Annotated in this window: 49 protein-coding genes and 2 pseudogenes (2 of these 51 cut by a window edge); 24 read left to right on the plus strand and 27 right to left on the minus strand. The window is 42.8% G+C overall.

From position 1 onward, the window contains the following. A protein-coding gene (locus Q8W40_RS20715) for an EAL domain-containing protein (RefSeq protein WP_305399917.1) crosses the window boundary here: on the plus strand, positions 1 to 1,144 show its 3' portion. 860 nt of this gene lie to the left of the window's left edge; 1,144 of the gene's 2,004 nt are visible here — the last part of the coding sequence; its start codon lies beyond the left edge, outside the window; its stop codon occupies positions 1,142 to 1,144. A 90-nt stretch (positions 1,145 to 1,234) separates the two neighbouring features. Here the strand turns inward: Q8W40_RS20715 and Q8W40_RS20720 are convergent, their stop codons facing one another. From Q8W40_RS20720 to Q8W40_RS20795, 16 genes are all read right to left on the minus strand, one after another. Beyond that, positions 1,235 to 1,897, minus strand: coding sequence for a sugar transferase (locus Q8W40_RS20720; protein ID WP_305400039.1), 663 nt, complete (start codon positions 1,895 to 1,897; stop codon positions 1,235 to 1,237). Between the two features lie 10 nt (positions 1,898 to 1,907). Continuing rightward, positions 1,908 to 3,083 carry a glycosyltransferase family 2 protein gene (locus Q8W40_RS20725; protein ID WP_305399918.1) on the minus strand — a complete coding sequence of 392 codons (1,176 nt, stop codon included), beginning with the start codon at positions 3,081 to 3,083 and terminating at the stop codon, positions 1,908 to 1,910. Continuing rightward, on the minus strand, positions 3,083 to 4,162 hold the full coding sequence (locus tag Q8W40_RS20730; protein ID WP_305399919.1) for a glycosyltransferase: 1,080 nt from the start codon (positions 4,160 to 4,162) through the stop codon (positions 3,083 to 3,085). Before Q8W40_RS20730 ends, Q8W40_RS20725 begins: the two co-directional genes overlap by 1 nt. 271 nt (positions 4,163 to 4,433) lie before the next feature. Next, on the minus strand, positions 4,434 to 5,933 hold the full coding sequence (locus Q8W40_RS20735) for a GumC family protein (protein WP_305399921.1): 1,500 nt from the start codon (positions 5,931 to 5,933) through the stop codon (positions 4,434 to 4,436). Further along, positions 5,930 to 7,045, minus strand: a complete 1,116-nt coding sequence (locus Q8W40_RS20740; RefSeq protein ID WP_305399922.1) for a glycosyltransferase — start codon at positions 7,043 to 7,045, stop codon at positions 5,930 to 5,932. Before Q8W40_RS20740 ends, Q8W40_RS20735 begins: the two co-directional genes overlap by 4 nt. Continuing rightward, entirely contained in the window at positions 7,035 to 7,778 is a 744-nt protein-coding gene (locus tag Q8W40_RS20745) for an acyltransferase (protein ID WP_305399924.1), read from the minus strand. Before Q8W40_RS20745 ends, Q8W40_RS20740 begins: the two co-directional genes overlap by 11 nt. A gap of 879 nt (positions 7,779 to 8,657) precedes the next feature. After that, complete coding sequence (locus Q8W40_RS20750) at positions 8,658 to 9,776, minus strand: hypothetical protein (RefSeq protein ID WP_305399926.1); 1,119 nt, start codon at positions 9,774 to 9,776, stop codon at positions 8,658 to 8,660. Continuing rightward, complete coding sequence (locus tag Q8W40_RS20755; RefSeq protein WP_305399928.1) at positions 9,773 to 10,990, minus strand: glycosyltransferase family 4 protein; 1,218 nt, start codon at positions 10,988 to 10,990, stop codon at positions 9,773 to 9,775. Before Q8W40_RS20755 ends, Q8W40_RS20750 begins: the two co-directional genes overlap by 4 nt. A gap of 176 nt (positions 10,991 to 11,166) precedes the next feature. After that, positions 11,167 to 12,186 (minus strand): glycosyltransferase family 4 protein, encoded by a 1,020-nt coding sequence (locus tag Q8W40_RS20760; protein ID WP_305399929.1) that lies wholly within the window; start codon positions 12,184 to 12,186, stop codon positions 11,167 to 11,169. After that, on the minus strand, positions 12,170 to 13,693 hold the full coding sequence (locus tag Q8W40_RS20765) for a sigma-54-dependent transcriptional regulator (protein ID WP_305399931.1): 1,524 nt from the start codon (positions 13,691 to 13,693) through the stop codon (positions 12,170 to 12,172). Before Q8W40_RS20765 ends, Q8W40_RS20760 begins: the two co-directional genes overlap by 17 nt. Before the next feature lie 181 nt (positions 13,694 to 13,874). Further along, the gene (locus Q8W40_RS20770) at positions 13,875 to 16,148 is read right to left on the minus strand and encodes a response regulator (protein WP_305399933.1); all 2,274 of its coding nucleotides are present in this window, start codon (positions 16,146 to 16,148) and stop codon (positions 13,875 to 13,877) included. A gap of 9 nt (positions 16,149 to 16,157) precedes the next feature. Further along, on the minus strand, positions 16,158 to 17,708 hold the full coding sequence (locus tag Q8W40_RS20775) for a response regulator (RefSeq protein WP_305399934.1): 1,551 nt from the start codon (positions 17,706 to 17,708) through the stop codon (positions 16,158 to 16,160). Further along, positions 17,705 to 18,616 carry a chromosome partitioning protein ParA gene (locus tag Q8W40_RS20780; protein ID WP_305399936.1) on the minus strand — a complete coding sequence of 304 codons (912 nt, stop codon included), beginning with the start codon at positions 18,614 to 18,616 and terminating at the stop codon, positions 17,705 to 17,707. The genes Q8W40_RS20775 and Q8W40_RS20780 overlap by 4 nt, the downstream gene beginning before the upstream one ends. Further along, the gene (locus Q8W40_RS20785) at positions 18,616 to 20,724 is read right to left on the minus strand and encodes an SLBB domain-containing protein (RefSeq protein WP_305399938.1); all 2,109 of its coding nucleotides are present in this window, start codon (positions 20,722 to 20,724) and stop codon (positions 18,616 to 18,618) included. The genes Q8W40_RS20780 and Q8W40_RS20785 overlap by 1 nt, the downstream gene beginning before the upstream one ends. After that, entirely contained in the window at positions 20,717 to 21,529 is an 813-nt protein-coding gene (locus Q8W40_RS20790; RefSeq protein WP_305399939.1) for an OmpA family protein, read from the minus strand. The genes Q8W40_RS20785 and Q8W40_RS20790 overlap by 8 nt, the downstream gene beginning before the upstream one ends. Before the next feature lie 63 nt (positions 21,530 to 21,592). Beyond that, positions 21,593 to 21,913 carry an STAS domain-containing protein gene (locus Q8W40_RS20795; RefSeq protein ID WP_101114785.1) on the minus strand — a complete coding sequence of 107 codons (321 nt, stop codon included), beginning with the start codon at positions 21,911 to 21,913 and terminating at the stop codon, positions 21,593 to 21,595. Between the two features lie 404 nt (positions 21,914 to 22,317). Here Q8W40_RS20795 and Q8W40_RS20800 point away from each other — a divergent pair, with 404 nt between their 5' ends. The 11 genes from Q8W40_RS20800 to btuD all read left to right on the plus strand — a co-directional run bounded on the left by Q8W40_RS20800 (position 22,318) and on the right by btuD (position 32,974). After that, positions 22,318 to 23,070, plus strand: coding sequence for a substrate-binding periplasmic protein (locus tag Q8W40_RS20800; protein WP_305399940.1), 753 nt, complete (start codon positions 22,318 to 22,320; stop codon positions 23,068 to 23,070). A 277-nt stretch (positions 23,071 to 23,347) separates the two neighbouring features. Next, the gene (gene cobT / locus Q8W40_RS20805; protein WP_305399941.1) at positions 23,348 to 24,388 is read left to right on the plus strand and encodes a nicotinate-nucleotide--dimethylbenzimidazole phosphoribosyltransferase; all 1,041 of its coding nucleotides are present in this window, start codon (positions 23,348 to 23,350) and stop codon (positions 24,386 to 24,388) included. After that, positions 24,385 to 25,161 (plus strand): adenosylcobinamide-GDP ribazoletransferase, encoded by a 777-nt coding sequence (locus Q8W40_RS20810; protein WP_305399943.1) that lies wholly within the window; start codon positions 24,385 to 24,387, stop codon positions 25,159 to 25,161. Before cobT ends, Q8W40_RS20810 begins: the two co-directional genes overlap by 4 nt. Next, positions 25,158 to 25,697 (plus strand): bifunctional adenosylcobinamide kinase/adenosylcobinamide-phosphate guanylyltransferase, encoded by a 540-nt coding sequence (cobU, locus tag Q8W40_RS20815; protein WP_305399945.1) that lies wholly within the window; start codon positions 25,158 to 25,160, stop codon positions 25,695 to 25,697. The genes Q8W40_RS20810 and cobU overlap by 4 nt, the downstream gene beginning before the upstream one ends. 13 nt (positions 25,698 to 25,710) lie before the next feature. After that, positions 25,711 to 26,361 carry a histidine phosphatase family protein gene (locus tag Q8W40_RS20820; protein ID WP_305399946.1) on the plus strand — a complete coding sequence of 217 codons (651 nt, stop codon included), beginning with the start codon at positions 25,711 to 25,713 and terminating at the stop codon, positions 26,359 to 26,361. Between the two features lie 3 nt (positions 26,362 to 26,364). Next, the gene (locus Q8W40_RS20825; RefSeq protein ID WP_305399948.1) at positions 26,365 to 28,173 is read left to right on the plus strand and encodes a M3 family oligoendopeptidase; all 1,809 of its coding nucleotides are present in this window, start codon (positions 26,365 to 26,367) and stop codon (positions 28,171 to 28,173) included. A 170-nt stretch (positions 28,174 to 28,343) separates the two neighbouring features. Then, complete coding sequence (locus Q8W40_RS20830; protein WP_305399950.1) at positions 28,344 to 29,210, plus strand: M23 family metallopeptidase; 867 nt, start codon at positions 28,344 to 28,346, stop codon at positions 29,208 to 29,210. Positions 29,211 to 29,216: 6 nt separating this feature from the next. Then, positions 29,217 to 29,825 carry a hypothetical protein gene (locus Q8W40_RS20835; RefSeq protein WP_305399952.1) on the plus strand — a complete coding sequence of 203 codons (609 nt, stop codon included), beginning with the start codon at positions 29,217 to 29,219 and terminating at the stop codon, positions 29,823 to 29,825. 322 nt (positions 29,826 to 30,147) lie between these two features. Further along, positions 30,148 to 31,182 (plus strand): succinylglutamate desuccinylase, encoded by a 1,035-nt coding sequence (locus Q8W40_RS20840; protein ID WP_305399954.1) that lies wholly within the window; start codon positions 30,148 to 30,150, stop codon positions 31,180 to 31,182. 60 nt (positions 31,183 to 31,242) lie between these two features. Then, positions 31,243 to 32,238, plus strand: a complete 996-nt coding sequence (btuC, locus tag Q8W40_RS20845) for a vitamin B12 ABC transporter permease BtuC (RefSeq protein ID WP_305400041.1) — start codon at positions 31,243 to 31,245, stop codon at positions 32,236 to 32,238. Beyond that, positions 32,225 to 32,974 carry a vitamin B12 ABC transporter ATP-binding protein BtuD gene (gene btuD / locus Q8W40_RS20850; RefSeq protein WP_305399955.1) on the plus strand — a complete coding sequence of 250 codons (750 nt, stop codon included), beginning with the start codon at positions 32,225 to 32,227 and terminating at the stop codon, positions 32,972 to 32,974. Before btuC ends, btuD begins: the two co-directional genes overlap by 14 nt. Before the next feature lie 155 nt (positions 32,975 to 33,129). Here btuD and Q8W40_RS20855 read toward each other — a convergent pair whose 3' ends face one another. The 3 genes from Q8W40_RS20855 to Q8W40_RS20865 all read right to left on the minus strand — a co-directional run bounded on the left by Q8W40_RS20855 (position 33,130) and on the right by Q8W40_RS20865 (position 35,360). Continuing rightward, the gene (locus tag Q8W40_RS20855; protein ID WP_305399957.1) at positions 33,130 to 34,569 is read right to left on the minus strand and encodes a glyceraldehyde-3-phosphate dehydrogenase; all 1,440 of its coding nucleotides are present in this window, start codon (positions 34,567 to 34,569) and stop codon (positions 33,130 to 33,132) included. Positions 34,570 to 34,930: 361 nt separating this feature from the next. Next, a complete protein-coding gene (locus Q8W40_RS20860; protein WP_305399958.1) occupies positions 34,931 to 35,164 on the minus strand; it encodes a hypothetical protein in 234 nt (77 codons plus the stop codon). After that, the gene (locus Q8W40_RS20865; RefSeq protein ID WP_305399960.1) at positions 35,145 to 35,360 is read right to left on the minus strand and encodes a hypothetical protein; all 216 of its coding nucleotides are present in this window, start codon (positions 35,358 to 35,360) and stop codon (positions 35,145 to 35,147) included. Before Q8W40_RS20865 ends, Q8W40_RS20860 begins: the two co-directional genes overlap by 20 nt. A 167-nt stretch (positions 35,361 to 35,527) precedes the next feature. On the opposite strand from Q8W40_RS20865, the gene Q8W40_RS20870 reads away from it, so the two are divergent. The 3 genes from Q8W40_RS20870 (at position 35,528) to Q8W40_RS20880 (ending at position 40,272) form a co-directional block, all read left to right on the plus strand. Continuing rightward, positions 35,528 to 36,934, plus strand: coding sequence for a DEAD/DEAH box helicase (locus Q8W40_RS20870; protein ID WP_370693414.1), 1,407 nt, complete (start codon positions 35,528 to 35,530; stop codon positions 36,932 to 36,934). Between the two features lie 251 nt (positions 36,935 to 37,185). After that, positions 37,186 to 38,763 (plus strand): alginate biosynthesis protein Alg44, encoded by a 1,578-nt coding sequence (locus Q8W40_RS20875; protein WP_305399962.1) that lies wholly within the window; start codon positions 37,186 to 37,188, stop codon positions 38,761 to 38,763. 3 nt (positions 38,764 to 38,766) lie between these two features. Further along, positions 38,767 to 40,272 carry a glycosyltransferase gene (locus Q8W40_RS20880; protein WP_305399964.1) on the plus strand — a complete coding sequence of 502 codons (1,506 nt, stop codon included), beginning with the start codon at positions 38,767 to 38,769 and terminating at the stop codon, positions 40,270 to 40,272. A gap of 118 nt (positions 40,273 to 40,390) precedes the next feature. On the opposite strand, the gene Q8W40_RS20885 is transcribed toward Q8W40_RS20880, so the two are convergent. After that, positions 40,391 to 41,926: a DUF3612 domain-containing protein gene (locus Q8W40_RS20885; RefSeq protein WP_305399965.1), complete on the minus strand. Its 1,536-nt coding sequence runs from the start codon at positions 41,924 to 41,926 to the stop codon at positions 40,391 to 40,393. A 185-nt stretch (positions 41,927 to 42,111) separates the two neighbouring features. Here Q8W40_RS20885 and Q8W40_RS20890 point away from each other — a divergent pair, with 185 nt between their 5' ends. The 4 genes from Q8W40_RS20890 (at position 42,112) to Q8W40_RS20905 (ending at position 47,388) form a co-directional block, all read left to right on the plus strand. Further along, positions 42,112 to 44,283 (plus strand): malate synthase G, encoded by a 2,172-nt coding sequence (locus Q8W40_RS20890; protein WP_305399967.1) that lies wholly within the window; start codon positions 42,112 to 42,114, stop codon positions 44,281 to 44,283. 79 nt (positions 44,284 to 44,362) lie between these two features. Further along, complete coding sequence (locus tag Q8W40_RS20895) at positions 44,363 to 45,961, plus strand: isocitrate lyase (RefSeq protein ID WP_305399969.1); 1,599 nt, start codon at positions 44,363 to 44,365, stop codon at positions 45,959 to 45,961. 219 nt (positions 45,962 to 46,180) lie between these two features. Then, a complete protein-coding gene (locus Q8W40_RS20900) occupies positions 46,181 to 46,669 on the plus strand; it encodes a class I SAM-dependent methyltransferase (protein WP_305399971.1) in 489 nt (162 codons plus the stop codon). 68 nt (positions 46,670 to 46,737) lie between these two features. Further along, the gene (locus Q8W40_RS20905; protein WP_305399973.1) at positions 46,738 to 47,388 is read left to right on the plus strand and encodes a hypothetical protein; all 651 of its coding nucleotides are present in this window, start codon (positions 46,738 to 46,740) and stop codon (positions 47,386 to 47,388) included. A gap of 236 nt (positions 47,389 to 47,624) precedes the next feature. Here Q8W40_RS20905 and Q8W40_RS20910 read toward each other — a convergent pair whose 3' ends face one another. Continuing rightward, positions 47,625 to 48,200 (minus strand): nucleoside triphosphate pyrophosphohydrolase family protein, encoded by a 576-nt coding sequence (locus Q8W40_RS20910; RefSeq protein WP_104399856.1) that lies wholly within the window; start codon positions 48,198 to 48,200, stop codon positions 47,625 to 47,627. 170 nt (positions 48,201 to 48,370) lie between these two features. Here Q8W40_RS20910 and Q8W40_RS20915 point away from each other — a divergent pair, with 170 nt between their 5' ends. After that, a complete protein-coding gene (locus Q8W40_RS20915) occupies positions 48,371 to 49,426 on the plus strand; it encodes a sensor domain-containing diguanylate cyclase (protein ID WP_305399974.1) in 1,056 nt (351 codons plus the stop codon). Between the two features lie 84 nt (positions 49,427 to 49,510). On the opposite strand, the gene dbpA is transcribed toward Q8W40_RS20915, so the two are convergent. From dbpA to Q8W40_RS20935, 4 genes and pseudogenes are all read right to left on the minus strand, one after another. Beyond that, positions 49,511 to 50,899: an ATP-dependent RNA helicase DbpA gene (gene dbpA / locus Q8W40_RS20920; protein WP_305399976.1), complete on the minus strand. Its 1,389-nt coding sequence runs from the start codon at positions 50,897 to 50,899 to the stop codon at positions 49,511 to 49,513. A gap of 20 nt (positions 50,900 to 50,919) precedes the next feature. Further along, positions 50,920 to 51,477 carry a DUF1415 domain-containing protein gene (locus Q8W40_RS20925; protein ID WP_305399978.1) on the minus strand — a complete coding sequence of 186 codons (558 nt, stop codon included), beginning with the start codon at positions 51,475 to 51,477 and terminating at the stop codon, positions 50,920 to 50,922. Between the two features lie 185 nt (positions 51,478 to 51,662). Further along, positions 51,663 to 52,910 carry a TRAP transporter large permease gene (locus tag Q8W40_RS20930; protein WP_305399980.1) on the minus strand — a complete coding sequence of 416 codons (1,248 nt, stop codon included), beginning with the start codon at positions 52,908 to 52,910 and terminating at the stop codon, positions 51,663 to 51,665. Next, positions 52,910 to 53,119, minus strand: a pseudogene (locus Q8W40_RS20935) (TRAP transporter small permease subunit); the annotation flags it as partial. The gene Q8W40_RS20930 and the pseudogene Q8W40_RS20935, both read right to left, overlap by 1 nt. Before the next feature lie 20 nt (positions 53,120 to 53,139). On the opposite strand from Q8W40_RS20935, the pseudogene Q8W40_RS20940 reads away from it, so the two are divergent. Then, positions 53,140 to 53,742: pseudogene (locus Q8W40_RS20940) on the plus strand (amidohydrolase family protein); the annotation flags it as partial. Positions 53,743 to 53,750: 8 nt separating this feature from the next. Here Q8W40_RS20940 and Q8W40_RS20945 read toward each other — a convergent pair. Next, positions 53,751 to 54,977 carry an MFS transporter gene (locus Q8W40_RS20945; protein WP_305399982.1) on the minus strand — a complete coding sequence of 409 codons (1,227 nt, stop codon included), beginning with the start codon at positions 54,975 to 54,977 and terminating at the stop codon, positions 53,751 to 53,753. 94 nt (positions 54,978 to 55,071) lie between these two features. On the opposite strand from Q8W40_RS20945, the gene Q8W40_RS20950 reads away from it, so the two are divergent. Then, the gene (locus Q8W40_RS20950) at positions 55,072 to 55,944 is read left to right on the plus strand and encodes a LysR family transcriptional regulator (protein ID WP_305399984.1); all 873 of its coding nucleotides are present in this window, start codon (positions 55,072 to 55,074) and stop codon (positions 55,942 to 55,944) included. A 67-nt stretch (positions 55,945 to 56,011) separates the two neighbouring features. On the opposite strand, the gene Q8W40_RS20955 is transcribed toward Q8W40_RS20950, so the two are convergent. Beyond that, positions 56,012 to 56,239: a glutaredoxin family protein gene (locus Q8W40_RS20955; RefSeq protein WP_101115609.1), complete on the minus strand. Its 228-nt coding sequence runs from the start codon at positions 56,237 to 56,239 to the stop codon at positions 56,012 to 56,014. 226 nt (positions 56,240 to 56,465) lie between these two features. Between Q8W40_RS20955 and Q8W40_RS20960 the strand changes: the two genes are divergently transcribed. Next, positions 56,466 to 57,365, plus strand: coding sequence for a protoglobin domain-containing protein (locus Q8W40_RS20960; RefSeq protein WP_305399986.1), 900 nt, complete (start codon positions 56,466 to 56,468; stop codon positions 57,363 to 57,365). 12 nt (positions 57,366 to 57,377) lie between these two features. Beyond that, positions 57,378 to 57,671, plus strand: the 5' portion of a protein-coding gene (locus tag Q8W40_RS20965; protein ID WP_305399988.1) for an STAS domain-containing protein. The gene runs 75 nt beyond the window's last position; only the first 294 of its 369 coding nucleotides appear in the window; the start codon lies at positions 57,378 to 57,380; the stop codon falls past the right edge of the window.

The raw sequence follows: 57,671 nt of genomic DNA on the forward strand, positions 1-57,671 counted from the left end.
AATTATTTTCAACCCAATTTTAGCTGTACCATTTGTATTAGTGCCACTTGCTAACCATCTGTTTGCTCAAATGTGGATATCTGCGTTGGATATTACGGTCGTCCGAGACAGTATTGAATGGGTAACACCATCACTGCTCGATTCGTATCTGGTCACAGGCGGTAGCGTGAAGGCAATAATATTGCAGTTCGTAACAGTCGGTATGGGTGTGCTTATTTACATGCCATTTGTGAGAAAATACACCAACACCAGTAATGATAGTTTGCTTAATACGCTAATTAGAAAGCTTCGATTCAGTTACGCCGTTCCCGTTCAAAAAGAGGTCACCTTTATGGGGATGCATGATGAGTTAGTGGCTCAACAAGATAAGTTGAATCAAAGCTTAAAGGAAATATTGGCGGGTGAACTGAAAATGTATTACCAGCCTCAGTTTGATTCCAAAACACTTAAGATGGTTGGCGTAGAGTCTCTACTTCGATTGGAAAGCGAGCACAGACCCAATTCTCCTGATTTTATTCAGCATTTCGAAAATGCAAAAATTGGAGAATACATTGATAAGTGGGTGGTAGATGCGGTTGAAAATGACGTAAAGAGCCAACCTTTGTTCAAAAATTTTGGCTTGAAGATCAGTTTGAACCTCAATGTCGATTCTCTGAGTGATAAGAAATTCATCTCGGAAGTCATTAAGCAGCTGTCTGGCTACCCTGTTTTGTTTGAAATTACCGAATCCATTTATTCCCAGCATGTGGAATTAGTCAGTGAGAGCGTTGGAATATTGCGTGAAGCTGGTTTTAAGGTCGCCATTGATGATTTTGGCACTGGGTATTCAAGCCTATCGATGCTTGGGGCATTAGATGCCGATGTGATTAAGTTGGATCGTATATTCTTAAAACAGGCTAATAATGTTAAAGGAAAAGAACTTTACCGGTCTGTCGTATCTACCTTAAAGCGTCTGGGTTTTACCGTGGTATCAGAAGGTATAGAAACAGACGAAGAACTGGATTTTGTTCGAAGCTGTAATGTTGATGTTTTACAAGGATATTATTTCTCACGCGCGATTAATATCGAAGAGTTGGAGCTCTACTTTTCTGATGAAGAAGCTTCAGCGCAAGTGTCAGCACAACACGTCACTATGACAAACTAATCCAGCGTGCAAACGCCATTTATAGAAAAGCTCAAGGTACCTAGGGTAAATTGAGCTTTTTCTGATATGAACGGGGATAAAACAACAAGATTAGCGACCACGAGCGTATACCACAACCAAAATGGTTTTCTTGATAATTTCCCAGTCCATTTTAATCCAGCTTGAAAAGGACATGAGCGCTAATGCGTAGCTGTGATCGTACCCCACCTTCGAACGTACGTCCTCTATACAGGTATCGTAACCTTGGTTAACTTGTGCAAGCCCGGTAATTCCAGGTAGAACGCCATATGTTCGATCCGAGAAAAACGGGATTTGAGATTCTAATTTACCGTAGAAGCAAGGGCGCTCAGGGCGAGGACCGATCAACGACATATCCCCCTTTAAGACATTCCAGAACTGGGGAATTTCATCCAATCTCGTTTTCCTTAAGAATAGACCAACTCGAGTGATTCGCGGGTCGTTGTCTTTTGCCCAAGTCGCTCCTGTTTTGGATTCTGCATCTGTGTACATGGTGCGAAACTTGATCATCATAAATTTAGAAATTCCCGATTTCGTGATCTTTCCAACACGCTCTTGCCCGTAAAATATCGGTCCTTTTGAATCCAATTTTATTGCAATAGCGATAATAGGATACAAAGGTAGGGTCGCACATGCGCCCAGAAATGCACACGCCAGATCAAACAAACGTTTTGCGAGAAATATACGTTTTGCTCTTGTATTTGAAAGTGTTGAATTAAAAGTCATAATATCCATCATCCGTCTCCTAAATTCGTTCCCATTGACCTTTTTCTAACCCAAGTAGATACCGCATCCCACCAATGAAGCTGGCGACATGCCCTGAAATGACGTAAGCAAGGGTTTTGAAATGTTTATAGGTGAACACTCTTGGTAGCAGGTAAGTAAAAAGAGCGATAGAGTAACCAGCAATCTGTAAAGCAGCAGCGGTCATAAATAAGGGGTGTTCACTCAGTAAAATGGAACCTGCTAGAGCAAACATCATCAAATATGGCATGGTGACACGCAGCCCTTTTCCGGAAAAGAAGGCAAAAGCCACGCCTTTGTGCTTTGGGTTTAACATGGCAAACAAGCGAAGTGTTTGTTGTAGATTACCAGCAGATATTCTTAAGCGGCGTTTAAAATCTTGTTGCATAGAGACTTGTTCGAGCTCCAGTGCCAACATCTGAGGTTCGTAAACGCCCTTATAACCTCGCTTAACAATACGCATTGGTATAATAAAATCATCATTGATGGTATCGAATTCTAGCTCCTCAAATAATGCTCTCCTAAACATATAAAAGGCACCGTGCGCTCCAAGAACTGAGCCTAATAAACATTCACTTTGCTTTATTGCACCTTGGTATTGCCAATATTGTTGTTCGGCATGGTCACCAGAAATAATTTGATATTTGGGGTTCACTACGCCAACGGAAGGAGACTCAAAATGTTTAGCGGCAATCAGTAGGGCATCACATGAAATCAAGCTGGATACATCGCTTAAAGCGACAATGTCACTGTCGGCTTTTTCCACCATCTTGTTAACCATGGCGACTTTGCCCTGGTTAATTTGAAAATCAAAGATTTCAATGTGTACCTCTTCGCATATCGCTTCTTGAATTGTGTTGAATGCGATTTCAGCTGTTTGGTCTGTACAGCCATCACACGCAATCCAAACTTTTAATTGGCTTGGTGGGTAGTCTAAACAGCACACATTTCTAATTTTCTCGGCAATCCAATCTTGTTCGTTGTAGGCAGGAATGATCAGAGTCACGGTTGGGAGCTCTATGTCCGTATTTTCAGCACGAAAACAGCGTTGTTGGGATAAGAGCTCTGTTGGTTTCACTCGCTTGGCAACTATGCTTAAAAATAGCGGGTATCCTACGTGATGATAGACCACCAAAAATATGCAAATAACCGTTGTAGAGATTAGGAATAACTCCATTACTTTTCTCCTTTATTACAAAGCTTTTCATAGGCAGAAGTCATATTTCTAATGTCGTAGTTTTTAACGATGTAATTTCTCGGTGTGCACGAATTTTCACCATTCAGCACGCTGCTCAATGCTTCATTCATTAAGGAAGAGTTGTCTGATGTCACTAATATCCCAGACTCTGGGCAAATGGCTTCTTTAACACCACCCACGTCGGTTGCAACGCATTGTACGTTACACGCTTGAGCTTCTAGGGTGGAAAGGGGAAAACCCTCATTGCGTGACGGTAGGCAATACAAATCAAGTGATTGATAGAAGCTCACCATATCGTCGGTGAAACCAAGGAAAAATACTCGTTCCTTTAAATTCAGTTTCTTAGTCAGTGCTTCAAGTGAAGATCGCTGTGTACCGTGACCAGCGATAGCCAATACGACATTCGATGGCAAATATTTCAAGGCATAAAGTAATGTGTCGTGACCTTTTACCCATTCCATCCGACCTGAACAACCAATAATTTTTTTATCAATAGGTAAGTTCAAACGTTTGCGGGCAATGTTAGTATCACCAGGCATGAAGCGCTCGCAGTCGATTCCGTTATGAATTGTTTCGACGGGAATATCTTCAAGTACGTTCGCAAGCTTTTCTTTTACAAAGTCCGCATCCGCCACCAATTTAGGCTGAGATAAGTAACATGCCAGTTTTTCTAGGCGGACATCTGCGTCATTGTCTAAGTGCCACGCATCATGCTCGGTATGAATTCGGACTGGTACGTTTGCTATTCGTGCTGCGATATTACCGTAGAGTAAAGGGCCAATGTGATGGCTATGGACAACATCAGCTTTGAGCGTGGAAAGTAAGTTCCTCATTGTCATCAATAGTTTTGGCTTCAAGCCGGGGTGTTTGTTGAGGAAAAAAAGCTGACTTTCGTGGTCTTTTAACCGAGGCCATGCTCGGAGTGAATTTTCTTTTGAACCCTCAAGGCTAACGACAAACACTTTGTTGGCTTTATCCGCAAATCGCAGCATATCAAGAACCATGACTTCGATTCCCCCAGGTCTTAAATGCTGAACAACGTGTACGATTGTTTTCATCTATCCACTCACAATTCCATGTATCTTATTTATTACTTAGCGAAACTCATGCCAAGAATAAAATCATTTAAATACAAGGAGATATGTGTTTTTATCTTTTATGTTATTAAGGTTTCTCATTTTGATAGTCGGTTTGAGAGACGTATTAGAAAATTTGTATTTTGGTATTTGAAAGAGGCATTCAAGAAAGTGCGAGAAAAAGCCCGTTTGGAAACGGGCTAGCTTAGGTTGTTTTTGGGTCAGTGTACTTTCGGTTTAAGTTTGTGTTGAATCACCGTGTAGGCTTAATATCAATGAAAGGCATTTCTTGGGTCTCAGCTCCTAAATTCAACACGTCGTCATTCATGTTTTTCATTTTTGGCACTCTTGTTAATACTGGTTTTCCCGTTATTTCTTCGACTTCATCTCGGCGTCGGATCGCGGTGTCGGTGAGCTCCAATATCAATGCAATACCTGCGCCCATACCAAACCCTCCAATTATTCCTGCAATGAGAAATACAATAGGCGGCAAGTTGGAAGGCGCACTTGGGGTGTATGGTCTATCAATGACTTTTACACGCTTTTCTTGCTCAAAGACGCCAAGTGAACTGGTGAGACGAGCCATTTCGAATCGCTCCAATAGGTTCTCGTAGAGTTGCCTTTTTAGAGAAAGATCGCGCTGCAAATTTAAAAGTTGTTTTTCATTTTCGCCAAAGCTTGACGTCAATACTTCTAGCTCTGAAATCATGATCTGAATTGTTTTGATTTCTTCGCTTAAGCTGTCTACGTTGGAACGCGCTTTTTGTAAATCTTCGAGCTGGGAAATTAGGACAGGTTGACTCTCCCCATAATTATCTAGTGATGAAGAGCTCGCGATATCCCAGAGTTGAGCGCTATCTAAGGTGGGTTGGGTTTGATCTAGAAGAATATTTCGCTCGGCTTCTAATCGTCTTAGATTACGAATCTTTGCTTGAACTTTACTATGAGAATCGGTGTATTTGGCTCTTAGTAACGTTAGGTCACTTCGAATACGAATGATCTGTTCTTCAATTTTCCCTACAACAGGGTTGGTTTTGGACAACTGAATATCCAAACTACCGAGTGTTTTTTTTGCACCTGCGTATTCAGCTTGTCGTTCAAACAATCTTTGCTTAAGTTTCGCGAGCCTGCCTAACGCTTCTAGCTGCATTTCTGGTAGTAAGGAGCCATTTTTACTTTTGAAATCGGCGAGGTTGGCCTCGGCTTTGTCCAATTCCTCTTGGCGATATTTAATGTTAGTGGACAGGAAATTTTGCGAGTCGACCATAGATGAACGTTCTGGTGCCAATAGTTGCTCTACAAAGTGCAAGCTAACAGCCTCTAACGTTTCTGCCATGCCTTCAGCAGTAGAGGATCGGTATTCAATTCTTAGTAAATCACGCCCTAGCTTGGTTACCTTTAAACTTGAAGATAGTTCACCAATAACATAATCCAATTCGGCTGGGGTCGGGTTTTCAGGAAGTAGACCTCGCTCTTTCGCGACAGATGCAAGAATGTGGCGGCTGTGCAGAAGTGTTTTTAGCGCATCCAATCGGTCTTTTAGCATGGTAGAAACCGCGAGATCCTCCAAGAATGGATTCATTTTGGCGGTTTCTTGAATCAACATACTGGTGTGCGAATCATAATACCTCGGTGTGGTTTTACCGATGATAAAACCAATAATGGGGAAAAGTACGATAGGGACGGCGATTACGTAGCGCCTGCGCCAAGCGCCCATCAAAATAATCAATACACGCTGACCAATTGTCATCATAAAGCCTCCAGCCAGCTTTCTAAGTCTTTTGCTCGGCTATCCCATGAATGCCTTGCTGCTGCTTGAACCTGAGATGTATTTACCGCAAATTGGCTGTTTTCTATCGCAGAGCTCAGCTCATGGGTATTGCTCACGCATTGAACAAATTGTTTAAAGGGTTCTAATGCAGGAAAGTCTGTTGTGACGATTGGTGTCCCAGCTGCGATGTATTCCAGCAACTTTAGTGGATTACACGCCCGAATCTGCTCGTTATCAATAAAAGGCAGAAGGCTCGCTTGCCAATGTTGGCTATATGAAGGCAAGGTATGATGAGGTCTTGGACCGAGCCAATGAACATTGGGCAGGTTAGGTAATGGGTTAGTTGGTAACTCCAATTGGCCAATGAACACAAAGTTCCACTCTGGCAGAGAACGCATGGTTTGACTTAGCATGTCGTAATCTAGCCATTTCGAAAGGCTGCCGTAAAAGCCAGCAATGGGTTTGCCATCTTTAGGGAGATCTGCAGCGCGTTCTGCGTGATTCGAAAACAAAGTGAAATCGACACCGTGTGGCAGGTATTGTGTTTTTTCATGGGGAAATTTGTGCATTAAGTGATGGCTTACCGTTAATATGAGGTCGGCTTTCTCCACCAACTTAGACTCGTGTTGCAAAATGCATTCGTGATCGACGCCTGATAGGGCTCCAAAATCATCGCCGCAGTAGTACACAACGGAAGATTCACCCAAAGTGCCGCAAAGGTCCGCTGCCGTAGGTAGGGAAGTCCAAAGAATCGGATTTTTCATTCCGTAATGATCGAGAATAGGAAGCAATTGTGAACGCATCCATTTTTGTGCAAGGTGTCGACCAAGACGCGAGCTAGGGGCGGGAAGGGTTTTCAATGTGATCACTGGAAACTCCGCTTGGTTTTGAAGTTGCTTAGGGAGCTTGGTTTTTGAAGCACTAATTTTGTTCCACGCTCGCTTAACGTCGTGCGCGGTAAGGCGAGGTTTACGTAGCCCAATAGAGTTTACCCACAGCACTTTACGGTTTTTACTAAGGCGATTAACCAAATGTTGGGTACTGGAGGGTAGCCCGCCCCAATCTTCTCCGAATACAATTAAATCACGAGGCATCACGTACCTCCTGTAGGCATTCAGGGGTTAAATGTCGGATGATTTTTGCAGGGTTGCCTGCCGCTAACACATCCGATGGTAAGTCATGGGTTACAACACTATTCGCTGCAACAATGGTTCTTTTCCCTATTGTGACACCTTTCATTATGGATACTCCGGTCGCCAACCAAACGTCGTCTTCTAATATAATGTCGCCACATTGCTCATCTAGGCAGGGTAGCCCTTTAGCTCTTGCGCTCGCTTCTATTGGGTGACCCGGATAGCCACATAGAAATGCTCTCCCTGCAATTCGAACATTGTTTCCTAATATTATAGTCGTACCGACGGCTATTGTGGTTTGCCAACCAACGTCAACATTATTGCCAATAAGCAACGTCGGGTTTTCGCTAAGAGTGCGTCCCGAAAATGTGGTATGCCCCGATACTCTCGTATTGTCGCCGATAGAAATCGATATAGGTCCAGAAACAAATGGAATACCGCCGTACAAATATAGGTTTTTACCACATTGACTCAAGCGACCTTTGAATGCCGGAGTATTAAAAACGACTCGTGTGATAGCGGAGAATGTTGAGGAGAATAATTGATAAGAAAAATAGATCCCGCTGTTTACCACTTTTGGGAAGGAAAGCTCGAAGTGAATTACTCGCTTGATGACGCGAAATAGAAAACGTGCGGTAGGTGTATTGCTATGCTTTAGCCAATTTTTTAGAGTCTGTAGTTTTAATGAGAGCATAGTCTGTCCTGTTTATGCAGAAGCGATGACTATGCTCTTTCAATGATTGTGCCAGAATTATTTTATTTAAAATACAGTGATTTAAGTATGTATTTATGTCAATGACATTGGGATTCTCAATTTGACACGCGTTTTAGATGAGTCTTTTCTTGTTGTGGGTTTCTGTTTTGTCGGTTTTTTCGGTTGTTGATTAGGTAACATAACGCCTCCTAAATCTTGGCTTTATGCAAATTGAGAAAGAAAATGGCTTCAATATTCAATTTGCCTAACAATTCACCTCTTCGATGTGTCTATTTTCTCTATATGAGATAACGAAGAGCCAATTTAGTTATGTCTGCATTTTACATGCCTAGGGTTAAAAGCCTCTTTGTTTGTGTACTATAAATATCACTTTTGTATACACTTTGCTTATAAGTATAGACCATACCTATCTAGATAAAATTTCATGCTCATTCACATGTCGCTATTCGCCTTTTTCAGCAGTGACGAAATGGTTCCTAAACGCAGTATGATTCCAGCAAGTTACGGGTGGATTCATTGAACGGAAAAAGCACTATCGATTGATGTTCGATAGTGCTTTTTTATTGATTATGTGACTTGGACAGAAGAGAGATTAGGGTCTGTTGATCTTTCGCGGTTAAATTTTCTTCGACTTCTATGCATTTTAATCGCGGCGCAAGGTGTGTAGCCTAGTCATTCTAAGCAAATACCTTGCAACAAAGAGTAAAGTGCATAGAAGCGAACCCTTCGGGCAGCATTTGTGACCTATTTCTACTGCGTTATCGCCTATTGATGTAGAGCGACTACACCGAATAAGCTCTGCCTTGTATAAATAACCCACAAATTGCTGCAAAAGTCATCTCGAAAGATCAACAGACCCTAGTCGTGCTGCTCAGTAATTGAACGGTTAGTTAGAGCCGAAATAATGCTGTTATAGCACTGGTCTGCGCGGTATCCATTCGCGATGTGCGCGCCAGCTTTGGATATTTGAAGCAAAGAAGACGGTGCATTAACAATCAGTTCTAACTTTTCTTTTAACGATGACGTGTCGTAAGGCTTGTACTTTAAGCAGTTCACTTGGTTAGATAACGCCAAGTCCCAAAAAGACCCATCTGCCGGTAAAATCACACACATTCCTGAACTTAACGCTTTTAAAATCTGCCTTTCGTTGTCTGGGTTTTCTGGTAATGCGAGATAAACATGCCCAGGTGACCAAGGAATCGAGCCTTCGATTTTATAGCAACCCAAATGATCGGATTGATGTTTTAGGTCAGTGTTTCGGTTTTCATTCGCACCGGACTGTCTGAGTTGAATAGTTGGGCGAGCACTTTGCTCGGTATGTGCTAACGCATCAAGCAAATGAGACAAATTTTTAGTCTGCGTTTCGCAATAGACTTGAGAATGTTCAGCGTCGCTTTCTACCGCTTGCTCAACATGAGCGTAACCAAGTTTGAAGGGCGTAAACCTTTCACTATGGATAACATCTTGTGCCTGCTGGTGGGCAGTTGTATTTGGGCAATGCTGCCATTGACATGCAATGGCTTCAAACATGGATTCTCGCATGCTTTGTAAATAAAACACTCGGTCTGCTTTGACGAGACTGGCACCATTTTTAGGCGTCCAACTGACGGGTTGGCACACAATCTGAACAACTTGATATTTGAGCAAGTTACGAAGCCAATAAACAGGGGAGCTGTGGCTCGGTTGAGCAGTCAGTAAAACACCCGAGATCTCACCAAACTTTAATCTAGCGTAAAGTACATAACAACAAAACAAAAAGGCACGGTACCAACGAGCAATCGCATGAGCATTGGCAGACATGTTTTCTTTGCCCATCGAGACCGTATTGTAGCCTTCGATCTTGGAATGTTCGGGTGCCATAACGGTAATCTTTGTATCGTCTCCTTTCAGCTGTCCAAGTACATCTTGGGTAAGATTTTTTGCACTTAGACCTTGCTCGTTAGGAGAGACAACCAGTATGTGAGATGTGTTGTTCATAGTGAACCTCCCGTTGCTTTACCACCCGTTAGCAACTTAGTTATGTAGCCCAAATTATTTAGAAGAGGAGATAAATGGGCAGAATCATTATTTTCGTAGTGTGTTTCGATTTCTTGCACGTATACCGATACAAGTGATGCACAGTAGCGTTTTGGATCGGATAATCTTTGTGCTAAAAAGTGAGCTTGTTCTGAAAAGCAAGATAAGCGGTCTGAATCAGCTGTGATCATTTCGATGGCTTCGCTGAGTGAAACATGCGAATGGGCGAGGGCCAGAAAGCCTGTCATACCTTGGCGAATCAATTCTGGGTTACTGCCTAGCATAGGAGCAATTGTCGGTAATCGGTTTTGGCCAGCTGCAAGGATATGAGTTCTTGCGCCTTCTTTTCGCGCGCCACTAATGTAAACATCAGCTTGCTGTAAATAAGGGGTATGGTTGTCGGGGCTATAGACAAAGTGAACAAATTCTTTAATGTTCAAAAGCATGGCTTGCTGTTCTAGCTCGCACCTATCTTCCCCTTGCCCCAATAAAACTAAGTGAATATTGGGTTGGTCTACGCGAACGATAGAGAGTGCTTGTATCAGTGAATCAATTCCGCTTGAAACCTCTAACGGCTCTGAATTGATCAAAATGTAGTCATCTTCACCGATATCAAAATGGTCTTTTAAATTAAGTACTCTTGCTGTACTCGATTTAACATTAGTAAGCGCAACAGGACTTGGGATAACCTCCAGCTGTTCGCTCGGATACCCAAATGCTTTGAGGGCATTGGAAATGTTATTGCTAGGTGTAATAAGTTTGGGCATTAATCTAATACCCAAAGGTAACGAGTGCGCGTCTGCGAACTCAAAACCTATGTCCGCTATTATGGGCACATCGCAATGATTAGAAACCCAGTTCATCCACTGACAGCATTGAATATCGAGGCAGTGAATTAACGAGATTTCTTCACTGCGTACAATTCTTTTTCCAACCTGGTATTTTTGATACCAACCCGCCAAAGATTCAGTGCTGCGGGTCGCAGAAGAGTAAAACTTAACCGCAGGAAAATCGCTCTGTAATCTGTTTTCTAAATCTGCATTTAGGCGATGCCACAATGTGATGGTAAATGCTTTGGTATTCAGACCAGAAAATATCACCCTAAGACGATTAGCGATCTCATTTGGGCTTTCATTGTCATGCTGAACAAGCAAAATATTTGTTGTTGCCATCATATTGCCTCCCTACGATCCATTTCTTAAATGGCTTGTAATGAGTAACAGCAATAGATGTGCCAGTTTGGGTTTTTTATGTATCTTATTGATTTATAGTGATGTGAAAAGTTGATGTGCTCTTTGTTTCCTATTATTGCAAAGGTGCATTAGCATTTTGAAAATCGATTCTCAAAATGCTAATCCTGAATGCTCCGGTGATAAACTTTCAACAAAGAGGGGATAACTGCCTGAGCCGAATAGCTATTTTCTATGGCTCGTCGCGCCATTTTTTTGAACGCCATTTTTTTGACCTGTGGCATTGATTGCCATTGTGCGATTGCCGCTGGCAACAGCGTATAGTCATTTACCCATCCATTTACACCGTTTTGGATAAGCTTAGGGAGGTCTCCGACAGGCGTTGACACAACAGGGATGCCTCGAGACATCGCTTCTAGCGCAACCATTGGTAAGCCTTCGTAGTGCGAAGGAATGACCAATAAGCCAATATTTTGCCACACGCCAGACATATCCGCTTGCTGACCATGAAAAACCACATTCTCTGTGGCGGTTGCACTGAGTAATTGCATCATAGGGCCATCACCATAAACGTGATACTGATGATTGAGGTCATTAGATGCCATTTCTAGGAACCTATCTGGTGCTTTTTCTTCGCTCAACCTTCCGACAAAAGCGATTTGTTCACCGTTGCTGAAATTGGATTGTTCAATGTTGATGAAGTTTTTGATGATGGGGATCGGAGTTTTCACTCGATCCGCTATTTTCGAACTTACGGCGAAACAATGGTGGCTTAATAGATGGGTATTGCGTTCTAACCATAAATACAACTTAAGTTTTCCTGAACCTATTTCGCCAGCGTGCATTGTGCTAATAATTGCAGGTGAAATGAAAGGACGAACTAACCGAGCATAGAGTGATGCCTTGTAGCCGTGTGTATGAATGGCATCAGGGTTCTCTATTTTAATTTGTTTGAACAAATCTATCGGGCTTCCGGACAAGAAGCGGTAGGGGATACTGAGAGCGTTCAGTTTAGGAAGCATTGGGTGGGCTGAGTTGTATTGTTTTACGAAAACAACTTCAGCCTTACACCCCAAAGAGATCAGACCAAGTGCTAATTGGACAATATGAGATTCAATGCCCCCGAAGCTCTGTGAATCTAGAACAAGCCATACACGAAGCGTATCATTCCTCTTCTTCATGGGTTTCCCATGCTTGTTTTTTTCGGTATAGGGTTGATGGGCTCAGCTCGAGCAAGACCGCTGCATTTAACACATTGCCATCACAGTATTCGATGGCATTTTGGATAACCTCACGTTCAATTTCTGCCATTGGGCGTATTTTCATATTGTCTTTTTCTATGGCTTGATGGGACGGAGAGCTTAGCGCTGCAGTCTCATTGTCATTAGGCTCGGATTGTGAATGCGATGTGTGCGCCGCAGTTGGGGTATAAATCGGCTCTGGTGTAGCCGGAATTGGCTTTTTCGCGATGGTTGCCGACATATTCATGCTCTGAGCTTTACCAAGACCTGACGGCGATGAATTCAATGGTGGCGGGAGATGATCCACCGAAACTTGTACATCGTCGTTAAGAACCACAATATTGCGAATAATATTTTGCAGCTGCCTAACATTACCTGGCCAGTCGTAATTGCACAGCATGAGTTCCGTATCTCGTTTAAAGCTGGTGAATTTTTTCTTGTCTTGCCGGGCGTACTTACGCAAAAAGAATTTTGCAATGTCGATGATGTCCGTATCTCGATCTCTAAGGGGAGGAAGGTTGATTGGGACCACGTTTACTCGATAATACAAATCTTCCCTGAACCGCCCCTCGTACACTTCTTTCAGCGGATCACGGTTGGTCGCGCAAATGATGCGCACATCAACTTGGATCTCTTTGGTTCCTCCAAGGGGAGTGAAGCGACCTGTTTGCAGAAATCGCAGCAGCTTTTTCTGCATGTCCAATTCCATTTCACAAAGCTCATCAAGAAACAACGTACCACCGCTTGCGAGGGAAGCGGCTCCTTTTCGATCTGTGGCTGCCCCAGTAAATGCGCCTTTCATGTGCCCAAAAATTTCGCTTTCAACCAAATCGCGAGGTATGGCACCGCAATTCAGCGCAATGAATGGTTTGTCTTTTCGATTGCTCTGATTATGAATCGCCTCTGCGCATACTTCTTTACCAGTGCCACTCTCTCCACAAACAAATACACTTGCTGTGGTAGGGGCAACAGAATCAATGATTTTATACACCGCTTGCATTGGCAATGATGAGCCGATAAAGCCTTGATAGCGTTTTCTATCGAGAGTGGATTGCAAATCTTCCACCAAGTTTTCGAGCTTATTACGTTTTAAATGGTTTTTAATCGAGGCTTTAAGGCGATCAGCGTTAATGGGTTTTTCCAAAAAATCATCAGCGCCAATTCTCATCAAATCCACAGCAACATTAACGGAACCATGAGCCGTGGCAATGATGACCGAGGTGGATATTTGGTTCTCACGTATCCACGCCAGAACATCTTGCCCTGTCATATCTGGTAACTTAAGATCCAAGATTACTAATTGAGGTGGGGTTTTCTCAATAAACTCTTTAGCTTCAGCACCTGTAGCGACGTGAAAGAAATCATAGGGCTCGCTCTTTACGTATTGTTTGTAAAGGATAGCTAAAGAAGTTGAATCTTCGACTAAAAGAACGTTTGGTTGATTCATAGTCTTACATCTCCCATGCGTTTACATGGTTCTAATTCCAAGGACGTCGAATACTTAGAGTTAACAAATCCAAGTAAGCAATTGAACGTTGTTATATTTGTTTAATATTGAGTTAAGCAGACATTGCATGATTCTGCAAAGTTAACCCTATGCTTTTCAATAAGTTCGATAGTTCAATACGCTATTCAAAACCGCGAGAATTCCTTTCGCGTAATGCCGCAAAAGAAAGCTCTGCCACATCAGGTAATGCGGCGGCGCATTCTAGTGCTTCTTCCATTTTATTTTGCACACACAGCAATTCGATTTTCCGCGCGTGTTTTGAAAGTCTTAGATTTCCTAATGTAACTGAACTGCTCCCAAGGGTGTGGGATTCGAATTCCAGCGCTTTCTGATCTTTCGAGTTAGCCGCTTCCATTAGGTTTGCCACTCGTTCTTCAGACTCTTGTAAATAGAACTCGATGAGTTCTGGTAATACACTGCTATCGGTATCGTAGATTATCTGTTGAATAACCGACTCATCGACTAACGTGATGTGATCACTATCATGTTCAAATGCGGTAATCTGCTCGATATCTTGTTTTCTTTCTTGTGAGCCGTTTTCCATAGTGCCCTCTGACTTTTTTTTACTTAAATGTAAGCTTAGACAAGATAATAAAGTTGAGCGATTAAAAGGTTTCGGAAGATAGTCCGACATCCCGGATTCAATAAATCGTTCTCGGTCCCCCGACAGGGCATGAGCCGTTAGGGCAATAATAGGAATATTGGAATACTCTTCAGAGAGAGCGCGTATGTGCTTTGTGGCCGTCATGCCGTCCATCTCTGGCATTGATATGTCCATTAAGATGAGATCGTAGTGCGCCTGCTTTACAGCCTCGATCGCTTCACGCCCGTTATTCGCAATATCAGGTGTGATGCCAGCGTACTGCAATGTATTCTTGATCACCATTTGGTTTGCGCTGTTGTCTTCAACCACCAGTAAGTGAGCATTGGAAAGGTCTGTATCAGTGTCTGGCTGCTGGTGATAGTGTTGCTCTACTTCGTTTTGATTGGATTGGTCAAACCAAGCATTGAAGCGAAATTCGCTACCGATTCCGTCAACGCTTTGTACTTCAATTTTTCCCTCCATTAAATGCAGAAGTCGTTGGGTTATCGCTAATCCAAGCCCTGAACCTTCATAGTGACGGGCAAAGGTTTGATCGACCATGGTAAACTCATCAAAAAGATGAGGCATGTGCTGTTCAGCAATGCCTATTCCGCTGTCTTTAACAGAGCATTTAAGCTCGATTCTCCCTTCATGCCGCTCTGAGTAAACCTGTACGTCAACTCCGCCATGCTCAGTAAATTTGACTGCGTTTCCAATAAGGTTGAGCAAAACTTGTTTAAACCGATATACGTCGCCGTATACAAAGTCGGGAACATTGGGGCTAACCGACAACTCTAAGTAGATGCCTTTTTTGTGTGCTTGAGGTTTAAAGAAATCTATCGATTGATGAAGGCTTTCGTTTAGGTTGAACCCAACAGGTTCAAGAAGAAGTGTACTGGTTTCCATTTTAGAGAAATCGAGAATATCGTTGATAATGGAGAGCAAGAGCTGACCAGAATCGGAAGCTGTATGAACCAGTTCCTTTTGATCGTTTTGTAGAGGGGTTTGTTCCAATATTCCTAGTAAGCCTAAAACCCCGTTCATGGGTGTGCGAATTTCATGGCTCATTGAAGCAAGAAAGCGACTTTTTGCTTCACTCGCAGTTTCGGCTTGTTTACGCGCAACCTCTAATTCTTTTTGTTTATCAGCCAGTTTCTGTGACATGGAGTTGAACGCTTTTGCTAAGTCGCCTATTTCGTCTCCCTCTGCGATGGCCACTTGAACGCCCGGACCTTCTTGCGTTACTAAAAGAGCGGCTTGTTTTATTTTGTACAAATTACGAGTGAGGTAGGAGCCCAAAATAAGGGAAAACAAGGTGACTAATGCGACTTCAATTGTCGCGATACTCAGTATCCAGCGTTTGGCTTTTGAGAGCATCCCATTAATGTCTTTTGTTGCGAACCCCATTTCGATATGACCATGGCGCATTGCCCCAGTGGTAATAGACGTGGCTCTGTCAAAGACCCCATCTTTCGAGGAGGATAACCCTGTATCCATTGCAGCAAAATGCCCTAATAAGTTTTCTTCCCCTCCCTCTACAAGTAGACGACCTTGAGCGTTATATATCCGAACGTAACAAAGGTCTTTTACTTCTAAGATGTCTTTGACCAAAACATTCAGCGTTTGTAGATCTGAGGAGATGACGGCTTCTTTTGTTGCACCTGCGAACATGGATAGCATGGTGTCGGCACGCTGCAACAGTTGTTGCTCATTGGAATCGGATAAGAACTTTACTGAACTTAAAACAAGTGTCATCAGCATCACGATTTCAATGCCAGCTATGCCTAAAATGGTTTTCAATCTAAGACTCATCTCTTTCTCCTAACCACATTTGGATTCGATAAGAATCAATAAGGTATCGTCTTTAGCTGGTGTTCCCGCTAGAACATCAAAAACGCGCATTACTTCATCAATAGCAACGTCGATTGGTTTGCGTAAAGTTTCTAAGAGCGTTTTCTCTATTTCTATGGTCAGTTGCTCTCTTTCTGTGACGCTGTCACCAGATTCAAATAATCCATCCGTAAATACAGCAATGCGTTTTCCTTCGCCTAATTGAATTTGGGTAGAAGAGTAGCCACTGTGATGGAGTAATCCGGGTAGCATCCCTTGAACAGGAACACTTTCTATCCCTTTATCTGTTATCAATAATGGGCAGGGGTGACCTGCTGATGCCATCTCTATTTGGTCGTTATCGAGTAATGAAAAAGCACAGCTGGTTAAGGTGATTTGTGATAGAAGCTGATCTTCAAAAGCGCTGTTAGACAAATTGTTTAACGTATCCGTTGGGCTTGCAGTTGTAGTGGAATGTAACAGCCCACGTAAATAGCCTGCGTAAGCATAAGCGAAGAATTTGGCACTCACATCGTGCCCCATAACGTCTGCCAACACATATAAGTTTTCTTTTTCAAAACGTTTGGAAAGTAAGAAATCTCCACCGCCACACCCTGTGGTTCTTTGCCGAATCTCAATGTTCCACCCTGACTTGGGTTTACTAATTTTGGGGAGTAAGCTGTTCGTGATTTTTTCATCGAGCCTGTGCGACAGTTGGTTGTATACCTGATTGGATCTGGCTAATACGCGTTGAGCTGAAAACAGTAACGATTTTTTATCGACAGGTTTAATAAGGTAATCATCTATCCCTAAGTGATTGGCGTTCGCTTGGACGTTTTCTTCTGATAGGGCGGTTAGGAAAATGAATGGAATGCTTCGACCATCATGTGCCTCTTGTATCGCTTTTCGAAGCTCCATCCCGCCCATGTTTGGCATTTGAATATCTGAAATGATCAGGTCGAATTTGTTATTTTCGATAAGCTCAAGAGCCTGATCGCCGCTTCGCGCACACGTTATATCGAGATCTTTATTTAGGTAAGCGTCATACACTTTAAGCAGTAACGGGTCATCATCAACAATGAGTACTCGAGATTTACTGACGGTTTTCACTATTTTCCAGCTCATAGTGAGCTTGTTGACACCATCGACCGTTTCATAATGCAGGTCATCACAGTACGTTTGTATCAGTGCGATACCTCGTCCTTCTTCAGCATCACTAAACTCAGTGATGATGGATTTTTCGTCAGTTAATGTCGGGTTCCAGCTTTGCCCGGTGTCCAAGACTTTTAGAACGAGAACATCAGATTGCTTTTCAATCGAGATATCAATGTCTTCAGTCATCGGTGAGGCATGCTGAATAAGGTTAGTTGCCCATTCCGAGAAACACAGCAAGATGTTGTTTTTCTGCGCTGTGGCTTTCATGGTGGTATCCAGCGCTTTAGATAAGCACTGACGCAACATTGTCACCGACTCTAAATTCGCTTTGCGGCGATGCGCAAATAGCAGTGTGCTGTGATGATGACTCAATTGATCTGTGGTCATATGGTCACCTGAAGAAACCTAGCTCGTCGAATCGACATAGATAGCTTGGACACCAAAGATTTGGGAAGAAATGTAAAGCGCTTAAGTTGACGGCAAAGTTCATCTGAAAGGCTAGGGTGATGTAAATCGTTGATTACTGTGCCAAGCAGATTGGCGTTGTTGTCGTTTAAGTGATGCATAGCTGACGACAACTCAGCGTGATTGGTTTTCCCTGCCATCAGCATAAGAACGGTGCCATCGCAGCATCCAGCGATTGTTTCTGCTGGGATATTGTTGGCATTTAACTGCGAGATCGGGCTGGTGTCGATGATGACTCTATCGTAGTCCTTGAGCCAAAGTTCTATCTTTTGCTTGAGCATGTGAGGTTGGCGAAAGCCCATAATTTCAGCTTTTTCCGATGGTGCGTTGACGCCAGTAATGACCTCGTGAGTACCTTCAACGATCGCGAGGTGCTGGCAGCCCGTTGGTTCGGGCTCGTGTTGGTTACTGACTATCGCGTTTTTATCGCTTTTTCTTTCAAAATTTTCAATTGTTTCTTGGTTGTTAAAGGTATCTTGGCTGTCAAAGCTATCTTGGCTTTCAAAGGTCTCGATGTTCTCAATATCTTCTATATCCTCAAAAACGTCTATGTTGTTAGCCGTATGTATATCAGTAGTGAAAGCAGGGCTGCCAGAAGCGTCGGGAAGCATACTAGGTAAATCAATCGACATAAGACTTGGGTGCTTTAAGTTTAAGTCAACGAACAAAGTTCTATACCCAGCAAGCAGGTGTCGCTCGGTTAGAGCCAGTGCAATTGAACTGCTGCCTTCACCGCAATTTGTCGAGGTAATACAGAAAGAGCGGCAATGGTGTTTCTCTAGCTGAAGGAAAATTTGTTCAATTTCCATGTTACAAGCAGGAATAGACATTACAGTGCTCCTATCAATGCGACGGTAGCCAAGATACGAAACACATCATCTAAGCCCGTTCGGACTTTTTCTAACATACTTTCATCCATTCTGGGGACATAAACGGTATCTCCCGCTCTGAGTACTGGCAGGTTTCTAAAGTTGGCGGTACGGCTGAACTCAATAAGGTCAAATGTACGAGCTTGACCGCTACAGCAAGACATGTTCACTACACTGATTTTTTCTAGGTACGCATTGCTATTGGGTCCTCCAGCTTCTGCCAAAAGATCCAAAATAGTCATGGTATCGTTGAATCGATATCTACCGGGGTTGTTGACGGCTCCTAATACGCGAATCGTGGATTCTTTGCTTTCGTCTAACCAATTCTTGTCTTTCTCTGGCACGTAAATGGTATCGCCAGGTTTTACTTTCGGCAGTAAGGATTCATCACCTGTTTCGAAGTAAAGCGCCAAGTTAAGCTTACTGACTCGTGCATATTTCCCATTGCGGTGGGTGACACGAATATTGTGAATATCGGCACTTTGGGTAGGACCATCAGCCGCAGCTAGAATGTCGAGGAAATGCATGTCTTCGGTAAATCGATATCTTCCAGGTGCAGAAAGCTGACCAAATACATAGATGGAAACATCAGAAGCTTGGCGAACCCATTGTGCTTTGTTGTCAGAAGGGTCTTGCGGCAAATCGTGGACACGAACCGTGCTACCTGCTCGAATTAACGGCAGCTCAGCATCGCTCGACCCGTTCTTTATAAAGCTATCCAAATCGAACACGGTCATTTCTGGTATACCTTGAGGGGTGGGAGTGACGACCTCAATTCGACTTGTGTCCGCTCTGCCAATCGGTCCTCCAACATGAGCTAACAAATCCATCAGGTTCATTTCGTCAGACCATTCAATTCGCCCTGGTCGCTTTACTTCTCCAATCACACGTACTGCTCGGCTAGGCGCGATTTTTAACCATGATTTCTCATTCATGTCGGTCTTTTCAGGAACGAAAATGGCGTCACCAGGCGCGATTTCGGGTGGCGTCATGCGTTGCGTACCTTCTGTATAACCCGACAAATCAAAGTTGATGACTCGACCATTACTTTTAATGACTCGAATTTGGCGAGATTCAGCAAAACGAGTCGGACCACCAGCGTTAGCCAAAATGTCCATAAAGGTCGCACCTTCTTTCCCTTCGAATGCGCCCGGTTTGGCCACTTCGCCCATGACATAAACGGTATTAGAACCGGATTTGATTTCGTCTTCTTGCTTAGGGACGAATATGGTTGCACCAGCCACAAGTTCAGGCAAAAGATTGCTGTTACCTGTATCAAGGTATTTCTTAAGGCTGAAAAGAGTAGGTTCGTTATGAGCAATAACGCGGATCTGGTCTACGGCAGCGTAGCGAGTTACACCACCTGCACGCATGAGAAGATCGACAAGCGTATTGTTTTTTTTGAAAGAAAAGGTACCCGGGGCGTTAACTTCGCCAAATACCTTGATGGCGTTTCGTCCGTCGGCGGCGTCACCGGCATCCGCCAATTTGGCTGGGTCGAATTCTTGTTCGATGTTACCAACCATAGGAGAAGCAGGAATGAATAAGGTGTCTAGAGATCTCATATCAGGTAGCAGGTTCTTGTTACCTGTATCTAAAAACGCTTTGTAATTGAACGTTTGAACATCATCTCCACGGCGAAGTTGTATTTGGTCGAGCTGCGCACCAGAGCGTAATCCACCAGCCGCATGGAGTGCCAACTGAACACTGTCACCTTTTTGAAGGGTATACTCACCCGGGTTTTCAACATAGCCTTGGATACTAACAAGCAACTGCTTTTTACTGATAAAAACTTTTAGGTTGGAGAGATCTTGAAGCACGGTTTTTAAACTGATCGTAATCGTTGCGATCATTTGATCTTCCGTTTTACCTGCAACATGAATTGGACCCACTTCAGGAAGAATGAGCCTGCCACGTTTGTCGACTTGGAAATCCTTATTTAAGGTGGGTTCCCCTGGCAACATAACACTGACTAAATCGCCAACATTCACTGTTTCTTGTTTGGCGTGTACATTTAAAGGTATTAAACCCACCACTAAGCAAAGTATGACACGATAGAATCTATTCATTGTTCATCTCCGCTGGCAGTATTTGTTCTGCTTGAAGCAATTCAATGGTGACACGTCTATTTGTTAGCCGAACATGTGGTTCACTGCCTTCAAATAACGGGTCTGTTGTTCCCACTGAATCGACATGAATGCGCTGCGGTTCTAAGCCAAAAATGCTCAAATATCTTTTCACTTGTTTAGCGCGTTCCATCGCCAAGTCGGTGTTGTAACTCTCTTTACCTACAGAATCAGCATGACCAGTAATAAGCAGTTTGAACTCAGGATTTTGTTTTAGCAGGTGAGAGGCTTCCGCAAGACGCCCGATATATTTAGGGCTCAGTTCATAACTATTGAAAGCGAACTGGTTGTCTGCATTAAGTAAGTCGTATAGGCGTGTGGCTAAATCCACCTCTTTTTTGCTTTTCTGATTGCTTCCTGGTGGCACACAATCTTCTTTCGAGAGGACATAATCCAACTGGTTTTCAAGTCTTCTGAGAAGCTTTCTTTGGATGATTAAATCGTTCGCTGCGTCGTACTCTAAACCGCCCTCAAGCTCGCGTGCGATTCGCGCTTCATTATTTTTTGCGTGATAAACGGTTGCAGGGAAACACCATTCAGCTTGTTCCAAAATCAGCACATCTAAGTGCCTTGCCGCCAGTTCCCATTCAAATCTGAGCCCGTGTTCAGGGCCTAGAGGTTCGTCAGGCATTACGGCTGAGAAGCTTGCTTGAGGATAATGCTCTGCAAGGCCACCATTGCCTTCAGGTGCAAAGCTGGTGCAGCCCGATATTGAAGCAAACAATGACAGTAAAAAGATGAATCTCATACCAACCTCCGAACATTTCTAACGTGAAACCAACGTTAAACAGTGCGACTTAAAATGGTGTAACTAGTGGCTGTTATTGTTAACTGGAATGGCGTTACTAATTCTGAGTAAAGTAATAAGTTCAAGAGGTTGTCCATGCGCATTTTCGATTCGCATTACTCGTTTCTTCTCGATTAAGCGTTTGTAGAGATAAACAATCGCACCAACGCCAGAGGAGTCTAAAAATGAAACTTGAGATAAGTCTATTTCGACTTCTTTATGTGTATCTTCGAAAATGACTTTATCTATTTGAGGCTGTAACGACTTACATCCCATTGCATCCATATCGCCTAATACAGACAGAGTAAGTAGTTGAGGGCTTTGTTCTGATCTTTGCATTTCCATAGGTCTCTCCAGTTATCGGAAACGTTATGCTTAAAGAATTAGCACAATATGTGCCAATAATTAATTCTTTAAATTACAGTTACATAGTGATATTTACTAAGGGTTTCGCAATTTGAAATGCGTAGCTTCTTTCAATTTGACAATAGAATACAGGTTGCATTTGTGCGAATTCTCAAAATGAGAATAGTTGAATATTGAGACGGTTAGTTGTGTTTTACGCTCTCAAATCGAGTTGAAGGACTGAACCGATGTCTTAGAAGTGATAATTACCGAAGTTGTGCTGTTGGTGTGTTGATACGTGATTGACGTGTTACTAATGTATAGGGGTGAGTGATTTTTGAGCAGGTGAAGAGCTGAAAAATGCACCCTAAATTGGTAGATGTCATCATAAATTGAGGTGGAGTATGGTTTGTAAATCGCTTTTTCTCTCCTTTATTCTCATCGCTGTTAACCTTATCAATGTTGGGGTTTTATCTGCGAAAACCATCACAGGTGTTCAAGACAGCTGGGCACCGTTTTCTATGCAAGGTGAAGAGCAAGGTATCGCTGTTGATATCGTGACAGCAGCTTTTGAAACTCAAGGTTATGACCTTCATTTTAAACTTATGCCATTTGCTAGAGCCATACACGAAGTCAAGAAAAGCCGCGTGGATGTGTTAGTGGCGACTTGGTATACCGAAGAAAGGGCTTCATATCTAGAGTTTAGCAACCCGTATTTTTACAATAAAGTGAAATTCATTAAGCTCAAAGGCGATCCGTTTGAATATTTTGGGATGGAAAGCTTACGAGGACGAAATATTGGTATTGTTAGAAGCTATGGGTACGGTGATGAATTTTTGAGTTCTTTACTGTTTAGACGTGATCCCGTTTCAGACACATTGAGCAACCTCAAAAAGCTCATAGCTGGCAGGATAGACTTAACGCTAGAAGAACCCATTGTTGCGTCATTTCTAATGACTGATAACGGATTGGATCCCGATTTGTTTGAGGTTACAGAAAACGCACTCTCAGTAAATGCGCTACACATTACGGTGAGTAAGAGCCATCCCAACGCGCGCCAATTGATCCATGATTTCAATCTAGGCTTAAGAGAAATCAAGAAAAACGGTACTTATTGGAAAATACTGGTTAAATATGGGCTTCAAAAAGAGTTATAGCGTGCGTGATCTTCCCGCTGGCATACAATCAAATGGCTTCACAAATTTTGTGACCGCCAACTCTATAATTAATTCAGTGCTTTAAATAAGCCTTTTAACGATAATTCAGTAAATAACGCGAATGTGGTGCTAACGGAGTGAATTAATTAACTATCGCGGGCGATTTGTTCACTAAATGTTCTGGTATGATGTGTGCGAGTATTTTGATATTCAGCATAGCCTGCGGTGGCCTGAGCAGGTAGACTGAATCTCATAAGTAGTAAAAATAAGAAGAAAAATGCTAGACCAAACACATTCCAGTCACATTCAAAATGTCATCAATCAAAAAACTAAGCCACCAGGCGCGCTTGGTTTGTTGGAAGATACTGCACATCAACTGGCTTTGATTCAAAGCCAAAATAAATCGAATCCTATCAACAAAATCGTATTAAATAAGCCAAGGATGATCGTATTTGCTGGCGATCATGGAATTGCGGAAGAGGGCGTGAGTATTGCGCCAAGTGCGGTAACTCAACAAATGGTACAAAACTTTCTTGCAGGTGGGGCTGCAATAAACTGTTTTTGTACACTCAATAATATTGACTTGTCGATCGTCGATGCTGGCATCTTGCGACCAGTGGAGTCGAATCAGAGTAACTATTTTGTGCAGCGCCTCGGTGCTGGAACGAAAAACTTTGTGAAAAGCTCAGCTATGTCTTTAGAGCAAGTTAATAAGGGGATCTCGCTCGGGCGAACTTTGATTTCAGATCTTAGCCAGCAAGGTACCGACATTCTTATGTTTGGCGAAATGGGGATCGGGAACACAAGTAGTGCATCGGCTTTATTAAGCTTAGCGCTCGGCATTGAAGCTGAGGAGTCTGTCGGGGCTGGAACGGGGATTAATCAAGAACAGCGTTCTCGCAAAGTAGAGCTTGTTCAGCAGGCAATAGAACGCAGCAATAAATCACATTTAGGATTAGATCCTTTAGTGATACTGAGCGAAGTAGGTGGTTATGAAATCGTTCAAATGGTTGGTGCGTTTTTAGAGGCTTGTGACAAGAAAATTCCGGTGTTGGTTGATGGGTTCATTGTTTCTGTAGCTGGATTTGTTGCAATGAGAATTCAACCTGAAGTCCGTGATTACATGCTTTTCGCTCACTGTTCGGAAGAACATGCACACAAACTTGTGCTGGAGGCGTTAAGAGCCAAACCCATGATCGATCTTGGTTTAAGGCTTGGCGAAGGCACTGGCGCTGCATTAGCCTATCCACTTGTACTGGCCGCTGCAGCTTTTTACAACGACATGGCAAGCTTTGATAGCGCAGGAGTGACTGTGTGAGTTGGCTGAAAACTCAGCTAGAATTGTTCTATCTTGCGCTGAGTTTCTTCTCTAGAATTCCAGTTCCGTCTTCTACTCCCTATTCAGACGAACGTATGAATAGGGCTGGTCGATATTTTGCGGTTGTTGGCGCATTACTCGGTCTGCTATGCGCCTCGGTTTACGAGGCGTCAAACCTCATATTCTCACCCCAGATTTCAGTCTTTATCGCAATGGTATTTAGCCTTATGTTGACTGGCGCTTTCCATGAAGACGGTCTTACCGATATGGCGGATGGGATTGGTGGTGGCATGACTCGAGATCGCCGATTGTCGATTATGAAGGATAGCCGAATAGGAACCTATGGCGCCAGTGCTCTAGTCATGGCGCTTTTAGGGAAATTCTTATTGCTTTCAGAATTAGCAAATCATGAAAATATCTTTCTCGTTTGGGTTGCGGGGTACACGTTTAGCCGCGCAATTGCAGCCAGCTTTATCTACGATACACCCTATGTCTCGGACTCTGATACCAGTAAAAGTAAGCCTCTTGCACAAAAACAATCTCTTTCTGAACTGATATTTATACTAGTTTGTGCTGTGGCTTCAATACTTTGGATGCCTCTAAACACTGCTGTTATGGTTATTGCAATTGGAATCGCTTTTCGCATCACATTTAAGCGCTGGCTAATGGCACGAATAGGTGGCTTTACTGGTGATTGTTTAGGTGCCGCTCAACAACTTGTAGAGCTCCTTTTCTATTTGGTTGTATTAGGGGCGATGGGAATAAGCGTATGAAAAATCATCACTTGGTTTTAGGTGGCGCACGAAGCGGGAAATCGACTTACGCTGAAGGGTGTGTACAAGAAATAGCAAGTAGCTCTACCTTAAAGAAAATCTACATCGCGACCGCGATATCTTTTGACGGAGAAATGTCACAGCGGATCGATATACATCAGCAAAGAAGAGGGGAGAGCTGGAATCTCATTGAAGAACCTCTATATCTTGCCGAAGTTATCCAAACATTAGATGAAGGCTGTGTCGTCTTACTGGATTGCCTAACGTTATGGCTAAATAATGTTTTATTTGAATTAGGTGACGATGTGATGGATAGCCAAGTACACGAGAAAGTGGAAGAGCTTGTTCACGCCATTACAACTTCTCGTTGTCGTATTGTTGTCGTGTCTAACGAAGTCGGAATGGGGATTGTCCCACTGGGTAAAGTTAGCCGTTTGTTTGTTGATCATGCTGGTTGGATGAATCGGAAGGTCGCGTCTGTATGCAGTAATGTCACGTTTATTGCTGCCGGTTTGCCCTTGTCTTTAAAATCTTAAAGGCTGATAAGAAATGAAAACCCCTGCCAATTACAACATCTATTTAGTGAGACATGGAAAAGTGACAGGTGAACCTGCTTTGAATGGCTGGACCGATGCAAAAGTGCCAGCAACAACACAGTCTCAAATAGCTTCAGATTTGGTATCGGAAATCGGTACTTTTAATTCTATCATTTCATCACCATTATCTCGTTGTTTGAATTTAGCTAAACTCATATCGTCAGGGAAAGACTCGACGGTCAAAGATAGCGCTCAACCGTCAGCAAGTGTTGAAATTTCAGAAGCCTTCAAAGAAATGTTTTTTGGCGATTTAGATGGCAAACCATTTAATGCAATAGAATCTAAATGGCATCTTCTCGATGATTTTTGGCGTGATCCTGCTGGTCATCCATTACCTAACGCCGAAACATTAGAAGAATTTCATCAACGAGTTGAATCTAAATGGCGATCATTAACTCAAACTTGTCAGCAAGATACCCTTGTTGTTACGCATGGTGGTGTAATCAGAATTATACTAGCCAGCGTTCTGGGTTTAGATTGGCGCAACCCTGCACTTTACTCTACATTATCAATCGCTAATGCCTCTGTTACCCATATAGAGCTTTGCAAAGCAGAGCAAGTTTTCGTAAAAGTGAGGAGCGTTGGCGTTACTATAAGGAAATAAAAAATGACAGCTCCAAGCTGGGATCTCAGTGTCGCATATCAAAATCTCAATGACGCCAGAATTGAAAAGGACATTCACACCATTGAGCAAGGTATCGACCAGCTCAACTATCACGCCAAACAAGGTTTTGCAGAGGGTGACCAACTCGTTAACCAAATCCAAAAAGGCATTGTTACCTACTCCAATGTATTGAAAACCCTCCGAACTATTTCAAGTTTCGCCAATTGCTACGCCTCGGTGGATTCAACGCTGAGTAGAGCCAAGCAATTGGTCGGTCGTACAACTAAACTCGGTGCTAACCTTCAACAAGCATATAGCCCATACCAAGATAAGCTGGCAACGGCAGAAGAAAGTATTGTTGAAAAAGTGCTCAATCATGAGTGTGACGATGTAAAAGCGCAGCGCTTTGCCATTCGCTGCCTGCGAGAAAAAGCGTCGCAAAGATTATCTGTTGAACAAGAGCAATTGTTATCAGCACTACAAGTGGATGGAAAAACAGCTTGGGGTCGTTTGTACGATAACCTAACCGGCACGCTGAAAGTGGATGTTTCTTATAAAGATGGCTCATCAGAAACAATGGCTTTGTCGCAAGCCGCGAGTGAGCTATTTAGCGGTAATGTTGATAAACATGAGCCCACATGGCGTGGCATTCAGGCTGCAATGGGAACGCACCAAGAAACGTTCGCTTCTATCGTCAATGCTTTAGCGGGTTGGAGACATACAGAAGCGCAGAAGCGTGGAATCGCCAATTTCCTAGAGCCTAGTTTGAACGACAGCCGCATATCAGAAAAAACGCTCGAAGCATTGATTGGTAGTGCACGAGACAATAAAGAAATTTCGCAAAAAGCCGCTCGTTTAATGGCGATTGTAAGAGGATCTGAGTCCCTCACACCTTGGAATATGCACGCAGCAATGCCGTCTTTAACAGACGGAGTAACCAAGGTTTACGAATTTGATGAAGCGATTGAAATTATTAAGAACGCGTTTGCTTCCGTGTCTCAGGAAATGGCCGATTTTGTTGACCTTATGGTGAAAAACGGCTGGATTGATGCAGCACCTCAGCCTAATAAGAGGCAAGGCGCTTACTGCACCAAGCTTGCAAGTACACGTACTCCACTTGTCTTTATGACGTGGAGCGGCAGTCAAAAAGATTTGATTACTCTTGCCCACGAGCTGGGCCACGCATTCCATAACTGGGTAATGACGGATATGCCTCTTGCGGAAACGTCGTACCCAATGACGCTTGCCGAAACGGCATCTGTCTTCGCCGAGAACATTGTCCGTGATGCGTTGTTAGAACAAGCCGAAAGCGATCTAGATAAACTGGAAATGCTGTGGGAAGAGTTGTTTGCTTGCGTTGCCTTTATGCTCAACATTCCAGTGCGTTTTGAGTTCGAACGTGAGTTTTACGAAAAACGTAAAAACGCGGAGCTGTCGTCAGAAGAGTTGTGTACGTTAATGGCTAGCACTTGGCAAGATTGGTACGGCAGCGTTATGCCAGAGTCAGACACCTATTTCTGGGCAAGTAAGCTCCACTTCAGTATCCCTGAAGTCAACTTTTACAACTACCCATACCTATTTGGCTACCTATTCAGTAAAGACGTTTATGCACAGCGTGAATCTAAAGGCGAGCACTTCTACCCAGATTACGTAGCGTTACTTCGTGATACGGGGCGAATGAAAGCAGAAGAAGTCGTAGAAAAACACTTAGGCATGAACTTGGAAGAAAAAGCCTTCTGGCAACAGAGCATTGATCAAGTTGAGCAGAAAATTTCTGAATTTGAAGCATTGTTGGCGAAGATTAATAGTTAACCTTTTGTTAACCCCAAAGAAAATACTTTGGGGTTCATTCTTCTATATTGCGATGTCCTTCGCAGTAATCTGTATGAACAGCACTAAGTATGCAGTGTGATATTGGTTTGTTCTAGAAAATCGAATAGTTTGCATGCAGTGTTAAGTTGCATATATTGCTAGGAACAAAAATGACAAGAATAACGTTAAGTGGGTCAGTTGGGCTTAAAGGTAAAAACGCCTATTCTGATATAAAACGAATTCAAATCTCTCTTAATAAACTGACTCGTTTAATCAATCTTAAAGAACCTCTGGCAGAGGACGGTTCTTTAGGTTCAAATCCAGCTAAATCAAAAACAGTGGGGGCGATAAAGTCTTTTCAGGCTGTAATGGTTGGAATGGCAAAACCCGACGGGCGAATTGATGTAAACGGACGTTCGCACAAAACCCTATCAAATGCGCTTGGTAAAACAAAAAGTATAACCTCAAGCCTCCCTTCAATTAGAGTTGTTCCTTTCTCAATCATATGGCCACTAAAGAAGAATAAAATTAGGAGAGGATTAGTCAACCATACATTTGGAAACGTGAGGCGGAATGATGATGGGAGTGTTCGAGCTCACCAAGGTTGGGATTTTGAGGCTAGAGTCGGCACGCCAATCTATTCAATCGCAACAGGTAAAGTCGAGTATTTTCGTGACCATGGATTATACGGAAAGCAACTGTGTATATCTTTTGCTTTTAACGAGAAGATTCATTATGCATTTTACGCCCACCTTAAGAGTGTTAACGTGTCTAAAGGTGACATAGTCTTCGCCGGTCAACATATTGGTTATACAGGTGATAGTGGCAATGCTAAGTGTGACGATGTTAGAGATGAGCACCTACATTTTGAGATAAGAACATCTGCCTATAGTGGTCGAAGCTTAGCAGGGCGAATATCCCCATTCAAAGTGTACAAAAAGTGCCCATTAAGAGCTCCCCATATTCAGTCGTTTACTATTCCTCAATGCAAAGTGGATGCGAATGTAAACTTCAGCAAAATTTTTGACGGTAGTTAATTTAGTATGAAATACATAATATGTTTGGTCTTTATTTGCCTTAGCTTTACTGGGTATTCTAAATCTAAAGACTTGGTTCCAATAGTCGCCCTTCAAAACGTACTAGAACAGAAGGGACCCTGGTCATCTGAAAAGCCAAAATGTAAAAGCATGTACATCCCTCCTGGTTCGGCGATTAAGCTTTCTGTTTGTGCTGGCTGGGGAATGACTACTACGTTTGAGCGTAATGGAAAAGTGTTATTAGCAGAGTCACGTTTTGGGGATGCTGATTTCTACTACCCGTACTTCGTTAAGACGCGCAATTACGACTTGCTGGTTGCTGAGATTGGCGCTGATTTATCATGGGGCGTGCGCATATATAATCTGAAGAATGGGAATGTCCAGTATCTAGGCACACTCGACATATATCCAGGCGACGATTATACGTATGACTCAACAGACGTAGTGGATATTATCCAGTTCACAGACTTGGGTGAAAGAGTAGAAATTAGTTTTACTGGTCCTCATTACTGGCTTGATGAAAAGGGAATTGGGCACGACATCGACAAAGATGCCTATTACTACGAACTAACCGCGGATTCGATTGTAAAAATAGAGAATAAAAAATCCGACTGATGCAAATCTAGTTCGCCTTTTTACATTACCGAAATTGTTCACTTAAATTACTGAAGTGCCATTGAATAATGCGCTTCAGTTTTTTTAGTTAAACCCTCACTGTGTCAAATCTTACTCTTAGTTTATATATTTTAAGAAATAAATATTCTTTCAGGACGAATAGTAAGTCATTTTGGTATATCAAAGGTTGTTAGAGATTATGACGCTTTCATTTTGATTAGTTGGTTATTAAGTCTAAATACATTCCATATTGTATGTACTTCCACTTTCCCCAGATGTAACATTGTTGCAACAGATGTTGAGCCGGACAGGGAGTTGTACAATGCAGGGTTCACTTTTCAAACAGTCTTTTCTTTACGATACATTGGATTTTGATGGAGGTTTTTCCCCTCAATCCCTTTCATTATCGTCAGGTCTTTTAAATTGGGTTGATCGTGGTGTCCTTCTTTGGGAGCCCAAGCAACTTTCTCAAGGTAGTAAGAATGTCATCGTTTCCGCTGGTATCCATGGCGATGAAACCGCGCCAATGGAGTTAGTTGACCAATTGGTGAACGATATCGTGGATGGCAGCTTTGAACCTACTTCAAGATGTTTGCTCATTTTGGGGCACCCTCAAGCGACAAACCAACACACGCGTTTTGTTACTGAAAACTTAAATCGATTGTTTGATGAAAGCGAACGACCAGAAACCATCGAAACAGACATTGCGGGAAAGCTAAAGACACACGTTAAATCGTTTTTTGAAGGCACCGAACTAGCCACTCGTTGGCATCTAGATTTGCATTGTGCGATCCGCGCATCAGAGCACTTTACCTTTGCTGTCAGCCCTTACGTCGAACAACCTGTTCGCTCTAAAGACGTCGTTGAGTTTCTAGAGGCAGGGCAAATAGAAGCACTGTTGCTTTCGAATTCCCCGACCAGTACCTTTAGTTGGCACTCAGCACACTTTTATGGTGCACAAGCGTTAACAATGGAGCTTGGTAGAGTTTCAAAGCTCGGCAGTAATGACCTGGGCTTAATTTCGGCTTTTGGTCTTTCACTTCGCGCATTACTTTCAAACGATTCGATGCCAGCAAAGAAAGACGCTTTAAAAGTGTATGCAGTTAGCCGCACCATCATTAAGAACCACCTCGATTTTAGTTTTACTTTTTCTAACGACGTAGCAAACTTTACGCGTTTTGATAAAGGGGAGCTCTTGGGGTTCGATGGAGATACATTGCTCTACGCTGAGAAACAAGGTGAAGCCATCGTGTTTCCAAACCCAAAAGTAGCGTTGGGTCAACGAGCCGTTGTGATGGTTGTTGAATCTGAAACTTGCTTTGAAAACGACCAGTTAGTAGCGGTTAATATAGATTGATACTTGCTTAATATGGTTTGTTATCGGTATGGTAGCGAGATGCTTACGAACCATACCGATATGAACTTTAACCAACTTATTCTAAACAAGCAGCGCAGATGGAAAAATTGCTTCATTGCAAGTTCGATCTTGCTGCTCGTTCTCTGCTTTAGCTACCTTTCTATCGGTGAAGTATTCATTTCACCCTTTAACTATTCCGAACCACTCAATCAAATGCTGCTTATGGAGCTAAGACTGCCAAGGTTACTTGCCGCTTTAGCGATAGGGTCTGCACTTGCGATTTCAGGTGCGAGCCTTCAGGTACTGCTGGGGAATTCGCTTGCGGAACCAGGCGTACTCGGCATTTCCGGTGGCGCCAGTTTGGCAATGGTTGTCGTATTGTTTCTGCTCCCCGTGATGCCAAGCCCTGAAGTGTCGATGCTTGCTGCAATTGCAGGGTCATTGCTCTTTACTCTATTAATTGTGGGTATGGCGAGAAGCCTAAAGTTAAGTACACCAAGGCTACTATTGGTCGGTGTTGCGCTTGGTATTTTATCGGGTGCTGTGGTGACTTGGGCATTCTATTTCAGTGACGATATGAGCATGCGCGTGCTCATGTACTGGTTGATGGGCAGTATAGGGGGCACCAGCTGGCATCAACATACACTCACATTGCTTATGGTTCCCGTTATCGTGTGGTTGTGCTTACAAGGCAGTAAACTCGACAAACTTATGGTTGGGGAAACACACGCTAAACAGCTTGGAGTCGATGTAGACCAATTACGCTGGCGCTTGATTCTCGCCGTATCGTTGTTGGTCGGGATGTCTGTCGCTTTAGGGGGAATCATCAGTTTCGTTGGTTTAGTGATTCCACATTTGCTGCGTTTAGCCTTTGGTACAGAAAACAAATACCTTTTACCCATGTCCGCCATCGCTGGTGCCGGTTTACTGGTTTTTGCAGACATACTGGCTCGAATCTCACTCGATTCTGCAGAATTACCTCTTGGTGTTGTCACCACAACAATTGGCGCACCTTTCTTTATTTGGATGCTTTTAAGAAACCATGATTTGCGTTGATGCTTTGTCTGCAGGAAATCGACTTCTGCCTCTTTCATTCAAAGTGGAAGAGGGGGAGGTGCTTCATGTGATTGGTCCGAATGGTAGCGGAAAAAGCACATTGCTTTCTGCCTTGTCAGGTTTACTTGGGTATAAAGGCGAGATTCATTATGGCGACCGCAACATTGAGCAGCTTTCACTTGAAGAATTAGCCACCGTTCGTGCCTATCTTGTTCAACAAGAACGTCCAGCTTTTACCATGACAGTGCTTCAATTCTTGTCTCTTTCCGTGCCTAATAGTCACACACTTGCCGATTTAGGTGAGCCATTGGAAACACTTTGTTCTCAGCTACAGATTGATGACAAATTGGTGCGAGATACCACCACCTTGTCCGGAGGAGAGTGGCAGCGTGTGAGATTGGCTGCAATGTGCATTCAAGTGATGCCTCAATGGAACCCTTACGGGAAGTTATTGATTCTAGATGAGCCCGCAGCTCCATTAGATATAGGGCAAGAGTCTCTGTTGTATGAATTGATCGAACAAATTTCAAAGCTCGGTATCACGGTTGTAATGGCAAATCATGATTTAAATAGAACCCTACAATATGCAGATAAAGTGCTGTTGCTTGAAAATGGTACGTCTAAAGGGTTCGGAGATGTACAGGAAATCATGAATCCTGAACTGCTGGAAAAAGTGTACAAAACGAAGATTAGGCGAGTAGAGCTAGAAGGGGAACCACACCTAATTTTCAGGTGAGTTTAAGTATAATCATGAGGCCAGTGATTTGGAGCCAAAAAACCGCCCAGTGGAGCGTGGGCGGAAAAGTGGGACTATTATTATTGAAATAATGTGATTACCCAAACATAGCGCCAGTCTATACAGACCAGCGCTACGCAGGCAGATTCTAAAAGTTACGAAACACTCGGGTAGGTTTTGTAATGAACGCCCATCATTTGTTCCATACAGTGAACAACTTGGCAGCTGTATCCAAACTCGTTGTCGTACCAAATGTAAAGTACGCAGCGGTTGTCTTGAGCAATCGTTGCTGCACCATCAACAACACTTGGGTGACGTGACCCTACGATATCAGTAGACACCACTTCGGTTGACTCCGTGTAATCAATTTGCCCAGCCAACGCGGAATTCAGTGCCATTTCTCTGAGGTATTGGTTCAGCGACTCTTTGTCGACTTCCGATTCCAAGTTCAAATTAGCAACGGCCATTGAAACGTTTGGCGTTGGGACTCGAATAGAGTTACCTGAAAGTTTTCCAGCGAGCTCAGGGAGTGCTTTTGCAACAGCACTTGCAGCGCCAGTTGAGGTAAGAACCATATTCAGTGAAGCACTTCGACCTCGGCGTTCGCCGTTGTGGAAATTATCAATTAGATTTTGGTCATTCGTATAAGAATGTACGGTTTCAATATGACCAGAGTGGACGCCATATTTATCGTTAATGGCTTTTAATACTGGCGTAATGGCGTTAGTTGTACAACTTGCCGCAGAAACAATGGTGTCCTCTGGCAAGATCATGTTTTCGTTAACACCAAATACGATGTTCTTAATATCACCTTTACCAGGTGCAGTTAGCAGTACCTTAGAGGCACCGTTGCAAGATACGTGTTGGCCAAGCCCATCAGTATCACGCCATACACCCGTATTATCGACAACAAGAGAGTTTTGAATACCATATTTACTGTAATCAACCTCTTCAGGTTTGTTTGCATAGATGAACTGAATGTAATTGCCATTTGCGATGATGGCTTTACGCTCTTCATCAATAATGATGCTGCCATTAAACTGACCGTGAACGGAATCACGACGAAGCAAGCTAGCACGCTTTTCAAGATCACCCTTCTTACCACCACGTACAACAACAGCACGAAGCCTAAGTGGGTAACCCGGGCCGCTTTTCTCAACCAAAAGTCGCGTAAGCAGACGACCAATACGACCAAAGCCATAAAGTACGACATCGCGAGGCTCTGTCATTGGTTCGCCATTTAATGGCTCGACAAGAGCTGTTGATAAGTAGTCACGTAGATTTGTTTCATCTTCATTGTTTTGCCAGTAACCATGAGCAAGTTGCCCAACGTCAATACGGCAAGGGGATAGTGACATTTCATTTAGACGTTGCAAAACAGGTAGAGTTTGCGACGGAGAAAGGTCGTTACCGACATAACGTCGAGCGAGTCGGTGTGCTTTAACAATATCAATAGTCGATGCGTTAACGAGAGGGCGACCAAAAAGCAAAACTTCTACGCCTTTTTGTCGGTAAAGCTGACCAAGAATAGGGAATATGGATTCAGCATTGGTTTGGCTTGTTTGCCAGTCTAGAAGGTGTTTTTCTGGACTCATCTTTACTTTAGACCTTTTCACGTTTTATAGCTTAGATACAGCCTCACGGCTCAATCATAAGCTGGGTTAGGGATAATATTTTTATGTAGGGTGTTTGTTATATTTATGCGTGAGGATTGTAAAGTTGAGATGCTTATTCTGCTAGTAAAATTAATGATGGTGCTAAGTACCCTATAACTGATGCTTAATGGTTTAAAACACCTAAAAAGACAAATGCTATGAGTGGATTTTGAAACAATTTGTTTACTTATGATTCGCTTAATTCGCGACGTAAACGTTTAGTATCACGGAAGGTGTGGTGCTTTGGTGTTAGTTACATGGAAAAGTGTGATCTAATTGGCGGCAATTACGCCTTGCCGCCTTAGATGGAGAAAATCTGACCTTCATTGCGGACAATGAATTCGTCGAACTCAAAATTTACGGGTTGAAGCTGGATTTGTTGCTGTGTTGCCATATTAGGATCTTGTTTTTTGTGATCTGCTTCAGGGTAAGTTAATACCAAAGCTGTCGCGAACGCTGCCAAATAAAAAGCAAACACGCTGCGCTTTCTTAAAGCTTGCTTAAAGCGCTCTCTTTTACTTACTTGTAATGTCATCGTAATCTCCTTCTATAGTGGCACTGCTGCGAGTATTTGAACCGTATGTATGAAAGCCGTCTTTTTCCATTTTGCGTTCTAATCTTTTTCCCATAATTACTGCTGCAATGCCGATGAAAACCGCCATGAACAGACCAGTAAACAACGTAACAAGCCCAACAATAACTGATGCGATGGATAGTAAAATTCGTTTCATGGTGTTCCTTATGCCCCTTAATGAGTGAATTCATATTAAGGAAAGATCTATGAATAGAAGATGAATGTATGATTCATACAATCGTTAGTTGCTTTACCCGTTGAAAACAAGGAGAATGGCGCCCTTTTTAGCGCCTGTGCGCTACTTCATAAAATGAGATGTTTAATATGAGTTTTTCCTCTTTGGGTTTATCTGCTGAAATCATGAAAGCAATTGAAGAGCAGGGGTACGAAACTCCCTCACCAATTCAAGCTAAAGCGATACCAGCAGTCATCAAAGGAAAAGATGTTATGGCTGCTGCCCAAACGGGAACGGGAAAAACTGCTGGTTTCACACTTCCAATCCTAGAACGCCTTGCAAAAGGACCTAAAGTTAAAGCAAACAATGTACGTGCACTTGTGTTGACTCCGACTCGTGAGTTGGCTGCACAGGTAAATGGTAGCGTCGTAAAATACGGTAAGTACCTGCCTTTAACCTCTAATGTTGTTTTTGGCGGCGTGAAAATTAACCCTCAAATGATGAAGTTGCGTAAAGGTTCCGATGTTTTGGTGGCAACACCGGGAAGGTTGTTGGATCTTTATCAACAAAATGCGGTTAAGTTTTCTCAGTTGGAAGTGTTAGTTTTAGATGAAGCTGACCGTATGCTGGATATGGGCTTTATTCGAGATATCAAAAAAATCTTGTCCTTCCTGCCTACTCAGCGCCAGAACTTACTGTTTTCAGCAACGTTTTCTGACGATATTCGCCAGTTAGCAAAAGGTTTAGTTAAGAACCCAGAACAAATTTCTGTAAGCCCTCCTAATGCGACCGCCAAAACGGTAGAACAGTACCTGTACTCTGTAGACAAAAAGAAGAAGCCATCAGTTCTTGCTCAGTTGATTAAAGATAACGATTGGAAGCAGGTGCTTGTGTTTTCAAAAACAAAACACGGTGCGAATAGGCTCAGTCGTTTTCTAGAAGCAGAGAAAATCTCTTCTTCGGCTATTCATGGTAATAAAAGCCAAGGTGCTCGTATCAAAGCGTTAGAGCATTTCAAAACAGGTCAAATAAAAGTGCTTGTTGCGACGGATATTGCTGCGCGTGGCTTGGATATTCCTCAACTGCCACAAGTTGTAAATTTCGATCTGCCTCATGTTCCAGAAGATTACGTACACCGAATCGGTCGTACTGGTCGTGCAGGTGAGTCGGGTAAAGCGTATTCACTCGTTTGTGCCGATGAAGCCAAAGAGCTGTTTGCCATTGAACGATTAATCCAAAAGCTGATTCCGAGAGAAACGCTAGAAGGTTATGTACCTGTTCATCCGCTCCCTGCCTCTAAACTTGATACTCGCCCGAACAAACCGAAGAAGCCAAAGAAAAATAAAAGCTTTGGTGGTCAGAATGAAGAAGGCAAATCCAACTCTAATTCTTCCAACAAGAACCAGAAGCAAGGTAACCAGAAAAGACGTTTTAACTCTGACGAACAAAAGCCTAGGCAAGGCAGAAGTAATCGCAATTCGAACGAAAATAAAGGCACTTCAGAGAAGCCAACAAGAAAACCGCAGAGTAGACGCAAGCCTAAGGCTAGCAGTTAGAGTAATAATATTCACTTAACGGAAGCCTTCCAAAGTCCCCCAGATTTAACGCCTAGCGACAACGAAATCAATAGACACATTAGTGTCTTTTGATTTTGCCTTTAAAAGTTGTTTGAGTATGTATAGCATTTAATTATATACGTTGACACAATGACAGCCATAAATACTGTTTCTATACTATATGTAAATGATTTTATCTAATCTCATTGCTATCGCTTTTCCTGCATATGAGTAGAGAACAGGACTGATGAATGAAAGCAGACATTTCTCAAAACTCTGTACATACGTTTAAGTCAAGAGCAGGTGCTAGGAAATATCCACGAATCGACTTTCCGGCTATTATTGAAATTGAAGGGGAACGATTCCCAACAGAAGAGTGGAGTGTCGGTGGATTCTCACTAGATGAGGGAAAGTATCGCGAAGAGAAAGGGCAAAAGCACGAAGGAAAGCTGTGTTTTGATCTGCCAGTAGGAACTTTTTCAACCGATGTACACTTTGAGGTCATGCGTGTTAATGAAGATGGATTTGTACTAGGGTGTCGTTTCTTCTCGGTGGATTCTAACCACCAAAAGGCATTACAAAGTATTGTTGATACATACCTTACTGGTGAAGCTATTTCGTTAGATAACATCGCAACTTTTGGTGTAAAAGCTCAATTACATGAAGAAGAAGAAAAACGAGTTAAACAAAATTGGTGGCGCTTTGGTATTGTTGCTTTTGCTTCAATACTAATTATTGGATTTGCAGTCACAGTAATACAAGCTCGCATACTTACTATCAACTCTCAGCATGCTGCAATTAATCAACCTGTTATAAACTTCCGAGCAACTGAGCATGGAATTCTGTATTTAGCTCGATTAAAGCTAGGAGATAAAATTAAATCGGGTGAGCCGTTATTTCAAATATATTCCGAAACCACGGGTGACCTTCTGGCTGAGAATGAGAGCAAAATTAAATCCCTACAGACAGATGTTTCTTTTTATTCAGCTATGAAAGCGCAAACGAGTAAAGCACTAGATAAATACAGAGAGTATTTAAATCGTGAATTATTGTTAAATGCGGAGAAGCAAAGCCTTTTAAGTGAAATACTCGACAACAAAGAACACCTTCTAAATTTGCACCTGAATGGAAGAGATGGTGGCTGGGTAGATACGGTGACTCATGACGAGCGAAAAATTGATCTTTTAGAGAACAGAAAGCAACTATTAGAACTTCGCTCACAGCAAAAGGAATTGGAAAATCAGCTACAAATGCTGGATTTTAATTTTTTAACTGAAAGTGGTTTTACTAATATGAAATCACCTTTTGAACTTTCGGTTCAACAGTCCAAAATCGAATCACATATTAATATTCTAGAGGAAAGAAACCAGCAGATTCTCAGAAGAGGATCGACACAATCTCCTTGTGATTGTTATGTGGCAAGAGTTAATGCGATAAGTGGTCAATCTGTAGAATCTGGAGCATCTATATTGGCTCTCTCACCTATTCCGCTTGAAGAAATTCAGCAAAGTTCTCTTCTCGCATTAATGCCACTTGATAAAGCTCATATGCTGAAGGAAGGGATGGTTGTCGAGTACACAGTAACAAGCAGTAAAGATGTTCATAAAGGGAATATTTCCCATGTCCAGTTTTATAGTGCCGCGAATCCCCAGATATTTGATGAATATGGACAACTGTTAGGAGGGTTACCTGAAACACTACCGAGATTAAATCAGTACGCTTTAATTATGGTTTCACTAGATGACGAAAACGACAAATTCACACCCAATGAACCAGCGAGAGCAAGCGTGCGGCTTAGTTGGTCTGAATACTTGTCTTACTGGTTTTAAGTTATGGATATTGACAAACTCTTCGTAAAGGGGTTTTACAAAAATGATCCAGCTTACGTCAGTGAACTTTGGTGGTTAGCGTTCATTACGAGCATTATCATTTTGGCGACAGCTCTTTCATTCACATACAACATTGAAGTAGACGAGACAACTCTTTGGGTTATCGGTGTAATAGGTCTTTGGAGGTACAGTTGGAAAGCGTTACACCTAATACGAGGCGTGTATTATGAGCATGTCCGTTATCCTGTTTTAAAGTCGTTAGCCGACATTCAGCTGCGACCACCTGCTGTTTGTGTCGTAATTCCTTGTTTTAGAACCAACCCAGAGATCATTTCTCCAGTATTTAAAGCATTGTTAGATGAGATAGAAGACTTTGGTGTGTCTGCGCATGTGGTTGCATGCATCACAGATGAAGCAGACATGAACCTTATTGAGAGGCAGTTCGAGAAACTAAGAGGTCAGGTGCCTATCAACCTGCACATCATTTATCAAGATGGGACAGGTAAACGCAGTACAATGGCCGACGCTTTAACACTACTGGTAGAAAAAGCGAATGTACCAAAAGCAGGAGTTATGATCCTTATGGATGGGGATACTGTTATACCAACAGGTACGCTACAAACAGTGTCTCGATTTTTTATGAAATACCATGATCTTGGGGCATTAACAACAAATAACGAACCCTTTGTTAGGGGAGGATCTGTTAGCCGGCAGTGGTATAGGCAGAGAATGGCACTTCGACATTTCTATATGTGTTCACTTAGTCTTGATTCGAAAGTCTTGGTGCTTACAGGGAGGTTCTCGGCATTTCGATCTTCTGTTGCTCTTTCACATGAGTTCATCGAATCTTTAAGAAACGATTATCTCAAACATTGGAGATATGGAAAGATACGTATGTTAACCGGAGATGATAAAAGTACTTGGCACTACATTCTAAAGAACCGTTGGAAAATGTTATACCTACCAGATGTTATCGTTGGTTGCTTGGAAGATGCGCCCTCCTCGAATTTCTTCCGTTCCAGTATTTCGTTAATGACACGGTGGTACGGCAATATGCTAAGAGGAAACATTCGGTCAATGGCGATTTCTCCGAATACTACTGGATGGTTTCTATGGTTCTGTCTATTAGATCAGAGAGTTAGCATGCTTACAACATTAATTGGACCCATATTAGCGCTCACTATGTCGGCATATCTTGGAGTCTCAATACTGGTGTCTTATTTATTATGGGTGATTCTAACTCGATCGGCACATGTCTTATTAATAGCTATATCAAGTGGTAAGATCCACCCTCTATTTGTTGCCCTTTTATGGTATGAGCAGCTGGTTGGTTCCTTGCTAAAAATATACCTTCTTTTCCATCCAAATATACAGAAATGGACTAGGCAGGATATTTCTATTCACACAAATACGAGCACATTTAATGACAAATTAAAAATATGGATACCTCACATTGAAACAGCAGCGGTGCTCTGTGTATTGATAACATTTATACTCTTTATGTACTGATGAACGCTACCGTTGCGCCATATCATGCTGATTTGATTAGCTGGATTTAGAAACAAGAAAACATCACGTTTCGCTGACTGCTAAAACGCGATGTTCCCTTTATAGTTCTATGTTCCCTTTATAGTTCTATGTCACTGTAGCACTTAGGCACGCGAGGGCAAACAGCACCGCGTGAACAAATCAAGCGAGCCCGATTATCAATCCCACGCTCTACCCAATTGATGTTAAGAATTCGCGCGACGGTCATTAGCAATTTTCGAACTTTAAGCGGAATGATTGCCGTACCCCCATTTTGAACGCATGCGTCCTTTAAGAGATTAGCGACGGCAACAGAATCATGTCCCTGCGCATCAATTGCAGGGTTGAGATCCACACCGGTACATAAAACGTGCGGATTCCCCGCCAAATCCATGACTTTCTTCGACTCACAGCAGTAAATGTGAGGGACGTCGTTTTGGTAAAGAATGGAAATTTGCGCAACGGTTTTATCATCATTCAGCTTGTCATCATTAGACACCATTCGAAATACCGACCAGTGCTGGCAAGGATCTTCCACCATCCGCATATTTCCCCATGGAAGGGGGATGCCGTTTCCGCGGTAGACCGCTTTGAGTTTTCCTGGGTTATAGGCATCGAAATAGTGCCAGTGAGGGTAGGGAGAAACCGCTGTCATACGCCGCATTGCAATGGATTCAGATACGCCAGCTTGTTTACAAACGTCGATCTCATAGCCATTTCTATCGAGTAACTGACGGAAAGGAACCCGTGGGCAGAGTAGAGCACCAGCAAAGAAAGAGCACTCGAAGTCTCGCCAAGCATGGAGAATCTTGGTGGAATCCAATTCAACAGATCCGCCAGACTTAGATTCATCACGAACCTCATAGCTTGGGTTACTGTCGGCAACGACCATACTTTTCTCACCATCTCCATCATGCAGAACCATATGCCCGATGTTGACCGCTAAATCGTATTTAAGGCGAATAGAATCTTTCTTCAAAGACTTATTCAAATGTAAGGTAGCTGGCGCTTCAAAGTAAGAGCGAAGAACACGATGAACTTCTATACCATTAGAGCTCATACTGCTTTGCGTTGATTTTTCAAACCATTTGATCTTCAAACCTACGTTTTCACAGATTTCGAGCAAATCTTCCACACTCAGTGGCATTCGCTTTTTACCGATTTCTTCTGCTGCACGTTCCAGATCAGGGAAGTGGTTTTGGTGATGCTCTTGGTGAGCACGTATCAGCAAATGCGCAAACTGCCGGCCTGTTGTTCCGGTCTGAGAGAGCATTTCAGGAATAGCGATTTGTAGAATCTCATTAGAGAAAAGAAAACTGGGCTCCAGCGCCATTCCCCGAATACCACCACGGCTTCCTTTCTCTGGCACAATCTCTTTCTGATCGTGCGCATCATCTAGAAACCACTGCACATTTTTCTGAAAAACAGACGCGATTACTTCCAGCATATCTTCACTCGGCACCCGTTTTCCTCGCTCTATCATCGACAAATACGAGACAGAAGGTGCGGATTCAGGGTCCAGTTTTACACAGCGTGACGACAGATCTTCCAGCGTTAAATTGTTTCTTTTCCGTAGGTTACGGATTTTTGTGCCCAAAAAATGGGATTGTCTAAATAGACTTTTTGTATTTTTCATAGTTGTAAAATTTACATTGTGAAATTTTCTTTGTGAAATTTTAGTAAATATTTAGTTAAAGTGAATGTGTAGCGAACAATAAGCGAGCAGAAATGATTCAAAAGGAGAAGCTGCTCACTTAATCAACACTTTCCCTAAGGGAATAAATGAATATACAGACCAAGAATTTCACGAGGAATGAAGCGATGAGTCTACCGAAAACAAAGGAATGTCATTTTCATCAAGGCTTCTATGAGTTCATCAATCAAGAAGTACTGCCATTAACCGATTTGGAACCCAACGAGTTTTGGGAAAACGTGGCACGTTTAGTCAGCGATCTCACGCCTCGTAATCAAGCTTTACTGGCGAAGAGACATCAATTACAAACTCAGATTGACCAATTTCACCGTGAAAATCGCTCCTTCTCTCAAAACCAATATCAATCGTTTTTAGAAGAAATTGGCTACTTAGAAGAAGAGGGACCGGACTTTCAAATCGAAACGCGAAACGTAGATGAAGAAATCGCTTCAATTGCAGGACCACAACTTGTTGTTCCGATTCGCAACGCTCGATTTGCTTTGAATGCTGCTAACGCGAGATGGGGAAGTTTGTACGATGCGCTTTACGGCACCGACGTGATTAGCCAAAACGGCGCGGGTATGAACGTAGGTAAAAAATACAATCAAGCACGTGGCAAAAAAGTGATTGCGTTTGCAAAAGACTTTTTGGACGAAGTTTTCCCGCTTAACGAAGGTTCGCACCACGACGTTGAAAGTTACACCGTTTACTTCAAAAACCTGCTGGCTTTTTTCCCTGATGGTACTCAAGCGGGCTTGAAACACCCTGGGCAATTTGTGGCAGCAAGCGATCTCGATAGAGAGCCGACATCGATCATTTTAAGAAACAACGGTCTTCATATTGAAATGATCATCAACAGCTGCGGGACCATTGGTAGTCAAGACTTAGCAGGCATTGATGACATTCAAATTGAATCGGCAATGTCGACCATTATGGACTTTGAAGATTCCATAGCCGCAGTCGACGGCGACGACAAAGTAGAGGCTTACACCAACTGGTTAGGATTAGTAACGGGGTCACTAAAGTCTGAGTTTACCAAAAATGGCAAAACCCTAACGCGTAAGTTAAATGACGACAAAGTGTACACCGGACGAAATGGCGACGACTACACCCTACATGGTCGTTCGCTTCTCATGATTCGAAACGTTGGTCACCTTATGGGGATCGACTTAATGACAGACCAAGAAGGAAACGAGGTGCCAGAAGGCATCATGGATGCCATCGTTACGTCTCTCATTGGCAGTATTGCCATCAAGAATTCAAGCGCATGTCGCGTCTCGAACAGTAGAACAGGAAGTATCTACATAGTGAAGCCCAAGATGCACGGACCTGAAGAGGTTACGTTTTCCTGTGAACTGTTTAGCCGTGTTGAGTCCATGTTAGGTCTCGCTCCCAATACTTTAAAAATCGGGATTATGGACGAAGAACGCCGCACTTCATTAAACCTTAAAGAGTGTATTCGCCAAGCGAAAAACAGAGTGGTGTTCATCAACACGGGATTTTTGGACCGAACTGGTGACGAAATTCATACCAGTATGGAAGCCGGTCCCTTTCTTCCAAAAGGTGAGATCAAAAATCAGCCATGGATTGCTGCTTATGAGCAAAACAATGTCGCGGTTGGTCTTGCCTGCGGTTTCTCTGGAAAAGCCCAAATTGGTAAAGGAATGTGGGCGATGCCAGATGAAATGGCAGAGATGATGAAACAAAAAGTGGCCCACCCATTATCTGGGGCAACCACAGCTTGGGTGCCATCACCAACAGCAGCCACTTTGCATGCTTTGCATTATCACCGAGTGAATGTTTTTGAATGCCAAAAGGCATTAGAAATAGACGCAGATTCACTCAAAAATAACATGTTGAAAATAGCCTTAATGCCACAAGAAACCAATTTAACAGCACAGGATATTGAGCAAGAGCTGGAGAATAACATTCAAGGGATTCTGGGCTATGTGGTTCGTTGGGTCGAAATGGGAGTGGGGTGTTCGAAAGTGCCAGACATCAACAATGTAGGCTTGATGGAAGACAGAGCGACATTACGTATTTCCAGCCAACACATTGCGAACTGGCTAGCACATAAAGTGTGCAAAAAGGAACAAGTTGAGAGCATTTTAGCGAGAATGGCTAAAGTGGTCGACGACCAAAACGAAGGCGAAAGTGGCTACACACCTATGACGCCAGACATTGAATCGAGCACTGCGTATCAAGCTGCCAGAGCATTGATATTTAAAGGCGCAGCGCAGCCAAGCGGCTACACAGAACCGGTACTTCATGAATACCGAAAGCAAGCAAAGTATCGATAAATTAGCAGTTGTATATTCAAGAAAATGATTAGAAACATCCAATAACGTGAACACAATAAAATATTAAAAGAGAGATACCATGGAAAATTACAGAACGGAAACCCAAAAGGCAGACGAACTTATCCAGCAACAAGGACAAACTTGGGCGGCAATTAACCCTGAATATGTGGCACGTATGCGTCTTCAAAACCGATTTCAATCTGGTTTAGACATTGCTCGCTATACAGCAAAAATCATGCGTGAAGATATGGAAGCGTATGATAACAACAGCGAGAATTACACGCAGTCTCTCGGTTGTTGGCATGGGTTTGTCGGCCAGCAGAAAATGATTTCCATTAAAAAGCATTTTGAAACCACTCGTGGCCGTTACCTGTACCTTTCTGGCTGGATGGTCGCAGCGCTTCGTTCTGAGTTCGGTCCTCTGCCAGATCAGTCAATGCATGAAAAAACCACGGTTCCGATGCTAATTGAAGAGCTATACACCTTTTTAAAACAAGCGGATGCTCGCGAGCTTAACCACCTGTACAAAGAATTAGATGGTGCGCGTAACTCCGGTGATACAGTGAAAGCACAAGCGGTTCAAAATCAAATCGATAATTTTGAAACCCACATCGTGCCGATCGTCGCTGACATCGATGCCGGTTTTGGTAATGAAGAAGCAACGTACTTACTGGCGAAAAAAATGATTGAAGCTGGGGCGTGCTGTATCCAAATTGAAAACCAAGTATCGGATGCGAAGCAATGTGGTCACCAAGATGGCAAAGTAACGGTTCCACACGAAGACTTCTTAGCGAAAATTAATGCCGTTCGCTACGCATTCTTGGAGTTGGGTGTCGACGACGGTGTGATTGTGGCGCGTACGGATTCATTAGGTGCTGGCCTTACTCAGAAAATCCCAGTATCGCAAACCGCGGGCGATTTGGCGGACCAATACAATGAGTTCATTGATGGGGAAGAAATCAGCTCACTCAGCGATTTAGACAGTGGCGACATGGTATTGAAGCAGGGCGAGAAGTACATTAAGCCGACTCGTTTGCCAAATGGTTTGGTACGTTTCAAACCGAATACGGGTGAAGATCGTGTGGTGTTAGACTGCATAACTTCTTTGCAAAATGGTGCTGACCTTCTTTGGATTGAAACCGAGAAACCACACGTTCAGCAAATCGCGAGTATGGTAAACCGCATCCGTGAAGTGATTCCAAATGCGAAGTTGGTATACAACAACAGCCCTTCATTCAACTGGACATTAAGCTTCCGTCAGCAAACATTTGATGCATGGGCAGCAGAAGGTAAAGACGTGTCAAGCTACGAACGTGATAAATTGATGAGCAGTGTGTACGACGATTCAGAACTCGCAGTATCTGCGGATGAAAAAATCCAAAGCTTCCAACGAGACGCTGCAAGAGAGGCGGGTATTTTCCACCACTTGATTACTTTACCGACTTACCACACAGCGGCATTGTCTACCGACAACCTCGCGAAGGAATACTTTGGCGAGAAAGGTATGTTAGCGTACGTGAAAGAAGTACAGCGCAAAGAAATCCGTCAAGGCTTGGCATCGGTTAAACACCAAGATATGTCGGGTTCTAACATTGGGGATGATCACAAAGAGTACTTCTCTGGAGAGCAAGCGCTGAAAGCCTCTGGTGAAAACAACACCATGAATCAATTCGCTTAAAAAAGCGGATTAATTAGGGAACGCTAACCTTTTAAAAGGTTGGCGTTTTTTTGTTTTTATTGTGCAGATATTTTGGTCTTTTAGGGGGTATTAATACTGTCTTTATGTACGATTCGATTGAATATCACTCTTCGGCATTTTTGGTTTGGAATAGTGCGCGTTTGGTAAAGTTGGTCTCCAACGCCATTTAGTGAAGCGTTAAACAGCGATAGGGGTTTTATGGAAATTTACGACGAACAATGGGCCGAAAATTACAATCGATTAGCAACAATTTCAATCGCTGGACGCGAAGGGCTTTATCGCTTGTGTACCGCGTATTTTAGAAATCTGACTAACGGCGCAAAAATACTTGTTATTGGTTGTGGTACCGGTGAAGAGTTGATTACATTAGCGAAAGCTTTGCCTTTGGCTTCGTTTGTGGCAATTGACCCCGCCGAGCCAATGCTCGAACTTTGTAGGAAGCGGCTAGTAGACGAAGGGGTGTCTGGACGCATTAAACTATACAATTCAACGCTTGACGAATTTTCGTCGCCACTCAAGTTTGATGCCGCTACAGCTATCTTAGTGTCTCAACATCTTAGCCTAGATTTTAAAGCACAGAGTTTTTTTCAGGACATTGCAGCTTTCCTTAAGCCTGGAGGCTTGCTCTATAGTGCAGATCTCCATATTGGAACAAGGCAGGATCGAGATTCATTAATTCCCTTTTAGCGTGTAATTAATCGACTATCAGCTACTATTTTATCCTAATCACACTGATCCCGATAAAGGATAAAATAATGAGTCACTTACAAAAGATAGGTGGAATAGCGGCATTATCTGAGGCTGTTATTTATGTATCAGCCTTCGTATTTTTTGGCGTTTATTGGGATTTTCCTGTTGATGCCGACTCGATTCGAAAATTGGCTTTTCTTTCTGAAAATCAAACCATTTTTTCCGTTGTAAACCTCGTTATGTATGTGCTGTTTGGTATTCTTTTGGCTGTGCTCGTACTGGCAGTTCATGAACGTTTGAAAATCAGCGCTCCAAATCTATCGAAAGTGGCTTCAATTTATGGGGTGATATGGGTGGGCTTGGTCATTGCCAGCGGAATGATTTCAAATATAGGTTTAGCTGCTGCTCTTGAATTATCGACGACGAACTCAGAACAAGCCATTTTAGTTTGGTCTATTATCTCCACCATAGTTGAAGGTATCGGTGGTGGGAACGAGGTTGTTGGAGGCTTATGGGTTTTATTGTTAAGCATCGCTGCTTATAGGTGCAATGAATTTTCTAAAGCTTTTAACTGCTTGGGCTTTTTCGTTGGCGTTGTTGGTATTCTGACGATTTATCCCGCTGAAGTACTCACAGCCATTTTCGGCATAACTCAAATAGTATGGTTTGCTTGGTTGGGGGTAGCGATGCTTTTTGGTAGTAAACCGAACAAATAATAATTGAACACTGCTAAGTTACGAGTGGCTATGATCTTTGTTGCAAGTTCAATGTTCGGCGTGGGTATAACTCCTCTGTAATCCCCCATCGTCCATAAAGTACAATTTTGATTGAATTTAACGAGTTATGCTGTTTCTTATCCAAAATTGTGGGTATTTAGAATTAAGCAATTAAAGCTCGTAGAAACAAAAAGCCCGAGTATTGAAACTCGGGCTTGTCACTAGTAAACGTCCGCTTAAGCCGTTAGCTTTGCCAGATCAGCAGGGCGGTAGTAAACCGACTTAAGAACCTTTCCTTGGCGAATAGTTTTGCCTTCAAGTGTTACATCTTCTGCACACTTAGCAATGATGTATTCGCCTTTAGTTACGGCTACAAGCTTCACGCCTTGTTTTGCGTAATGCGCTTCGGTTTCGTTGTATTCATTTTCGTTTCGGCACACTTTGCTCATATTGCTGGAATGCACTTCATCCCAACATGGCACAAAATCAATCTCGCGGTTTGCAGCGACGTGAAGAAGCAGGTCAATCAGGTAACTGATTGCAATGTTGTCTTCCATTTTACTGTGCCCAAGGTGCACTAAACGGCCCATAAGGACGTATACCGTATCTACAATAGCATCGGCTTGTTCAGTCTTGCAGTCGGCTTCTGCGAGCTCTGTGAGCTCTTCAATGGCTAAAGAAGAATGAAGCTGGTCGGCTTTTTCATCCAGTGAATCAGGCTGAGCGACAGGTAAGTCAAAAGTAGAGCGGAATTCAGTAATGTCTTGATATAGGTGATCGTATAGGTCTTGAGTCAGCTTTGTCAGTTGCATTTTATGCTTCTCGTTTGAATTTTTCGAAATGTTACCAGAAAAACTAATTTTCTTCATTTGCTTTAATTAGTGAGCTTTATAGCTAAACTTAGTCTGCTAGGTCAGTGAAAATAGTTCCTTAAAAATAAAAATGTTACTGCAGGCTATGAGAGGGAATCTAAGGCAGAAGTATGAATGACCAGAGCTCAAGTGAAAAGGTTATACGTCGTCTATACCAAATTACGAATAGTTTTTCGAAAGGGATAGATGTCCAAATCCAAGAGTTACTCCAATTAGGTTGTGAGCGCTTTCAATTGGATATCGGTATTTTGTCCAGAATTCGGGGCGAAAATTACACCATCGTCAATGTGTATTGTCCAAGTAGTATCGAGCTCAATCCTGGTGATACTTTCCCGTTTCTCAATACATACTGTGAAGTCACTTGTTTTTCCAATAAGCCAGTAGCGATAGAGCACGTTGGTGAGCATGATGAGTTTTCTGTTCATCCTGCATATGAAGCATTCGCTCTAGAGTCCTATATAGGTATACCGGTGTACGTGGGGAATAAACTGTTCGGCACACTTAACTTTTCAAGCCCCAAGCCCCATGAAAGAGAATTTAACCAAGTTGATATTGATGCACTCCAGTTAATGGCTTCTTGGATTTCAGTAGAGCTTGTCCGCAACAAGCAAGAGCAAGAATTGAAAAAGCTGAATGGGGAGCTAGAAAGACTGGCATTATTTGACCCATTAACGGAATTACCTAATCGTCATTCTATGTTAAGTGTGATTCCTCGCTCTATTGGTCGCCTTGCCTACGACCGAGCAGAAGGCGCGGTTGCGCTGATCGATATTGATCACTTCAAAAAAGTGAATGATAACCACGGTCACCTGTTCGGCGATAAGATTCTTGCCCAAACAGCGTCGGGTATCGCAGATGCAATAAGAGATGTGGATTTAATCGCCAGGTTTGGGGGAGAGGAGTTTGTGATTTGGTTACCAAGAACCAACCGATCTGATATATCAAAGATTTGCGATCGAATTATGTCTGGTGTTTCTCGAACCTTGGTGGATGACAAACCAGTTACGGTGTCGATTGGTGTCTGTCACTTTAAATTCAACACACCGTATATTGAAGACCCTAAATCTCTATTGGATGACTTTATTTTTTCCGCAGATACGGCACTGTATGAAGCCAAAGAAAATGGAAGAAATAGGGTTGTATTCAGCTCATTCGAGGTTGATTAAATATCATCAACGTAGATGAAGCTCTACGTGATGATATGGTCTTAAATAAAGATTTGATTCTAAGTAAAGATAAAGTCTAGCGAATCAATTTTTCACGTAGCGTACTCGAAATTGTTTGCCTTTAAGCTTTCCACTTTCGAGTTTCTTAAATGCCTTTTTCACACTTAACGTATTTACAGCGACATAAGCACTCATCGGAAATACGTTGATCTTACCTACGTGATCACTAGAAATGCCTTTATCGCCAGTCAGTGCACCTAGAATATCGCCCGGTCTTACTTTTTGCTTTTTTCCGCCATCTATCTGAAGCGTCACCATCTTGGCGTAAAAAGTAGGGGCATCAAGCACATCATCACTTGGCAGCGATTTAGGCGATATTTCAAAATCGAAATACTCTTCGATTTGTGCAACTTTGTACGATTCTTTTTCACTAATGAAGGAGTGCGCACAGCCTTTCGCGCCTGCCCGACCTGTTCGACCAATTCGATGAACATGTACCTCAGGATCACGAGCCAAATGAAAGTTGATCACCGCGTCTAGGTTGTCGACATCAAGCCCTCTGGCCGCGACATCCGTTGCAACCAAAATCGAAACACTCTTATTTGCAAATTGAACCAGTGCTTGGTCTCGCTGTCTTTGTTCCATATCGCCGTGTAGCGCAATAACACTAAACCCACGGTAGCGAAGTTCATCTGCGACTTCGTCTACATCCCGCTTGGTGTTACAGAAAATTACGGTGGATTCGGGTTGGTCATTCATAAGCAACAGGCGTGTCGCTTCCAGCCTTTCTTCAAAGCTGTCTACTTTGTAAAAATGTTGTCGAATACTTACGGTGTCGTGAGTGGACTCCACCTTAATAATGGTTGGGTTACGAAGAATTCGCTTTGAAATGGCTTCAATGGACTCTGGGAACGTGGCACTGAATAGCAAGGTTTGTCGGTTTTCAGGCGTTTGTTCGATAATCGCATCTAACGCATCTTGGAAGCCCATATCTAACATACGGTCAGCTTCATCCAAGACCAATGTATTCAGATGATCGAGATTGATGCGGCCTCTCTCCAAGTGGTCAAGGATCCGACCTGGAGTACCAACCAAAATATGCGCGCCATGCTCTAGCGAACCAATCTGTGGGCCCATTGGCGTACCGCCACACAGAGTCAGCACTTTAATGTTATGAATAGCACGCGCCAATTTGCGAATTTCTTTCGCGACTTGGTCAGCCAATTCGCGAGTAGGGCAAAGGACCAAAGATTGCACTCTGAACTTTTTGACATCTAGGTTTTGCAGTAACCCTAAACCAAACGTGGCTGTTTTACCCGAACCGGTTTTACCTTGGCCAACAACGTCTTTTCCTAAAAGGACTTGAGGTAGGCTTTTCGCCTGAATTGGTGTCATTTCTGTATAACCCATCGAATCAAGGTTAGTGAGAAGTTCAGGCTTGAGACCGATGGATGAAAATGATGATTGAGACAAGTGAATATCCTAAAATAGGGTTAAACAAACAAGTAAGGAAAGAGCTTCTTTCTTTCCGCTTCTGAAAGGTTAGAAACTCTTTCAATATTAGTATCTGGAATCGATTCTGGATCTGGGTAGTGTTTAAGTACTCTTTCCATACTTTCTTCACGAATTAAGTGAAATATGGGAAAAGGAGCGCGGTTTGTTAGATTTTCATCATCTTCCGGCTCTGCACCACCAAAACAGTAGTCTGGATGGAAAGTAGCAACTTGATAGATGCCTTCCCAGTTTTGTTGTTTGATGAGCGCTTCGACCCAATCAATAAAGAAGTTATAGTCCATGAAATCATCGAGCATGTCTGGCACAACAACCAGTGTGGTTTCGAGCTTCTCTAGTTCGCAGCCATTAAGTTCGTTGAGCTCGTTAAGAATGTCTTCTAGCAAAAGCTCTTCTTTTTCAGCGTGGCTGATCGCAATCTTTATTTGATTATTTCTGTTGGGTTTGGCAGCGAAAGGACACAAATTGAGACCAATAACGACATCCTCTAGCCATTGAGTGACCTGCTGGTGGATATTTTTATCAGATGGATGTGACATTACTTCACTCAGTATAGAAATTTGAGCGAAGAGTAACACAATGATCAAGACCGTTTCACGCTCTTTAAAAACTGAAACACATGGAATTTAAAAAGAGGTATTTCGCCGAAATCAGCGAAATACCTTTTTTTATAGATCTAACTGCCCGATGCAGAAGCTAGGAATGGAATGTAGAGTCTACGTAACTACCTAAACCATAACGCAGTTTGTGGAACAAAAGACACGACCATCAGAGTCACAAACATCGCCAAAATAAACCATTTCCCATATCGCATTACTTCGTTGACTTTTACACCAGTGGTTGAACACACAGTAAGCAAAACTGACGCAACAGGTGGTGTTTGCTGTCCAATACCCAAATTGAGACACACAATAACTCCAAAATGAATTGGGTCGATTCCGATCTGCTGCGCCAAAGGTAAAAGCATAGGGACGACTACGATAATCGCAGCTGAAGCATGCAATACCATGCCCAACACCAGCAAGAACAGGTTAATGATCAGCATGAGTATCCACGGTTCGTCACTGACGGAACTGATTGAAGACGCGATTAATTGTGGTAATTGTTCGTTAGCCAGATATTGACCGAGAACTGCCGAGCCCGCAATGATCATCATAACAACGGAAGTTTGTTTGGTGGTCGTTGAAATGATCTCGCCTAGTTTCTTCCAAGTTAGATCGTTTTTCAAAATACTTCCGAAGAGTAAGGCTGCAATCACGCCAATAGCTGCGGCTTCAGTGGGAGTTACCAGACCAACAATCAATCCGCCTACCACAATCACTGGAATCATGAGCGGAATGGCTGATGCAACAAAAGCAGAAAATAGATACGATAAACGAAACTTAGCGTCGACAGGGTGTTTTTCTTGACGAGCGAATATCGAAATTACTAACATAAAGGCAGCGCCCAGTAAGACACCCGGGATAATCCCAGCGACGAACAGATCTTTTATGGATTGATTCGTGGTGACACCGTAAAGCACCATAGGGATAGAGGGAGGGATGATGATTCCAAGAGTAGCACTGGTTGCAGTCACCGCGGCGGCAAATTCTTTTGGGTATCCCTTGCGCTCCATTTGAGGAACAAATACTTTACTCATCACAGCAGCATCAGCCACAGCAGAACCACTCATTTCGGCCATAAACATTGAGGTGAGTACGTTGATGTGCCCTAACCCGCCTCGCATCCATCCCACCATCGCTGAAGCTAGGTTGATTATCCGTTCTGAAATAGAAGTCGCGCCCATAAATATGAATAGGGGAATCGCCAGTAAAACGACACTGTTTGTTCCAGAATACATCTGAATCGGAACCATAATGAGGTCGATATCAGCGATCAGCATGCTTATCGCTGCAGTAATCATTAAGGTAAACCCTATGGGTACACCGGCAGCAATTAAGAGACCTAGAATAATAAGTACCAGCCAAACCATTATTTAGCCTCCTTAAAACGACGGACATACGCTTCAACTAACGCAATAAGCATCAGTACAGAAAAGGTAACCAGTACTGACATAAACCAACCCTGAGCAATCTCGGCGGTTTCAATCTCGGTGTCGCCATCGACGTAGATCATGCGTATTGTTTGGTACAGTAAAACGGACAGATAGATAGCGATTAAAAGATCAGATACGCCTCTGACGTTTCCTCGGAAGCGATAACACTTATCTCTTAAATCAACTTGCGGCTAACCGTTCGAATTTAAGAGGTGTCGCAGTGGTCGAAGCGGATATCGCGTCGGATGTTTTTGAACAAATGGTGAAACAAGGAATAGTAGGAATTCGCCTGAATCTAATCGACTCATGCTTACAAGCTAGAGATGTGATGACTCGATATGAGCGACTGTTTGAATTATTAAAACAGCATCACTGTCATGTGGAAATTCAAGCATTAGGTGAGTACTGGACCAGTCTTTTACCCAAGTTGTTAGAAAAAGATATCGATGTTGTGGTCGATCATTTTGGCAGACCGGAATCCGAGAATTGTGTTGGATTTAAGTCAATAGTGGACAACTTAAACACGGGGCAAGTATGGGTAAAACTTTCTGGTTCGTATCGCTTCAATGCGGATGCGAAAAAACTCACATGCGCGCTTCTTAGAGCCCAACCGCAGCGTTTAGTATGGGGCAGCGACTACCCATGGACTCAGCATTCAGAAGGAAAAAGCTATCATGGCTGCTTGGATCTTCTGAAAGAGTGGACAGAAGGAAATTACCTCGACGATATTTTGATCAACAACCCGACCAAGTTGTTTAAGTTTGAATAGGTATAGAATTAGGTTCCGGACTTTCTTTTTTTCAAGCTATGCGAACAAAAATCTGATTTTGGAAGTTCGTATTTTCTTAACTTGTAGCACAGCAAAAACATTGCGATATAAAGCCCGCTTCCTCCTAGCATTACACCTCCCCAGTTACCATGTTGCCAGCAGTAAATAAGTAAGAACCCTCCGAGGCTTCCTCCGATGTAATAATGTACGAGATAAAGCGCAGTCGCAGTGGCTTTTGCGAGCTTAGCATGTTGGCTGACCCAGCCGTATGCAAGTGAATGGACAAAAAAAGCCCCAAACCCAATGAGCAGTAATCCGCCAATGATGGCAGATAATGACTCTATATAAGCTAAAACCATTCCCGTCGCGCTTATAATCGTTCCTGCAATCATTCCTGATACCACAGAATACTGTTTTCTCCATACGCCACTTAATCTCGCACTAATGGTACCAGCCAAATAGCACAAGAAAATCATGGAAGCGATGCCTACCGGAAGTTCGTAGGGAGGTTCAACTAAGCGGAACGCCGCAACAGAATACAAGTTCACAAAAATGGCAAAGTTAACACCGCCTAATAGCATGGTATAACGTAACTTAGGCTCTTTCAAATGCCGAAGAACATTTCGATTGTGATAAAAAAATAGACCGGTTTGAGGCTTAAAGTTACGCTGGGTAGGGAGTAATCTCATGACTAAAATCGCACCAAACAAGCTGAACGCTGCCATCCCCAATACGGCGACTTGCCAGTTGAAATACTGCGTTATCATACCGCCATAAATCCTTCCGGCAATACCACCTAGAGAATTTGCACTTACGTAAGTCCCAACAGATAAAGCCAAAGCATTAGGGGAAAACTCTTCGGCCATGTAGCCGACCGCAACAGCAGCGAATCCGGCTAAAGAAACCCCCATAGCCGCTCTTGAAAGAATTAATCCGATCAAGCTTTCCGATGCTAAAAGAGTCAAACCAACAAATGGGAGCAAAAATAGGCTGATTAACATGATTTTTCGTCGACCAACCGTTTCTGAACATACCGCCCAAGGGATAAGAGACAGTGCGAGGGCAATAGTGCCAGCCGCCAGGATCCAGTTGATTTGGGTGGAAGATACGTCGAAATGTGAAGCCATTAGAGGCAGCATGGGTTGAAACAAATAGAGATTGGCAAAAACGATGAAGGAGCCAAAAGCTAAAGCAAAACTGACAGAACGGTATGAAGGGCTATCGGTGCTGATCATTATGATATATAGGCTAAAAATTCTACCAACAGGCTAGCGATATATAGGTTATAGTTAAAATATATTAACTATATATGTTTGATATAATTTAAATATGGAAAGTAAACCTCTTAGATATTTCGCCACTGTTGCAGAAATGGGCAATGTTACAAAAGCCGCCGCCGCTTTGAATATTGCTCAACCAGCACTTAGCATTGCAATTAAAAAGCTGGAAACAGAGCTTGAGATTTCACTGTTCCATCGTGATGAAAGACGCTTAACGTTAACAGACGAAGGCAAAGTTTTATTGCCTTTTGCCAAGAACGTTATTCAGCAACTCAACGATGCCAAAACGGCGATGAATGAACTCAAAGGGCTTGAAAAAGGTGAGGTTAGGCTTGGAGTACCCAGTATGATGGGGTCGTACTACTTCCCTGAAATTTTGATGGGATTCAAAGCCACTTATCCAAACTTAAAGCTGACTATGGTCGAGGCAGGTACGCAATCGATAAGAGAAATGTTGCTTGGCGGGGAATTGGATATTGGGGTGATTCTAAATGAAGATGTTCCTTGTTCTCTTGAAGTCGACCCTATATTCCGCTCTCAAATGGTTGCCGTCGTCGGGGAACACCATCCTTTAGCCAGCGAACTATCGATTTCTTACGAGTCCTTTTTCAAACAAGAACTTGTTATGTTCAAAAAAGGATACTTCCATCGGGATTTTATCGACGATGTATGCGTAACTCATGGATTCAAGGCGTCGTTTTCTTTCGAAACAAACCTATTAACAATGATATTAAAAATTGTACGGCAAGAATTTGCTGTGACAGCATTGCTTGAATTGGTTACGGAAAATGAGCTGGGTTTGAAAGCGATACCATTTGATAAGCCAGTTTACCTTGATCTGGCGATCGCATGGCGTAAAAGGGGATATCTCTCACTCGCAAATCGAACGTTTATCGATTATGTAAAACGTCAGCATGAATGAGCTGACGCTTTTCGGGAGATTTTGATCGCGAATTGGAAAGCGTACTGTTGCACTTCGACCCACGAATTTATGACTTATAGACTTTTTCGAAATTGCTTGGGTTCCAACCAATTAAAAGTTGATCGCCTACCTTTAACACAGGCACAGAACGTGCTCCGATTGCATCCAGTTCTTTTCTGCCACGTTGCATTTTTGCATTACACAATCTGTATTTAATTCCTTTTGAATCAAGATACTGTTGCGCAGATTTACAGTGTGGGCATTTGTCTTTCACGTACAGGACAACGCGTTTCATAACAGCCTCTGAGCTAAGAAAAGAAAGCATTCTAACGGAAAAGGTTTGTTTGAAAAAGCCATTCATCATGCGTATTCAGCTCAGAATGAATTGATCAAATGTCTACAAAAATCTCTCATCTATAAGATCCTTGACTACTATTAAAAAAAGTAGTGTGAATCCTATCACCATTATAAAACAACAATATTGACGGGGTTATTATGAACTTGTGTTTCTGGAGCAGCATATGAATTCAGGCAATGGTACTGCAAACGACCCGACTTCGCTGATGGCGTTACACGATCTAACGGAAACTGATTTGGCCCTTATTCGAAAGTTTGGGAAACTGATGGTTCCTAAACTTGATGAATACGTGCGCCATTTTTACGTGTGGCTAGAGTCTCTTCCAGAGTACAAGCAGTTTTTTGTAGACAGCAATCGTCTTGGAAGAGTGCAAAGCGCGCAAGTTCGTTATTGGGAAACCTTCTTCGAAGCGGAAATTGATGGAAAATATATAGCCGAAAGAGTCGCAATTGGTGAAGTTCACGCCCGTGTCGGTCTTTCGTTGCCGACGTATTTCGCCGGAATGAACATGTCGATGGTGATTTTTACAAAGCGGATGTACGACGGAAGCTTATACAGCGATGAATACAGCTCTTTAGTCACCGCATTTACCAAGCTCTTACATATGGACACCACCATCGTGGTGGAAACTTATTCCAACCTAATAAACCGACGTATTTCAGAACAGAGCGAAGCTCTGCTTGCGATGTCGACACCCGTCACCATGATTTGGCAAGACATTTTGATGTTACCTATTGTTGGGATTATTGATTCCAAGCGTGCTCAGGACATCATGAGTGCAGTGCTCGGAAAAATCGCAGATGCTCGGGCAAAAATTTTCATTATGGATATTTCAGGCGTAGCCGTTGTAGATACCGCTGTTGCCAATCACTTCATAAAAATTACCAAGGCAACGCGGCTAATGGGCTGTGAATGTTTAGTGTCAGGAGTTTCTCCTGCTATCGCGCAAACCATGGTTCAGCTTGGTATTAATGTCGGTGAAGTAAAAACTAATGCCACACTAAGAGATGCGCTGGAAGAGGCATTTAACATCGTGGGTTTAGACGTCAATGCTAAACGTTAGGTAAGGGGATTTATGGAATCTGCAATCACCATTAACAGCTTAGATTCGACCTTAATAGCATCGATTCAAGTGAATTTAACTGGCACAGTTTTGCAAGGCTTTCAGAAACAATTACTAGATGAAATCCACAGCAAGGCGGTTGATGGTGTGCTTCTTGACCTTTCCGGTGTCGGGACATTGGATACTGACAACTTCGAGCAGTTAAGAAGAATCATTGACTCCGCCGGAATGATGGGAACCCAGTGTGTGTTAGTTGGGCTTCGACCCGGGATTGTTTGTGCACTTGTTGAGTTAGGGGTAGAAATT

This window comes from Vibrio penaeicida, from assembly GCF_030689305.1.
Taxonomy (GTDB): domain Bacteria; phylum Pseudomonadota; class Gammaproteobacteria; order Enterobacterales; family Vibrionaceae; genus Vibrio; species Vibrio penaeicida_B.

What these genes read in the sequence shown, in the direction of transcription:
- Q8W40_RS20720 (WP_305400039.1), bottom strand. Translation starts at nt 1,897, where the DNA reads ATGGATATTATGACTTTTAATTCAACACTTTCAAATACAAGAGCAAAA.
- Q8W40_RS20725 (WP_305399918.1), bottom strand. Translation starts at nt 3,083, where the DNA reads ATGGAGTTATTCCTAATCTCTACAACGGTTATTTGCATATTTTTGGTG.
- Q8W40_RS20730 (WP_305399919.1), bottom strand. Translation starts at nt 4,162, where the DNA reads ATGAAAACAATCGTACACGTTGTTCAGCATTTAAGACCTGGGGGAATC.
- Q8W40_RS20735 (WP_305399921.1), bottom strand. Translation starts at nt 5,933, where the DNA reads ATGATGACAATTGGTCAGCGTGTATTGATTATTTTGATGGGCGCTTGG.
- Q8W40_RS20740 (WP_305399922.1), bottom strand. Translation starts at nt 7,045, where the DNA reads ATGCCTCGTGATTTAATTGTATTCGGAGAAGATTGGGGCGGGCTACCC.
- Q8W40_RS20745 (WP_305399924.1), bottom strand. Translation starts at nt 7,778, where the DNA reads ATGCTCTCATTAAAACTACAGACTCTAAAAAATTGGCTAAAGCATAGC.
- Q8W40_RS20750 (WP_305399926.1), bottom strand. Translation starts at nt 9,776, where the DNA reads ATGAACAACACATCTCACATACTGGTTGTCTCTCCTAACGAGCAAGGT.
- Q8W40_RS20755 (WP_305399928.1), bottom strand. Translation starts at nt 10,990, where the DNA reads ATGATGGCAACAACAAATATTTTGCTTGTTCAGCATGACAATGAAAGC.
- Q8W40_RS20760 (WP_305399929.1), bottom strand. Translation starts at nt 12,186, where the DNA reads ATGAAGAAGAGGAATGATACGCTTCGTGTATGGCTTGTTCTAGATTCA.
- Q8W40_RS20765 (WP_305399931.1), bottom strand. Translation starts at nt 13,693, where the DNA reads ATGAATCAACCAAACGTTCTTTTAGTCGAAGATTCAACTTCTTTAGCT.
- Q8W40_RS20770 (WP_305399933.1), bottom strand. Translation starts at nt 16,148, where the DNA reads ATGAGTCTTAGATTGAAAACCATTTTAGGCATAGCTGGCATTGAAATC.
- Q8W40_RS20775 (WP_305399934.1), bottom strand. Translation starts at nt 17,708, where the DNA reads ATGACCACAGATCAATTGAGTCATCATCACAGCACACTGCTATTTGCG.
- Q8W40_RS20780 (WP_305399936.1), bottom strand. Translation starts at nt 18,616, where the DNA reads ATGTCTATTCCTGCTTGTAACATGGAAATTGAACAAATTTTCCTTCAG.
- Q8W40_RS20785 (WP_305399938.1), bottom strand. Translation starts at nt 20,724, where the DNA reads ATGAATAGATTCTATCGTGTCATACTTTGCTTAGTGGTGGGTTTAATA.
- Q8W40_RS20790 (WP_305399939.1), bottom strand. Translation starts at nt 21,529, where the DNA reads ATGAGATTCATCTTTTTACTGTCATTGTTTGCTTCAATATCGGGCTGC.
- Q8W40_RS20795 (WP_101114785.1), bottom strand. Translation starts at nt 21,913, where the DNA reads ATGGAAATGCAAAGATCAGAACAAAGCCCTCAACTACTTACTCTGTCT.
- Q8W40_RS20800 (WP_305399940.1), top strand. Translation starts at nt 22,318, where the DNA reads ATGGTTTGTAAATCGCTTTTTCTCTCCTTTATTCTCATCGCTGTTAAC.
- cobT (WP_305399941.1), top strand. Translation starts at nt 23,348, where the DNA reads ATGCTAGACCAAACACATTCCAGTCACATTCAAAATGTCATCAATCAA.
- cobU (WP_305399945.1), top strand. Translation starts at nt 25,158, where the DNA reads ATGAAAAATCATCACTTGGTTTTAGGTGGCGCACGAAGCGGGAAATCG.
- Q8W40_RS20820 (WP_305399946.1), top strand. Translation starts at nt 25,711, where the DNA reads ATGAAAACCCCTGCCAATTACAACATCTATTTAGTGAGACATGGAAAA.
- Q8W40_RS20825 (WP_305399948.1), top strand. Translation starts at nt 26,365, where the DNA reads ATGACAGCTCCAAGCTGGGATCTCAGTGTCGCATATCAAAATCTCAAT.
- Q8W40_RS20830 (WP_305399950.1), top strand. Translation starts at nt 28,344, where the DNA reads ATGACAAGAATAACGTTAAGTGGGTCAGTTGGGCTTAAAGGTAAAAAC.
- Q8W40_RS20835 (WP_305399952.1), top strand. Translation starts at nt 29,217, where the DNA reads ATGAAATACATAATATGTTTGGTCTTTATTTGCCTTAGCTTTACTGGG.
- Q8W40_RS20840 (WP_305399954.1), top strand. Translation starts at nt 30,148, where the DNA reads ATGCAGGGTTCACTTTTCAAACAGTCTTTTCTTTACGATACATTGGAT.
- btuC (WP_305400041.1), top strand. Translation starts at nt 31,243, where the DNA reads ATGAACTTTAACCAACTTATTCTAAACAAGCAGCGCAGATGGAAAAAT.
- btuD (WP_305399955.1), top strand. Translation starts at nt 32,225, where the DNA reads ATGATTTGCGTTGATGCTTTGTCTGCAGGAAATCGACTTCTGCCTCTT.
- Q8W40_RS20855 (WP_305399957.1), bottom strand. Translation starts at nt 34,569, where the DNA reads ATGAGTCCAGAAAAACACCTTCTAGACTGGCAAACAAGCCAAACCAAT.
- Q8W40_RS20860 (WP_305399958.1), bottom strand. Translation starts at nt 35,164, where the DNA reads ATGACATTACAAGTAAGTAAAAGAGAGCGCTTTAAGCAAGCTTTAAGA.
- Q8W40_RS20865 (WP_305399960.1), bottom strand. Translation starts at nt 35,360, where the DNA reads ATGAAACGAATTTTACTATCCATCGCATCAGTTATTGTTGGGCTTGTT.
- Q8W40_RS20870 (WP_370693414.1), top strand. Translation starts at nt 35,528, where the DNA reads ATGAGTTTTTCCTCTTTGGGTTTATCTGCTGAAATCATGAAAGCAATT.
- Q8W40_RS20875 (WP_305399962.1), top strand. Translation starts at nt 37,186, where the DNA reads ATGAAAGCAGACATTTCTCAAAACTCTGTACATACGTTTAAGTCAAGA.
- Q8W40_RS20880 (WP_305399964.1), top strand. Translation starts at nt 38,767, where the DNA reads ATGGATATTGACAAACTCTTCGTAAAGGGGTTTTACAAAAATGATCCA.
- Q8W40_RS20885 (WP_305399965.1), bottom strand. Translation starts at nt 41,926, where the DNA reads ATGAAAAATACAAAAAGTCTATTTAGACAATCCCATTTTTTGGGCACA.
- Q8W40_RS20890 (WP_305399967.1), top strand. Translation starts at nt 42,112, where the DNA reads ATGAGTCTACCGAAAACAAAGGAATGTCATTTTCATCAAGGCTTCTAT.
- Q8W40_RS20895 (WP_305399969.1), top strand. Translation starts at nt 44,363, where the DNA reads ATGGAAAATTACAGAACGGAAACCCAAAAGGCAGACGAACTTATCCAG.
- Q8W40_RS20900 (WP_305399971.1), top strand. Translation starts at nt 46,181, where the DNA reads ATGGAAATTTACGACGAACAATGGGCCGAAAATTACAATCGATTAGCA.
- Q8W40_RS20905 (WP_305399973.1), top strand. Translation starts at nt 46,738, where the DNA reads ATGAGTCACTTACAAAAGATAGGTGGAATAGCGGCATTATCTGAGGCT.
- Q8W40_RS20910 (WP_104399856.1), bottom strand. Translation starts at nt 48,200, where the DNA reads ATGCAACTGACAAAGCTGACTCAAGACCTATACGATCACCTATATCAA.
- Q8W40_RS20915 (WP_305399974.1), top strand. Translation starts at nt 48,371, where the DNA reads ATGAATGACCAGAGCTCAAGTGAAAAGGTTATACGTCGTCTATACCAA.
- Q8W40_RS20925 (WP_305399978.1), bottom strand. Translation starts at nt 51,477, where the DNA reads ATGTCACATCCATCTGATAAAAATATCCACCAGCAGGTCACTCAATGG.
- Q8W40_RS20930 (WP_305399980.1), bottom strand. Translation starts at nt 52,910, where the DNA reads ATGGTTTGGCTGGTACTTATTATTCTAGGTCTCTTAATTGCTGCCGGT.
- Q8W40_RS20945 (WP_305399982.1), bottom strand. Translation starts at nt 54,977, where the DNA reads ATGATCAGCACCGATAGCCCTTCATACCGTTCTGTCAGTTTTGCTTTA.
- Q8W40_RS20950 (WP_305399984.1), top strand. Translation starts at nt 55,072, where the DNA reads ATGGAAAGTAAACCTCTTAGATATTTCGCCACTGTTGCAGAAATGGGC.
- Q8W40_RS20955 (WP_101115609.1), bottom strand. Translation starts at nt 56,239, where the DNA reads ATGAAACGCGTTGTCCTGTACGTGAAAGACAAATGCCCACACTGTAAA.
- Q8W40_RS20960 (WP_305399986.1), top strand. Translation starts at nt 56,466, where the DNA reads ATGAATTCAGGCAATGGTACTGCAAACGACCCGACTTCGCTGATGGCG.